Annotated in this window: 56 protein-coding genes and 4 tRNA genes (2 of these 60 only partly in view); 34 read left to right on the top strand and 26 right to left on the bottom strand. The window is 67.8% G+C overall.

From position 1 onward, the window contains the following. From P3102_RS02815 to P3102_RS02830, 4 genes are all read right to left on the bottom strand, one after another. Window positions 1-874, bottom strand: partial view of a class I SAM-dependent methyltransferase gene (locus tag P3102_RS02815; protein ID WP_276366280.1) — the 5' portion only. It extends 362 nt beyond the left edge of the window; the window shows 874 of its 1,236 coding nt (coding positions 1-874); its start codon is at window positions 872-874; its stop codon lies beyond the left edge, outside the window. Between the two features lie 324 nt (window positions 875-1,198). Beyond that, a complete protein-coding gene (locus P3102_RS02820; RefSeq protein ID WP_276366282.1) occupies window positions 1,199-3,124 on the bottom strand; it encodes a S8 family serine peptidase in 1,926 nt (641 codons plus the stop codon). A gap of 221 nt (window positions 3,125-3,345) precedes the next feature. Further along, window positions 3,346-4,533, bottom strand: a complete 1,188-nt coding sequence (locus tag P3102_RS02825) for a BtrH N-terminal domain-containing protein (protein ID WP_276366284.1) — start codon at window positions 4,531-4,533, stop codon at window positions 3,346-3,348. Between the two features lie 25 nt (window positions 4,534-4,558). Further along, window positions 4,559-5,527, bottom strand: coding sequence for a YncE family protein (locus tag P3102_RS02830; protein WP_276366285.1), 969 nt, complete (start codon window positions 5,525-5,527; stop codon window positions 4,559-4,561). Between the two features lie 133 nt (window positions 5,528-5,660). On the opposite strand from P3102_RS02830, the gene htpX reads away from it, so the two are divergent. Further along, window positions 5,661-6,539: a zinc metalloprotease HtpX gene (htpX, locus tag P3102_RS02835; protein ID WP_276366287.1), complete on the top strand. Its 879-nt coding sequence runs from the start codon at window positions 5,661-5,663 to the stop codon at window positions 6,537-6,539. 60 nt (window positions 6,540-6,599) lie between these two features. On the opposite strand, the gene rfbA is transcribed toward htpX, so the two are convergent. Beyond that, window positions 6,600-7,481 carry a glucose-1-phosphate thymidylyltransferase RfbA gene (gene rfbA / locus P3102_RS02840; protein WP_276366288.1) on the bottom strand — a complete coding sequence of 294 codons (882 nt, stop codon included), beginning with the start codon at window positions 7,479-7,481 and terminating at the stop codon, window positions 6,600-6,602. A 53-nt stretch (window positions 7,482-7,534) separates the two neighbouring features. After that, complete coding sequence (locus tag P3102_RS02845) at window positions 7,535-8,683, bottom strand: sialidase family protein (RefSeq protein WP_276366290.1); 1,149 nt, start codon at window positions 8,681-8,683, stop codon at window positions 7,535-7,537. Window positions 8,684-8,866: 183 nt separating this feature from the next. Between P3102_RS02845 and P3102_RS02850 the strand changes: the two genes are divergently transcribed. Continuing rightward, complete coding sequence (locus P3102_RS02850; protein WP_276366291.1) at window positions 8,867-9,565, top strand: hypothetical protein; 699 nt, start codon at window positions 8,867-8,869, stop codon at window positions 9,563-9,565. Window positions 9,566-9,619: 54 nt separating this feature from the next. Here the strand turns inward: P3102_RS02850 and P3102_RS02855 are convergent, their stop codons facing one another. Then, window positions 9,620-10,111, bottom strand: coding sequence for a YajQ family cyclic di-GMP-binding protein (locus P3102_RS02855; protein ID WP_276366293.1), 492 nt, complete (start codon window positions 10,109-10,111; stop codon window positions 9,620-9,622). A 119-nt stretch (window positions 10,112-10,230) separates the two neighbouring features. Between P3102_RS02855 and P3102_RS02860 the strand changes: the two genes are divergently transcribed. After that, window positions 10,231-10,312: transfer RNA gene (locus P3102_RS02860), tRNA-Tyr, on the top strand. Between the two features lie 642 nt (window positions 10,313-10,954). Further along, on the top strand, window positions 10,955-11,371 hold the full coding sequence (locus P3102_RS02865) for a hypothetical protein (RefSeq protein ID WP_276366294.1): 417 nt from the start codon (window positions 10,955-10,957) through the stop codon (window positions 11,369-11,371). On the opposite strand, the gene P3102_RS02870 is transcribed toward P3102_RS02865, so the two are convergent. The 3 genes from P3102_RS02870 to P3102_RS02880 form a co-directional block, all read right to left on the bottom strand. Next, window positions 11,319-12,080, bottom strand: a complete 762-nt coding sequence (locus P3102_RS02870) for a class I SAM-dependent methyltransferase (protein WP_276366296.1) — start codon at window positions 12,078-12,080, stop codon at window positions 11,319-11,321. The genes P3102_RS02865 and P3102_RS02870 overlap by 53 nt on opposite strands. A 48-nt stretch (window positions 12,081-12,128) precedes the next feature. Continuing rightward, window positions 12,129-12,500 (bottom strand): hypothetical protein, encoded by a 372-nt coding sequence (locus tag P3102_RS02875; RefSeq protein WP_276366297.1) that lies wholly within the window; start codon window positions 12,498-12,500, stop codon window positions 12,129-12,131. A gap of 99 nt (window positions 12,501-12,599) precedes the next feature. Next, on the bottom strand, window positions 12,600-13,169 hold the full coding sequence (locus P3102_RS02880; RefSeq protein ID WP_276366299.1) for a dihydrofolate reductase family protein: 570 nt from the start codon (window positions 13,167-13,169) through the stop codon (window positions 12,600-12,602). A gap of 189 nt (window positions 13,170-13,358) precedes the next feature. On the opposite strand from P3102_RS02880, the gene P3102_RS02885 reads away from it, so the two are divergent. Further along, the gene (locus tag P3102_RS02885) at window positions 13,359-13,772 is read left to right on the top strand and encodes a GNAT family protein (protein ID WP_276366300.1); all 414 of its coding nucleotides are present in this window, start codon (window positions 13,359-13,361) and stop codon (window positions 13,770-13,772) included. A 103-nt stretch (window positions 13,773-13,875) separates the two neighbouring features. On the opposite strand, the gene P3102_RS02890 is transcribed toward P3102_RS02885, so the two are convergent. The 3 genes from P3102_RS02890 to P3102_RS02900 are packed head-to-tail and all read right to left on the bottom strand — an operon-like array spanning window position 13,876 to window position 15,994. Next, window positions 13,876-14,088, bottom strand: coding sequence for a hypothetical protein (locus tag P3102_RS02890; protein ID WP_276366302.1), 213 nt, complete (start codon window positions 14,086-14,088; stop codon window positions 13,876-13,878). Window positions 14,089-14,101: 13 nt separating this feature from the next. Beyond that, complete coding sequence (locus P3102_RS02895; protein ID WP_276366304.1) at window positions 14,102-15,316, bottom strand: DUF4241 domain-containing protein; 1,215 nt, start codon at window positions 15,314-15,316, stop codon at window positions 14,102-14,104. Window positions 15,317-15,349: 33 nt separating this feature from the next. Then, window positions 15,350-15,994: a TetR family transcriptional regulator gene (locus tag P3102_RS02900; RefSeq protein WP_276366305.1), complete on the bottom strand. Its 645-nt coding sequence runs from the start codon at window positions 15,992-15,994 to the stop codon at window positions 15,350-15,352. Window positions 15,995-16,092: 98 nt separating this feature from the next. Here P3102_RS02900 and P3102_RS02905 point away from each other — a divergent pair, with 98 nt between their 5' ends. Next, window positions 16,093-16,233: a hypothetical protein gene (locus P3102_RS02905; protein ID WP_276366307.1), complete on the top strand. Its 141-nt coding sequence runs from the start codon at window positions 16,093-16,095 to the stop codon at window positions 16,231-16,233. Window positions 16,234-16,280: 47 nt separating this feature from the next. Next, complete coding sequence (locus tag P3102_RS02910) at window positions 16,281-16,661, top strand: VOC family protein (RefSeq protein WP_276366308.1); 381 nt, start codon at window positions 16,281-16,283, stop codon at window positions 16,659-16,661. Between the two features lie 78 nt (window positions 16,662-16,739). Here P3102_RS02910 and P3102_RS02915 read toward each other — a convergent pair whose 3' ends face one another. Genes P3102_RS02915 through P3102_RS02930 form a run of 4 tightly spaced genes read right to left on the bottom strand, consistent with a single transcriptional unit; the run spans window position 16,740 to window position 19,247 of the window. After that, on the bottom strand, window positions 16,740-17,129 hold the full coding sequence (locus P3102_RS02915; protein WP_276366309.1) for a VOC family protein: 390 nt from the start codon (window positions 17,127-17,129) through the stop codon (window positions 16,740-16,742). After that, window positions 17,126-17,416, bottom strand: coding sequence for a metalloregulator ArsR/SmtB family transcription factor (locus tag P3102_RS02920; protein ID WP_276366311.1), 291 nt, complete (start codon window positions 17,414-17,416; stop codon window positions 17,126-17,128). The genes P3102_RS02915 and P3102_RS02920 overlap by 4 nt, the downstream gene beginning before the upstream one ends. 44 nt (window positions 17,417-17,460) lie before the next feature. Beyond that, complete coding sequence (locus P3102_RS02925) at window positions 17,461-18,105, bottom strand: response regulator transcription factor (protein ID WP_276366313.1); 645 nt, start codon at window positions 18,103-18,105, stop codon at window positions 17,461-17,463. Then, window positions 18,096-19,247, bottom strand: a complete 1,152-nt coding sequence (locus P3102_RS02930) for a sensor histidine kinase (protein ID WP_276366315.1) — start codon at window positions 19,245-19,247, stop codon at window positions 18,096-18,098. The genes P3102_RS02925 and P3102_RS02930 overlap by 10 nt, the downstream gene beginning before the upstream one ends. Before the next feature lie 135 nt (window positions 19,248-19,382). Between P3102_RS02930 and P3102_RS02935 the strand changes: the two genes are divergently transcribed. Then, entirely contained in the window at window positions 19,383-20,033 is a 651-nt protein-coding gene (locus P3102_RS02935; RefSeq protein WP_276366317.1) for a DedA family protein, read from the top strand. A 44-nt stretch (window positions 20,034-20,077) separates the two neighbouring features. On the opposite strand, the gene P3102_RS02940 is transcribed toward P3102_RS02935, so the two are convergent. The 5 genes from P3102_RS02940 to P3102_RS02960 all read right to left on the bottom strand — a co-directional run bounded on the left by P3102_RS02940 (window position 20,078) and on the right by P3102_RS02960 (window position 26,552). Next, window positions 20,078-21,238, bottom strand: a complete 1,161-nt coding sequence (locus P3102_RS02940; protein ID WP_276366318.1) for an alkaline phosphatase PhoX — start codon at window positions 21,236-21,238, stop codon at window positions 20,078-20,080. After that, the gene (locus tag P3102_RS02945) at window positions 21,235-21,738 is read right to left on the bottom strand and encodes a helix-turn-helix transcriptional regulator (RefSeq protein WP_276366320.1); all 504 of its coding nucleotides are present in this window, start codon (window positions 21,736-21,738) and stop codon (window positions 21,235-21,237) included. Before P3102_RS02945 ends, P3102_RS02940 begins: the two co-directional genes overlap by 4 nt. Window positions 21,739-22,108: 370 nt before the next feature. Continuing rightward, entirely contained in the window at window positions 22,109-24,559 is a 2,451-nt protein-coding gene (gene lon / locus P3102_RS02950) for an endopeptidase La (protein WP_276366322.1), read from the bottom strand. Between the two features lie 167 nt (window positions 24,560-24,726). After that, window positions 24,727-25,575 (bottom strand): SAM-dependent methyltransferase, encoded by an 849-nt coding sequence (locus P3102_RS02955; protein WP_276366324.1) that lies wholly within the window; start codon window positions 25,573-25,575, stop codon window positions 24,727-24,729. 38 nt (window positions 25,576-25,613) lie between these two features. Continuing rightward, a complete protein-coding gene (locus tag P3102_RS02960; protein WP_276366325.1) occupies window positions 25,614-26,552 on the bottom strand; it encodes a GNAT family N-acetyltransferase in 939 nt (312 codons plus the stop codon). 280 nt (window positions 26,553-26,832) lie between these two features. Here P3102_RS02960 and P3102_RS02965 point away from each other — a divergent pair, with 280 nt between their 5' ends. From P3102_RS02965 to P3102_RS02990, 6 genes are all read left to right on the top strand, one after another. Beyond that, window positions 26,833-29,448, top strand: a complete 2,616-nt coding sequence (locus P3102_RS02965; RefSeq protein WP_125788784.1) for an EAL domain-containing protein — start codon at window positions 26,833-26,835, stop codon at window positions 29,446-29,448. A gap of 79 nt (window positions 29,449-29,527) precedes the next feature. Next, a tRNA-Thr gene (locus P3102_RS02970) sits at window positions 29,528-29,600 on the top strand. A 50-nt stretch (window positions 29,601-29,650) separates the two neighbouring features. Further along, window positions 29,651-29,723 (top strand) — tRNA-Met (locus P3102_RS02975). A 45-nt stretch (window positions 29,724-29,768) separates the two neighbouring features. Further along, window positions 29,769-29,933, top strand: coding sequence for a 50S ribosomal protein L33 (gene rpmG / locus P3102_RS02980; RefSeq protein WP_005152047.1), 165 nt, complete (start codon window positions 29,769-29,771; stop codon window positions 29,931-29,933). An 86-nt stretch (window positions 29,934-30,019) separates the two neighbouring features. Next, on the top strand, window positions 30,020-30,469 hold the full coding sequence (locus tag P3102_RS02985) for a MaoC family dehydratase N-terminal domain-containing protein (protein ID WP_276366327.1): 450 nt from the start codon (window positions 30,020-30,022) through the stop codon (window positions 30,467-30,469). Then, entirely contained in the window at window positions 30,466-30,870 is a 405-nt protein-coding gene (locus tag P3102_RS02990) for a MaoC family dehydratase (RefSeq protein WP_276366329.1), read from the top strand. The genes P3102_RS02985 and P3102_RS02990 overlap by 4 nt, the downstream gene beginning before the upstream one ends. A 121-nt stretch (window positions 30,871-30,991) precedes the next feature. Here P3102_RS02990 and P3102_RS02995 read toward each other — a convergent pair whose 3' ends face one another. The 3 genes from P3102_RS02995 to P3102_RS03005 form a co-directional block, all read right to left on the bottom strand. Beyond that, complete coding sequence (locus P3102_RS02995; protein WP_276366333.1) at window positions 30,992-31,933, bottom strand: SGNH/GDSL hydrolase family protein; 942 nt, start codon at window positions 31,931-31,933, stop codon at window positions 30,992-30,994. Window positions 31,934-32,020: 87 nt separating this feature from the next. Next, window positions 32,021-32,917: a TIGR03619 family F420-dependent LLM class oxidoreductase gene (locus P3102_RS03000; protein ID WP_276366334.1), complete on the bottom strand. Its 897-nt coding sequence runs from the start codon at window positions 32,915-32,917 to the stop codon at window positions 32,021-32,023. Beyond that, window positions 32,914-34,143 (bottom strand): pyridoxal phosphate-dependent aminotransferase, encoded by a 1,230-nt coding sequence (locus P3102_RS03005; RefSeq protein ID WP_276366336.1) that lies wholly within the window; start codon window positions 34,141-34,143, stop codon window positions 32,914-32,916. The genes P3102_RS03000 and P3102_RS03005 overlap by 4 nt, the downstream gene beginning before the upstream one ends. Window positions 34,144-34,349: 206 nt before the next feature. Here P3102_RS03005 and P3102_RS03010 point away from each other — a divergent pair. The 6 genes from P3102_RS03010 (at window position 34,350) to P3102_RS03035 (ending at window position 37,986) form a co-directional block, all read left to right on the top strand. Continuing rightward, window positions 34,350-34,422, top strand: a tRNA-Trp gene (locus tag P3102_RS03010). 27 nt (window positions 34,423-34,449) lie between these two features. Continuing rightward, entirely contained in the window at window positions 34,450-34,902 is a 453-nt protein-coding gene (gene secE, locus P3102_RS03015) for a preprotein translocase subunit SecE (RefSeq protein WP_276366337.1), read from the top strand. A 78-nt stretch (window positions 34,903-34,980) separates the two neighbouring features. After that, on the top strand, window positions 34,981-35,835 hold the full coding sequence (gene nusG, locus P3102_RS03020) for a transcription termination/antitermination protein NusG (RefSeq protein ID WP_276366339.1): 855 nt from the start codon (window positions 34,981-34,983) through the stop codon (window positions 35,833-35,835). 78 nt (window positions 35,836-35,913) lie between these two features. Next, the gene (rplK, locus tag P3102_RS03025; protein WP_076164368.1) at window positions 35,914-36,348 is read left to right on the top strand and encodes a 50S ribosomal protein L11; all 435 of its coding nucleotides are present in this window, start codon (window positions 35,914-35,916) and stop codon (window positions 36,346-36,348) included. Between the two features lie 82 nt (window positions 36,349-36,430). After that, window positions 36,431-37,144, top strand: a complete 714-nt coding sequence (rplA, locus tag P3102_RS03030) for a 50S ribosomal protein L1 (RefSeq protein WP_276366341.1) — start codon at window positions 36,431-36,433, stop codon at window positions 37,142-37,144. A gap of 77 nt (window positions 37,145-37,221) precedes the next feature. After that, complete coding sequence (locus P3102_RS03035) at window positions 37,222-37,986, top strand: alpha/beta hydrolase (protein ID WP_276366343.1); 765 nt, start codon at window positions 37,222-37,224, stop codon at window positions 37,984-37,986. 124 nt (window positions 37,987-38,110) lie between these two features. On the opposite strand, the gene P3102_RS03040 is transcribed toward P3102_RS03035, so the two are convergent. Beyond that, on the bottom strand, window positions 38,111-38,956 hold the full coding sequence (locus P3102_RS03040) for a hypothetical protein (RefSeq protein WP_276366344.1): 846 nt from the start codon (window positions 38,954-38,956) through the stop codon (window positions 38,111-38,113). Window positions 38,957-39,285: 329 nt separating this feature from the next. On the opposite strand from P3102_RS03040, the gene rplJ reads away from it, so the two are divergent. The 14 genes from rplJ to P3102_RS03110 form a co-directional block, all read left to right on the top strand. Further along, a complete protein-coding gene (gene rplJ / locus P3102_RS03045) occupies window positions 39,286-39,837 on the top strand; it encodes a 50S ribosomal protein L10 (protein ID WP_276366346.1) in 552 nt (183 codons plus the stop codon). Between the two features lie 48 nt (window positions 39,838-39,885). Next, on the top strand, window positions 39,886-40,272 hold the full coding sequence (gene rplL / locus P3102_RS03050) for a 50S ribosomal protein L7/L12 (RefSeq protein WP_276366348.1): 387 nt from the start codon (window positions 39,886-39,888) through the stop codon (window positions 40,270-40,272). Between the two features lie 510 nt (window positions 40,273-40,782). After that, window positions 40,783-41,952: an ATP-binding cassette domain-containing protein gene (locus P3102_RS03055; protein ID WP_276366350.1), complete on the top strand. Its 1,170-nt coding sequence runs from the start codon at window positions 40,783-40,785 to the stop codon at window positions 41,950-41,952. 38 nt (window positions 41,953-41,990) lie between these two features. Then, window positions 41,991-42,743, top strand: a complete 753-nt coding sequence (locus P3102_RS03060) for an ABC transporter permease (RefSeq protein WP_276371603.1) — start codon at window positions 41,991-41,993, stop codon at window positions 42,741-42,743. Window positions 42,744-42,746: 3 nt separating this feature from the next. Further along, window positions 42,747-43,583, top strand: a complete 837-nt coding sequence (locus P3102_RS03065; RefSeq protein WP_276366352.1) for an ABC transporter permease — start codon at window positions 42,747-42,749, stop codon at window positions 43,581-43,583. Then, window positions 43,580-44,923 carry an MCE family protein gene (locus P3102_RS03070; RefSeq protein WP_276366355.1) on the top strand — a complete coding sequence of 448 codons (1,344 nt, stop codon included), beginning with the start codon at window positions 43,580-43,582 and terminating at the stop codon, window positions 44,921-44,923. The genes P3102_RS03065 and P3102_RS03070 overlap by 4 nt, the downstream gene beginning before the upstream one ends. Next, on the top strand, window positions 44,920-45,951 hold the full coding sequence (locus tag P3102_RS03075) for an MCE family protein (RefSeq protein WP_276366357.1): 1,032 nt from the start codon (window positions 44,920-44,922) through the stop codon (window positions 45,949-45,951). Before P3102_RS03070 ends, P3102_RS03075 begins: the two co-directional genes overlap by 4 nt. Continuing rightward, a complete protein-coding gene (locus P3102_RS03080) occupies window positions 45,948-46,934 on the top strand; it encodes an MCE family protein (protein WP_276366358.1) in 987 nt (328 codons plus the stop codon). The genes P3102_RS03075 and P3102_RS03080 overlap by 4 nt, the downstream gene beginning before the upstream one ends. Further along, the gene (locus P3102_RS03085; protein ID WP_276366360.1) at window positions 46,931-48,109 is read left to right on the top strand and encodes an MCE family protein; all 1,179 of its coding nucleotides are present in this window, start codon (window positions 46,931-46,933) and stop codon (window positions 48,107-48,109) included. The genes P3102_RS03080 and P3102_RS03085 overlap by 4 nt, the downstream gene beginning before the upstream one ends. Next, window positions 48,109-49,308, top strand: coding sequence for an MCE family protein (locus P3102_RS03090; protein WP_276366361.1), 1,200 nt, complete (start codon window positions 48,109-48,111; stop codon window positions 49,306-49,308). Before P3102_RS03085 ends, P3102_RS03090 begins: the two co-directional genes overlap by 1 nt. Further along, a complete protein-coding gene (locus tag P3102_RS03095) occupies window positions 49,308-50,573 on the top strand; it encodes an MlaD family protein (RefSeq protein WP_276366363.1) in 1,266 nt (421 codons plus the stop codon). The genes P3102_RS03090 and P3102_RS03095 overlap by 1 nt, the downstream gene beginning before the upstream one ends. A 31-nt stretch (window positions 50,574-50,604) precedes the next feature. Further along, window positions 50,605-51,126: a hypothetical protein gene (locus P3102_RS03100; protein ID WP_276366364.1), complete on the top strand. Its 522-nt coding sequence runs from the start codon at window positions 50,605-50,607 to the stop codon at window positions 51,124-51,126. A gap of 168 nt (window positions 51,127-51,294) precedes the next feature. After that, a complete protein-coding gene (locus P3102_RS03105; protein WP_276366366.1) occupies window positions 51,295-52,251 on the top strand; it encodes a hypothetical protein in 957 nt (318 codons plus the stop codon). Window positions 52,252-53,415: 1,164 nt separating this feature from the next. Beyond that, a protein-coding gene (locus tag P3102_RS03110; RefSeq protein ID WP_276366367.1) for a DNA-directed RNA polymerase subunit beta crosses the window boundary here: on the top strand, window positions 53,416-56,542 show its 5' portion. It continues 374 nt past the right edge of the window; the window shows 3,127 of its 3,501 coding nt (coding positions 1-3,127); the start codon lies at window positions 53,416-53,418; the stop codon falls past the right edge of the window.

Here is a 56,542-nt window from a genome sequence, read left to right on the forward strand (position 1 = left end):
CCCGCTCGGAGAATTCGGTGTAACCGGACATTTCGTGCAGTCCCGCGGCCTTCTCGGCGTCGAGGACCTGGATCATCCGCTCGCTCGGCTCGCCGGCGACGGCGTCCGGACGCGCCCACAGCCGGATGGAACCGCCGTGCGTGGGCAGGAGCTCGACATCCACAACGGACAAACCGCCGCTGGCGAGCGCCCGGCGCGCGGATTCCACCGTGTAGTACTGGAAATGCTCGTGGTAGATGGTGTCGTACTGGTTCTCCTGGATCAGCGTCAGCAGATGCTGGACCTCGATGCTGACCCAGCCGTCATCGGCGACCAAGGCGCGCAGCCCGTGCGTGAAACCGACGATGTCCGGAATGTGCGCGTAAACGTTGTTCGCCACGACGAGGTCGGCCGGGCCGTGCTCCTCGCGGACGTCGCGTCCGCTTTCGAGGCCGAGGAAGGCGGTCTTCGTCGGCACCCCGGCGTCACGCGCGGCTTGGCCCACGTTCACCGAAGGTTCTACGCCCAGACAGCGAATCCGCTGCGCCACAACGTGCTTGAGCAGATAGCCGTCGTTGCTGGCGACCTCGACGACGAACGAGGACTCGTCGAGCCCGAGCCGCTCCACGGCGCCGTCGACGAACGTCTTGGCGTGTTCGACCCAGGAGGCGGAATACGACGAGAAGTACGCGTATTCGGTGAATGTCTCTTCCGGGGTGATCAGCGGCGGGATCTGGGCGAGCCGGCATTCGGTGCAGACCAGCAGGTGCAGGGGGTAGGTCGGTTCAGGCTCCCGCAACTGTTCCGCGGTCAGGAAACGTTCGCACGGCGGCGTCGCCCCTAGGTCGACGACACTGGCGAGATGGACCGAGCCGCAGAGTCGGCAGGTGGTCATCGAGAGGCTCCTTGGCTCGCGTCACGTATCCCAGACGTCGGCACCTCGGGTCGCCTCGTTACATGCCTTCGAGAGGTCTCGCCCTTCCGTCTCACAACCGAAACCTGCCGTCTCGGCCATCGGCGCAGACGCCTCCGCCATCCGGGCGCGGGCAACCGGGCGGCCGGAGCGCGACCGAGGGTGAGCACGATGTCCGCTGGGACCGGGTGGGTCGTGAGTGGCGTTTCGGGTGCCGACCCGAAACGCCACTCACGACCATCTGCGCCGACCGCGTTCCGTCACCTCGAAACGCGGGGCAGCAGGTCCGTGGCGCGCCTCACACCGTCAAGAAACCACCAACGCGAAATCCGCGTCCGTCGCCGACGTCTCCGGGTGACCGTCGGCGTTCACCTGCGTCGCCACCACCTCCACCGTCCACGTCCCCGCGGCAGGCTTGTCGAGGAGGACGTTCTCCACCGTGTCGACGGTGTTCGGCGAGCCGCCCGCGGTCGAGAAGTTGCCCGCCTTCAGCCCGTTGTTGCCGTAGTAGACCGTCCCGTTGGGTGCGGTGACCTTCAAGGTCAGGTCGTTGACCCTGGTGACCGACGCGCTCGGCGAGCCCGCCGGGTCGGTGTAGGCCAGCGTCGCCTTGAACTGCTTGGTGCCGTTCACCACGACCGGGTACTTCTTCGACTGCCCGGTGCCCAGCAGATCGGTCTCGTCGACCAGCACCGGCAGTTTCCACCCGTTCGCCTTGGCCTGTTCGTGCAGGTACCGCACGTTCGCGGTGCCCCAGCCCTGATGCGTCCTGGTCATGTCGTGCGCGGTGCCGCTGAACGCGAACTGGTCCGCCCCGTTGATCAGCAGCGCCTTCGCGGTCGCGGCGTGCGGGCGGCTCGTGAAGACGTCGCGGCCCTTGCCCGGACCGCCGTCGAACACGCCGTCGGCCCACATCTGGAACAGCAGGCCGGCGTTTCCGCAGGTGATCGGGGTCGCACCGCTCGTGCCGCCGAACGACGTCGTGTACGAGGTGTCGCTGCCGGAAGACGTCGTGTCGATCCGGTCGTAGTAGTTCGACAGTTCCGGTTTGATCCGGCCGTCGGCGGCGGGGCCGATGCTGGCCCCGCCGTTCCACTTGTCGTCGGTGCGGCCCAGCGTGTCGTAGTGGTACTGCCCGCCGACCGAGAGCACGTTCTTCGACCAGGCCTGCGGCCGCGACTGCTGGGTGCCCGCGTTGCTCTGCGACTGGCAGATCAGCAGGTCGTGGTCGAAAACTATCTTGTCGAGCTCCGCCGACACCGAGTTGTACGCCGTCGTCAGCCCGCCACCCCAGCTGTTGCTCTGGAACACCGCGCGGTACTTGCCGGCCGGGTCGACCAGTTCCTTGGTGTGGGCGTAGCGGTCCGGCTTGTCGTAGGTGGCGAAGATGCCTTGGCCCTCGGGCAGCAGTCCGCGCTGCGGTGCGCTCACCCCGGACGCGAAGATCTGACCGTACGTCGAAGTGCCGTGGCTGGTGCTGGTCGAGTTCGGGCCGTGCAGCACCGTCGGCCGGGCTTTGAACTCCTGATGGGTGACCCGCAGCCCGCCGTCCATCACCTCGCCGCGCACTCCCTGGCCGCGGTAGCCGCCGACACTCTCGACGAAGTTCGCGCCCCCGCTTTCCCTGGCGTTGGCCATGTCGGTTTCGGGGGCGGTGATCGCACCGACCGCGAGCACCTCGGCCCCCTGCGCCACGGCGGCGGCCTGACCGGCACCGAGGTTCGCGACGATGTGCTGTCCGCTCTGCGAGATCGCTTCGATGCCGCCGCCGAGCCGCAGGATCCGCTCGGCCACCACGCGCTGGTCCCGGGCGTCCGATTCGACCAGCGTCACCAGATGACCGCCTGTCGCGGCCGACGAGATCTCCATCTTGTCGGCAGGCCGGTATTCGCCGAGCCAGCGGACGAAATTCAAGTTCGCCACCGATTCGCGGCTCTCCGGCTTCAGCCGCACCACGTAGGCGAAATCGGGAATGTAGGTCCCGATTCGCACGCCGAGTGAGCGCAAACGCCCGCGCTGCGCGTCGGTCAGCGCGCTCCGGACCTGGAGCAGGTAGGCGCCTTTCCAGTCCTGGCTCGCGGCCGTTCGCTGGCTGAGCGGATCGAAGGTCCGGCTGGCCAGCCTGATGAACTGGGGGTCCTCGCCGTCGGGGGCGGCGACGGCCACCCCGCTGGTCAAAAGCATGGCGCCGACCAAGGGCGCGAGAAAGCGGACACACTTCGGCCGTGGCATGAAATACCTCCGGGGACTCTGCAGGGGAGAGAGTCTTTCGAAGGTACCGGCCGCAAACCGTCATGATCAGCCGCTGAACGGCTCAGTCGTTTTCCGGTATTACGCGAAATGGAGCATAAACGGTTGAAAAGTGAATCGGGAAAACTCGCCGATGGTCCCGCTGGACCGGGTCCGCCGCTCGGTCGGTGACACGCAGGCGGCGCGACGGACACCGGTCCGGTTCACTCCACCAGGGCGTCGGAGAGCTCGCGGATCGCGGCCGTCTCGGCGGTGTGGATGTCCCGGATCATCGTGCCCATCGTGCTGAACAGTTCGCGTTCCTCGGCTTCGGTGAACGGCGACTCGTCGTGGTGGTGCCCGCGCAGTTCCCACAGCTGCGCGCCGGCCGCCGCGGCGGCCTCCTGTCCCGCGTCGCCCTCGCGGACACCGGCCGAGACGGTGCTGATCAGCCCGCGCACCCAGGCGAACTCCGCGTTCGACGCGGGAACCGCGGTCTCGGCCAGTTCGGCCCAGCGTTCGGCGATCGCGCGCCAAGCCGGCGCCTGTTCGGCCAGCGCCGGGAGTTCGAGCAGACCGGCGGCCTCGATGAGCGCGTCGGCGAACAGCCCGCGCAGATGCCCGCCCTCCATCCCGGCCGGGGTGATGCTCTCCCAGACGGTGAACAGCGCCCCGACGAGCCCGCGCCGCTCGCCGAACGCGCGCGGCCACCCTTTGGGGTCGCGTTCGTCGGTCATCGCCTTCGCCCAGCGTCCCCAAGCGGGCAGCGAGAACGACTTCGACGGCGCCGAGAGGTTACGCACGCAGTCCGTCAGCCCGGCGCGCACGGCCGTCCGCCAGTCCTGGATCTCGCCGGGCCGGATCGTCGCCAGCAGGTTCTTGTACGAGCCGACCCGGCCGCGCGCGGCGTCGAACGTCTTCCGGTCGACCGTCAGCGGGGCGAGATTCCGGTCGTCGACGAGCACCCGGCCGTCCTCCTCGCCGTACGCGACGACGAAATGGCCGCCACCGCCGGACATCTCCGGCGGCAGGTGCCAGTAGCCGAGCGACTCGCGGTCGGGCAGGACGAGCACCGGCCGCCCCGCTTCGAGCTCGGCGGTGAGCCGGTTCGCGGCGGCGCGTTTGCCGCCGGTGGTGTGGAAGTCGGCGTCGAGCCCGAGCCGGTCCACGGTGGACTTGAGCCATTCGTGGGGGTACTGCCAGCGCGCGCGGAAACCGAACACGACCGTCGACCTCGTCTCGTGCGCGAAGTCCCACAGGAGGTAGCCGGCCCCGATCCCGCCGGACACGGCGAAGATCAGCGCTTCACCGGGCGCCTTCCCGTCCGGGCCTTCGACACCGTGCCGCGCCAGTACCGCGGCCACGGCCGACACGTCCGGTTGCAACCCATCGCGCACTGCGTACTCGCTCACCCCCGCCATCATGCCCGCTCCGGCCTCAGAAGTCCCTGATCAAAGAAACCCTGCCGCGCAAGGGATCCGCCACGTACACCGTTCGGGTGCGCTGGTCGATCGCGACCGCGCCGGGGTTCACGCCGAGGGACAGGTCACCGGTGAGCAGGTTCGTCACCCCGTCGATCCTGGCGATACCGTTCGGCCCTCCGTTGGAGTACACCGTGTTCGATCCTTCGTGGACCGCCACCGACGAAGACTCCGAGCGCAACAGCACGGTCGCCGTCTCCTCGCGTGTGTCAGGGTCCACGACGGACAGATGATGGATCGCCGAATTCGCGACGAACACCGTCCCGGACGCGTGGTGCACGGCGACCCCGGTCGGTGACTTGCCCACCGGGATCCCGCCGGCGAACTTCCCGGCGCCGATGTCGAAGACCTCCAGCGAGTCCGTGTCGGTGCTGGTGCAGTAGGCGAGCTTGCGTGCGCTGTCGACCGCCGTCGACGACAACCCCCGCGTGGGCCCGGGGACGAGGTTCAGCAGGCGGCAGCCGACGCCGTCGAGGACGGCGAGCGTCCCGGTGAGCGCGCTGACCGCGTAGATGCGGTTCGCCTGCTCGTCGAGGTCGACACTGGACGCTCCGGGACCGGCCGGCACCACGCTGACGACGTCGTTGGCCCGCCCGTCGATGACCAGGACGGTCCCGCCGGGCGGATTCGCGACGAAGATCCGGTTGGTCACCGTGTCCACGGCCAGCCCGGCGGGCTCGCCGCCGACCGGGATGACGTCGCCGATGGTGCCGCTGCGCGAATCGAGCACCACGATCGTGCCGGTGGACGGGTCCGAGAGGTACGCGAAGCCGGTGACGGAATTCACCGCGATCGCCTCCGGGGTGCCCCCGACCTCGACGACAAGTACTTTCTGTGCTCGGGCCGCCGGCGCGAGGACGAGGGTGGACGCGCCGGCCGCGGCCAGCGTGAACAGGGCTCGGCGGCTCAGTTCGGGTCTTCGCACCGGCGCCTCCCCATGATCGCTCCGGGGTCCGACGATAACTCGCGAACCAGGCACGTGAAGGAACTTCGCGTCCCCCGATCGCGTTGTTTCGATGAGCAAACCCCATCCTCGACGAAGAAAGGAGCGGGACGTCGTGCACAAACACCAGAACGGGCTGAAGACCGTCGTCCTGCTCGGTGTGCTGTCCGCGCTCATCATCGGGATCAGCGGTTTCTTCGGCCGGGGGGCGCTGATCGTCGGCCTGCTGGTGGCGCTCGCGATGAACGCGTACGCCTACTTCAACTCCGATGGCCTGGCGCTGCGGGCCATGCGCGCGCGACCGGTTTCGGAGGCCGAGCAGCCGGTGATGTACCGGATCGTGCGGGAGCTGGCGACCACGGCACGTCAGCCGATGCCGCGGCTCTACCTCAGCCCCACCCCGGCCCCGAACGCCTTCGCCACCGGCCGCAGCCCCCGGCACGCGGCGGTGTGCTGCACCACCGGCATCCTCGGCCTGCTCGACGAGCGCGAACTGCGGGCGGTGCTCGGGCACGAACTGTCCCACGTCTACAACCGGGACATCCTCATCTCCTGCGTCGCGGGCGCGCTGGCGGGCGTGCTCAGCGTGCTCGCCAACATCGCGATGTTCACGAGCGTCTTCGGCGGCGGCAACCGCGAAGACGGCGACAGCCCCCTGGTCGCGCTGCTCCTGGTGCTGATCGGGCCGATCGCGGCCGCCATCGTGAAGCTCGGGGTGAGCCGTTCGCGGGAATTCCAGGCCGACGCGTCGGGCGCGGAACTCACCGGTGACCCGCTCGGACTGGCTTCCGCGCTGCGGAAACTCGACAGGGGCACCCGGGCGGCACCGCTTGTCGCGGAGCCGAAGCTGGTGTCGCAGTCGCACCTCATGATCGCGAACCCGTTCCGGCCGGGCGAAGGCCTCTCGAAACTCTTTTCGACCCACCCGCCGATGGACGAGCGCATCCGTCGCCTCGAAGAGATGGCCCACCGCCCTACTGACCCACGCAATTAGTCACCTACTTGCGCCGGTCCCGCATCCCGCCCCCAAGGTGGCGGGACGACGTCGTCCCGTTCAGCCGGTAGCACCCTGAGTGCGCGCGACGTTCATCAGATATTCGCCGTAGCCGGACTTCGCCAGCTTCGCGCCGAGCGCGAAACACTGGTCCGCGTCGATGAAACCCATCCGCAGCGCGACCTCTTCGAGGCAGGCGATCCGGACCCCCGTCCGGTGCTCCAGGACCTGCACGAACTGGCCGGCCTCCAGCAGCGAGTCGTGCGTTCCGGTGTCGAGCCAGGCGAACCCGCGCCCGAGGTCGATCAGGGTCGCGCGATCCTGCCGCAGGTAGGCGAGGTTGACGTCCGTGATCTCGAGCTCACCGCGTGGGGAGGGCTTGAGGTCGCGGGCGATCTCGATCACCTGGTTGTCGTAGAAGTACAGGCCGGTGATGGCTTTGTTCGACTTCGGCGTCTCGGGTTTCTCCTCGATGGACAGGAGCTTGCCGTCGGCGTCGATCTCGCCGACGCCGTAACGCTGCGGATCCTTGACCGGATAGCCGAACAGCACGCACCCGTCGAGCGCGGTCACCGCGGCCTGAAGCCTGCTGGAGAACCCCTGGCCGTAGAAGATGTTGTCGCCGAGCACGAGCGCCACGTCGTCATCGCCGACGAAGTCCGCGCCGATGACGAACGCCTCGGCCAGCCCGTTGGGGGCGGCCTGTTCCGCGTAGCCGAAGCTGAGCCCGAACTGGCTGCCGTCGCCGAGCAACCGCCGGAAGTGCGGCAGGTCGACGGGGGTCGAGATGATCAGGATCTCGCGGATCCCGGCGAACATCAGCACCGAGATCGGGTAGTAGATCATCGGTTTGTCGTAGACCGGTAGCAGCTGTTTCGAGATCGCCTGGGTGATGGGATGCAGACGCGTCCCACTGCCCCCGGCCAGGACGATGCCCTTCATGCGATGCCCCCGCTTCGTAGCCGATCGCTCGAGGCTTCACCCTACCGGGCGGCTCAGACCGCCGGTCCCTTCGCGAAATACGCCTTGCAGCCGAAGTTGTACTCGGTGGAGATCTGCAGCACGTTCTTCCCGTCGTCGACCGGCAGCAGCGTCGAGCTGTAGTTGGGGCAGAAGTCGTCGTGGATGCCGGTGACGTGTATCGGCGCGGGCAGTTCGTACCAGTTCCCGGCGCCGAAGTCGTCGTTGACGAGCAGGACCTTGCCGTTCTTGTCCTGCGGGACACCGGCCGCGTCGGTGTAGATCTGCCCGACCATCACCAGCCGCACCCCGTTCGGGCCGCCGGGGAACAGCGTGATCGTCTGAGCGTGCTGGAAGTAGTTGCCGTTCGCGGTGGTGACCGGGGTGCCGGGGTCGAGTGGATCGCCCCAGTTGGCGCCGTCGGAGGAGATCTTGAAGTACGGGTCGCAGAAGCGGTCGCGGTAGTTGCAGATCTCGTAGGCCAGGTAGTACCGGCCGTCGGGGAGGCGCCGGATGATCGGCATCCCCGGCCGCACCCGATCGGGCGGGATGGCCATCGTGCGCTGCTTGGTGCCCCAGTTCACGCCGTCGGTGGAGGCCACCCGGTTCAGCACCTGCGCGAACTGCGGCGCCTCGGTCTCGTCGGCGAAGTGCAGCCACAGGGTGCCGCCCGCGTCGACGGTGAACTCCGGTTCCCAAAGGCCGTCGTAGTTGTGCGAGCGGGCGGCCTCGGAAAGGTAGGACCACGTGCGGCCGGAGTCGCGGCTGGACCAGATCTTGATGCCGATCCGCCGCTGCGGACCGGCGTCCTGCCGGTAGCTCGCGGCCCACAGCAAGGTGCCCGCGCGAAGCCTGCCGACCCGTTGCGGCAGCTCGTACAGCGTCCCGCAGCACAGGCCGCGGCGACCGTCCCGGTCGCGGACCTCGCCGATCTGGTGGAAGGTCTCGCCCTCGTCGGTGCTTTCCATGATGGGGGTGAACTTGCCGTTCGCGTCTTCGCTGGTCAGTGACGCCAGGATGCGGCCGCGGCCGAGGGAGGAGTGTTCGAGGCGGATGAGCCGCGGATACGAGCCGTAGCCGGGCACGAGCTGGTGCCGCTCAGCGGCCTGCGCGGGGGCGAAGAGGAACGCGATCACCGTGAGTGACAATGCGAAGGCGAGTGCGGTGCTGGAACAGCGCTTCATCGGGACCTTCCTCGAACGCGATCGCCGGATTACAACACGGGTAATCGTCCGTTCAAGACTCCGTCGAAAGCGTCGCGCCGGAAACCCACGTCCGAGTGTCTCGAATCGCTCGGCCGGGTGGCCCGGTAACGCTGGGCTATCGGCCGACGAAGATCGGATGGCGGGTCCGACCGGGGGGAATAAGTGATCAGACGCTGGGGCGTGGCGTTGAGCGCCGCGCTGTTGACCGTGGGGCTGCCGGCCTGCTCGCCGCCGAACCTGGGCCGCGTCGTCCCGCAGGCGGCCGCTCCGGAAGGACTGCGCACACCTTCGGCGACCCCGACTCCAACCCCGACCCCGCCGCCGACGTCCACCACGACCCCGCCGCCCGGACCGCAGCCGGAGGAGAAACACTCGGGGAAGGGGAACGCGTCGGTCCCCATGTCCTGGCCGATGCGCATCGGCTTCGTGACCTTCGCCTGTCCGAAGTGCTCCGGGCACGTCGCGGTCGGCACCGAGAACGAGCTGGTCGTCAACGACGTCGGCCCGTACAAGGGCACGCAGTGGATCAACGACATGCCCGACCACCAGGCGAAGACGTTCACCGTCAAGGCCAACGCCGCCTGGACGCTGACCATCACCGACGAACGCGGCTTGCCCGTGCTGGCGCCGGGCAAACCGCTCTCGGGCAAGCGCGACGCGGTCTTCTCCGTGCCGGACGCCGTCTCGTCGGTCGCCGTCACCACCAAGGGCAGCGGCAACACCGCGGTGTGGGTGCGCAGCGGCGACTACGCGGAGCTCCCCGTGAATCAGCTCGGCGACTACCAGGGGCGGGTGCCCGTGTCCGGTCCGGCCTTCGTGTCGCTGGAAGGCGACGGCACCTGGACGGTCACCGCGTCCTAGACAGGACGGAGGCCACCTCCGGGGCTTCCGAAGGTGGCTTTGCCGGTACCGCGATCAGCGGTAGTTCGTGAACTGCAGCGCGATCTCGAAGTCCTTGCCCTTCAGCAAGGCGATCACGTCCTGCAACTGGTCCTTCTTCTTGCCGGACACCCGCAACTGGTCGCCCTGGATCTGCGCCTGGACCCCCTTGGGGCCTTCGTCGCGGATGAACTTGGCGATCTGCTTCGCCTTGTCCGACGCGATCCCCTGCAGGATCTTGCCGCCGATCTTGTAGATCTTGCCGGACAACGCCGGTTCGTCCGCCTCGAAGGCCTTGAGGGAGATGCCGCGTTTGATCAGCTTCTCCTTGAAGACCTCGACCGCCGCCAGCGCCCGCTCCTCGGTCTCGGACTCGATCGTGATCGCTTCCTCACCGGACCAGTCGATCTTGGTCCCGGTACCCCGGAAGTCGAACCGCGTACCGAGCTCCTTGCCGGCCTGGTTCAGGGCGTTGTCCACCTCCTGGCGATCGACCTTGCTCACCACGTCGAAAGAGGGATCCGCCACGTGTTCTCACACCTCGTACTCGCTTGTCAGGAGCTTCCACCCTAGCCCTGCGGAACCCGGTTGACCGGCCCGCCACGGCATTGGGTATTCTTTCGTCTCGGCCGGGGTCACCCGGCCACGGCGAGTTGCCCGAGCGGCCAAAGGGATCTGACTGTAAATCAGACGGCACAGCCTTCGGGGGTTCGAATCCCTCACTCGCCACACCGGAAGCGGCCTCGTGACCAAGTCACGGGGCCGCTTCTGTCATGGCTGGCGGATTCGCGGGAGCGACGTAGTTAGTAACCAGTAAACTTAATTGGCCGTGGCTGACCGGATGGGTCTCCGCACGGACGTCTCCGCCAGGTTGAGCCCCGCGCTGGTGGACGCGGCGCTGGCGGGCGCGGGGCGTTGTCGGCTGAGGTACCGGGTGAGCCGCCCCGGATCGACGTGGCCGGCGCGGTACTCCTCGCACTCGGCACGCTCGGAGTTCTGCTGGTCATCGCCGAACCCGCGATCTGGTCGGCTCCGTGGCCGGCCGGTGGTCCTCTAGCCGGTTCCACCGCGGTCCTGGCGGTGTGGGCCGTCCTTGAACTGCGTACCGCGGTGCCGCTGGTGAACCTTCGGTTGCCCGGCCAGGGGCCCTCCTGCGCGCGAACGTGGCGATACTCGTGGCCGGTGCGGGGTTGCACCTGCAGTTCACCCGTTACGTGCGGACACCCGACGGTGCCCACTACGGATTCGCGCTTCCCGGCCTCGCCGCCGGAGCCGCCCTGATCCCGTTCTCGCTGCTCGGATTCGCCGCGGGAAAGGCGGTGCCGCGTCTCATCGCGCGTCACCGAGCGGTGGACGTACGCGACCTCGATCGTGATCGCCGCGGCCGGCGCCCTGCTTTCCGCAGGCGACCGGTCGCTCGTCCTTGTCCTGCTGGCGATCACCCTGCTCGGCTTCGCTGTGGGAGGGGTCTTCGCGGTGATGCCCAAGCTCGTTCTCGTCGGTGTGCCCCCGGACGAGACAGCGAGCGTGCTTTCGATCGACCAGATCACCCGCAGCATCGGGATGGCCGCGGGTAGCGCACTCGCCGGATTGCTGCTCGCCGCGACCACCCCGGACGGCGTGTTGACTCCCCACGCGAAACGGCTACCTCATCACGGCATTGTGGGCGTTGCTCCCACTCGCCGTCCGCGCGCTGACCATCGCCACGAGCAGATCTCCGCGAGCGGCCTGACCGTCAGCGCGGTGCGCGCTCCCAGACCGACACGTGCTTGGTGCTCTCGGCGGTGAGTTCCGAGCGATCCCAGTCCGCCCAGCGGTGCTTCAGGCGCATCCCGGCGATACGTGCCATGAGGTCCAGTTCGGCGGGCCAGACATACCGGAAGGGGATACGGCGGAACCGCCCCTGCCCGTCCGGTGACACGGTGACATGGTTCGACGTGAACTCCTGGGTGACCACGTCGTACTGGTCGAATCCGACATAGCCGGGTGCCAGGGCGAACGGGACGATGTCCTGCCCGGGTGGCAGGCGGCGCAGCTCCGGCAGGCCCACTTCGACGACGAACAACCCACCCGGCCGCAGATGGGCGGCCGCGTTGCGGAAGACGTCGACCTGCCCGTCCTGGGTGGTGACGTTGCCGATCGTGTTGAAGACCAGGTATGCCAACGAGAACTGACCGGCCACCCGCGTCTTCGTCATATCGCCGATCGTGACCTCGACGGCGTCGCCACCCGGTTTGTCCGCGATCCGCCCCGCCATCGCCCGGCTCAGTTCGATGCCGTGCACCGGCACGCCGCGGGCGGCCAGCGGGATCGCGATCCGCCCGGTCCCGACGGCGAACTCGAGCACCGGCCCGTCGGCCAGGTCTTCGAGGACGTCCACCGCGGAGGTCACCACTTCGGGCGCGTTCGCTCCACCCGGCGCGTCATAGCCTGCGGCGACACTCTCGGGGAACCAGCCGTCCGCCGGGTCGTCTTCCGTCTCCGTCTCACCGATCACGGTCGCCGACGCTACGCCGCGACCGTGCGCTTTTCATCCCGTTTTTCGTCACCGGCCGCGATCCCGCTTGTGCGGCCACGCCGGACGCCTGTTCGGTTCGGCCAGGTCCTCGAGGTAGGTGTACTCGCTGAAGTCGTCGTCCGTCGTGGGTGCTCTCCGGGCACGGCGAGGTGCGGCCGGTGCGGACTCGGCCTCGAGACGCGCGGCGACCTCGGCCAGCAGCGGCCACAGCTTCTCCTGTGCCCTGGGCACGAACAGCGCCTGCGCGATCGGGTGCTCGCAGCTCCCGGCGGCGACCTCCTCCCAGCTGAACTTGCCGTCCCGGACACAGTCCGCCGCCCGGGCCAGCCGCGGCGGGACGTCGGGCCGTTCCGCCGCGCGCCGGAACACCTCGGCCGTGAACGTCGACGCGTCGACCACCCCCGCCACCTCCGTCGCTCTCCCGCCGCCAAGCCGGGATACGACCCTACCGAGCGGTCGATGAGCAGCGGAATTCCCGCCGTACGACCCGGTGAAGCATCAGCTCGAGGCGGCCCGGTACCGCAGGAGCACGATTCCGGAAGCGAACGGCCGCTCCTCCACCAGCCGAAGCTTCGGGACCCCGGTGGGGCCCTCGAACAACCGGCGGCCTTCGCCGACCACGACGGGATAGACGAACAGCCGATACTCGTCGACGAGGCCCTCGGCGATGAGCGCCCACACCAGCGAGATGCTGCCGGTCGTCACGATGTCCCTGCCTTCGGCGGCCTTCAACCGCTCGATCTCCGAACGCAGCTCACCGGAGAGCACCGTGGTGTTCTCCCACTCCGGCTCCGTCAGCGTGCTCGAGAGCACGTACTTGCTCACCGAGTCGAGATAAGCCGAGATACCTGTCGTGTCCTCCGTTTGTTTCGGCCAGTACCCGCGCATGTCTTCGAAGGTGACGCGTCCGAGGAGTAACGCGTCGGCGTTCTCACGTTGTTCGCGGAGCGTGGCCAGCACATCCGACTGGTCGACGTCCGGATCGGTGTCGCCGGGACTGAACCAGTCACCCGCCAGTTCGACGACGCCGTCGATCGTGCTGTTCTCCGTCACGATCAGCTCTCGCATGAACCGGACCATACCGCCGGCCACCGACAAGAATGGACCGATGACCGAGCCGCCCGCCCACGGATCCGTCGTTCTCCGCGAGTTCACTAAAGCCGACGTCCGGCTCGCCCTCGAACTCGGCGAGACTCGCACATCCCGCTCATCCGGGGGCTCCCCGCGTGGCCGACCGGTCAGGAAGCCGAAGCGTGGGTGCGACGGCGGCAGGGCCCTCGCGCCGCGAACGAAACCGCCGTCGGCACGATCGGACTCTGGCCGCGCAAGCTGTCCGAAAGCATCGGGATCATGGTCTTCTCGATCTCGCCCGAGCGACGGCGGCGCGGTTCCGCGACCGACGCGCTGAAGGCGATCACCGAGTTCGCCTGGGCCGTCCCCGGCATCGAGCGGATCGAGCCGTGGAATCACGGCTCCGTTCGCGCGGCCGAGAAAGCGGGCTATCGGAACGAAGGACCGCTGCCCGCCCGGCACGAAATCGGCGGTGCCCTACGGGACATGCTCGGCTACGTCTCGCCGTGCACCGCGCGCCTCGACGAGTACCAGGCCTCACCCGCGGGTTCGCCCGCCATGTTCCAGCTCCAGGACACCTTCGGCGTGACACGCGCGTAGATGCCAGGGCCGAGGGCTCCCATCCGTTCGGCCGGATCGTCGGCCTCACCGTAGATCCGGACGCCGCGGGCGACGAACGGGTCGAGTAAGACCAGATCATCGATCAGCAAGGCGACTTTGCGGTGCCCTGCTTGGAGGTTGCGGAACTTCCGGGTCGCGAGGACCGACGCGCCACGCCGCCGACCCAGAAGTGCGTCCCGTCGAACTCGAACGCCAACGGGACGACGTCGGGCTGTTCACCGTCCTCGGACAGGGTCGCGAAGCGGGCCAAGGGTTGCGAGCGCAGGTATGCGATCTCCTCCTCTGTGAAAGCCATGGCGCCATCCTTCTCAAGCCGTCTGAACCTGCGCGTGATCGAGCATCAGCATGTCGGTGACGAAACAGACCGGTGTGCCGTCGGCCGCACGGCCAATCCAGGTCGGGTAGCTCCCGTCTCCCCAGCCGGTGGTGAAGGCGATGACGTTGCCGTCCGCACCCTCCGGGGTGACGTCGATGTACGGATCCACCTCCTCGAATTTCTCCAGGAGATCGTCGTCCATTTCCTCGGGGAGGGCCGTGGCATCGGCGAAACAGCCCGTGCCGCTGTCCACGCCGTAACCATAGAATTCCCCGTCTCCGAGGAAGAGCGCGTGCTGTCCCGCCCAGAGCGCGGTTTCCCAGGTGGCGACGGGAACGTCGGCGACGACGAGCTTCGCTGCCGCGACCCGTTCGTGCTCGGGTTCGTCGACGAACCGGAGCACGGACACCTCGACTCGGTACTCGCCAGGAGGCACGGTGACGGTGAAGTGCTCGGTGTCCGTGTCCAGGAAGGACGGGTCCGACGCGACCAGCCTGCCGCTGGGCATGCGGAGCTTTCCCGCGTCCCGAAGCTCGACCTCGACGAGGCCGTGGTCTCCCCTCAGCGAGAAGCGCGTGCCCGCGGTGAACATCTCGTCCATGCCGGAAGGGCGCAGCGGGACAGACGGCCGCCAGGGGCGTTCCTCGACGGGCAGCGGCGGATCGGTGTCGGGAGCGTCCGGGGTCCGAAGGGTCAGCGGCCCCGACTTCGCGAGTGGTTCCCAGTCGCCGAAGGCGGGCTTCGGCATCGTCAGCTCCGATACCTGCTTGGTCACCTGGCCACTGCTCGAACCGCCGCCGTAACCCTGGGGTGCTTGATGCATCCAGCCCTTGCCGTCCGGGCCGAAGGACATCTCCGTGCGGCCGGCGCTTTTCTTGTCGAACTCCTCCTGGTCGTCGAACCGGTAGGTCCACTGCTCGACCTTCATGAGGAACAGCGCGCTGTCTTCCAGCACGCGGAACTCGAAGAAACCCCGGCGTCTGCCCAGCTCGTCGAACTGCACCGAGCGGGCGTAGCAGTGCTTCCAAGCGATTTCGAGTAGTACCAGTGGCACCTCGGTGCCGGGACGCACCAGCGCGACGGCGTATTGCTCTCCGGCGGCGTCGCGTTTCCGCGCGGTGCCGGGCGAGAGCCTCCCGATCAACGCGCGGGCGGCCGGATCCCAGCCTTCGCAGTAGACGACGTCCAGCAAAGTCCCCTCAGACATGCAGCGAAACCTAGCGGGTATCCCCGACAAAACTCACGCTTTCTCGCGGATCGCGTAGTCACCGAAGGCCGGCTCCAACAGTTCGAAAGCCCGCTGGGTCGCCTTCGTGAGCGTCTTCGCGATCTCCTCGTTGCTTTCGCCGGCGTGTGAGCGCCGCAGAACCTCCCGGAAGAGCACGCGGTCGATCGCGTTGAGCTCGGCGGCCGCCATGATCGGGGTGACGTCGTTCGCGTCGGCTCCGGTCTCGGTCGCGAGCAGTTCGGCGAGTGCCGCTTCCCGCAGTTCGTGCAGTTCACGCAGCCGCGCGGTCAGGGTCGGGCTCTCCAGGACCATTTTCGCGAAGACCGGCCCGGTGAAGCCGATCACGGGCGAGTGTTCCGCCACCGCGTCCAGGAAGGTTCGCCGTAGCGCGGCCAGGGCCGACTCGCCCGCTTTCCGCTCGCGGACGGCGTTCGCCAGCCCGACCGTGAACTCCTCGTGCTGGTCGAGCGCCAAGTCCTCCTTGCGCGCGAAGTAGTTGGTGACGGTCTTCTTGGCGACTCTCGCCGCCGCGGCGATCTCGGCGATCGTCGTCTCCTCGAAGCCCTTCTCGATGAAGAGGAGCGTCGCCTGGTCGGAGATCAGCTGCCGCGTCTCCTGCTTCTTGAGCTCTCGCAAACCCACATCCATGCTGGTCATGGGCGAAGTTTACCACCGTCGTAAAAATATCCTTGACTTCCGGTAGTCCGAATGTAAACTTACGTCCGTACTACCAAGCAGTGAGAGAAGGAGGCTCCTTGACCGCTCGAATCCCCCAAGGCAACGAAGGCACCAACCGCGCCCAGCGCCGCCGGAACGACCGTCGTCAGCAGCCGTTCCCCGGCCGCTCGATGCCGGTGCGCCGCTCGACCGGCGTCCCGCGCCGCCGGTCGTACTGACCGATCAGCTCATCCGACAACGCACTGCCGACCGAAGGGGATAGCCCATGAACGTCCTTGCCTCCACCGTCTCGCTGACCGTCGACGACGTCGCCGCCTCCAGCCGTTTCTTCACCGAGCACTTCGGCTTCACCGAGCAGATGGCCGCGGAGGGTTTCGTCTCCCTCGGGCACGAAACCGCGAAGGTGACCATCGTGCTGCTTCAGGCGGGCATCGAGGTCTTGCCGGAGAGCCTGCGGCAGCAGCGCGCGTCCGGCGTGATCGTGGCTTTCACGGTCGAGAACCTCGAAGCGGAGGAGAAGCGCCTGCGCGACGAAGGTGTCGAGATCACGTTGCCGCTGCGGGAAGAGCCCTGGGGAGAACGCCTCTTCATGGTCACCGATCCCAACGGTGTTCCCGTGGAACTCGTGGAATGGGTGCAGCAGTAGGGAATCACTCCGTCTTTCGATAAACCAAGGCGAGGCCTGGTCCACAATGGACCAAGCCTCGCCTTGTCGTCGCCGGACCTACTTCATCGTGGCGAGCTGGATGAGGTTGCCGCAGGTGTCGTCGAAGACGGCGGTGACCACCGGCCCCATGTCGACGGCGTCCTGGGTGAACTCGACACCCAGCCCCTTGAGCCGTTCGACCTCGGCGTACACGTCGTCGACGGCGAACTGGGTGAACGGGATGCCGTCGCTCACCAGTGCCTCTTTGAACGGCTTCGCCGCCGGATGGCCGTCCGGCTCCAGCAGCAGTTCGACGCCGTCGGGAGCGGCGGGGGAGACCACGGTGAGCCAGCGGGCGTCACCGGTGGGCACGTCGTGCTTCTTGGTGAACCCCAGCTTCTCGGTGTAGAAGGCGAGTGCCTTGGCCTGGTCGTCGACGAAGACGCTGGTGATGTTGATCCGGATCACGGGTTCGTTTCCTTTCGGTCGATGAGCCACCGTTCGACGATCGACCGCAGCGGGCTCGTGTCGAGGTGGTGGAATTTGTAGCGGCCCTGTCGCCGGGTATGCACCAGGCCCGCCTGTTCGAGCATCGCGAGATGCTGTGAGATGGCCTGTCTCGAAGAGTTCAAGCCGTGTTTCATGGTCAGCCTGCCGCAGATCTCGAACAGGGTCTGACCGTCCTTTTCGGTCAGCTCGTCCAGGATTGCGCGCCGCGTCGCGTCGCCGATCGCCTTGAACAGGTCGCCGTCCATGACTCAGTTATAGGCAAGTGACCACTTGCCTGTCAACTCGGCGGTCAGGACCCGAGGTAGCGCAGGATGGCGAGGACGCGGCGGCTGTAGCCGGCGGTGGTGGCCAGTCCGAGCTTGTCGAAGATGGCGTTGACGTGCTTCTCGACGGCGCTCAGCGACACGAACAGCGACTCGGCGATTCCGGCGTTCGTGTGACCTTGCGCCATTTTCTCCAGCACCGCACGCTCCCGGGCGGTCAGCTTCGCGAGCGGGTCGGTGTGCGTGGTCCGCGCGAGCAGCCGACGGACCACCTCCGGATCGAACGCCGCCCCACCTGCGGCGACCCGGTCGAGCGCGTCCAGGAACTCGCCCACCTGGGCGACCCTGTCCTTCAGCAGATAGCCGACGCGCTCGCCGTCACCGGTGATCAGCTCGGCGGCGTAGCGCTTCTCGACGTACTGCGACAGCACCAGGACACCGATCTCCGGCCAGCGCTTCCGGATCTCGAGTGCCGCGCGAAGACCCTCGTCCGTGTGGGTGGGCGGCATGCGGACGTCGGTGACGATCACGTCCGGCCGATACGCGGCGGTCGTCGAGAGGAGTGCGGCACCGTCGCCGACCGACGCCACGACCTCGTGCCCCTCTTCGGCCAGTAGCCGGACCAGCCCCTCCCGCAGCAGGGTCGAGTCCTCGGCGAGGATCACCCGCACGGCAGCACCGCCGTCACCACGGTCGGCCCGCCGAGCGGACTGTCCACAGTGAACTCTCCGTCCGCGGCCGCGACACGCATCGCGAGGCCGGAGAGACCGCCGCCGGACTCCGACGCCCCGCCCGTGCCGTCGTCGGTGACCCGCACCCACACCCGGTCCCCGTCCCGTTCGGCCTCGATGTCGATCCGCGTCGCCGCGGCGTGCTTGATCGTATTCGTGACCGCTTCGGAGGCGACGAAGTAGACGACGGTCTCGACGGGCGCCGGTGGCCGTTCCGGCAGGTCGACCCGCAGGTGGACCGGTACCCCGGAGCGTTCCGCGAGCGCTTCCAGTGCGGGGTGCAGCCCGTCCGAGTCCAGCGCGATCGGATACACCCGCCACGCGACCTCGCGGAGGTCCTCGAGGGCACGCTGGGATTCCTCGTGCGCCTGCCGGAGCAGCTCCGACGCGTGGCCCGGATCGCCGGCGCGCCGCGCCCGGCCGAGCAGCATCCCCAGCGCGACGAGCCGCTGCTGGACGCCGTCGTGCAGGTCTCGTTCGATCCGGCGGCGCTCACCGTTGACCGCCTCGACCACCTCCGCCCGGCTGGTCGCGAGTTCGGAGACCCGGCGGCGCAGCTGTTCCTTTTTGCTGGGGCCGAAAAAGCTCGTCGCCAGCTTCTGGTCCAGTGTCGCGGCCCCGATGAGTCCTTGCAGGGAAAGGAAAACGAGCAGCGCGCCGAAAAGCGACGTGGTGACGGGGTCGTACCAGTCGGCCGGGGCGTCACCGCCCGGCGACCTGCCGTCGAGGAGCTGATATCCGATGATGAGACCGGATCCGGCACCCAGCAGGATCAGGCCGAAGATCCCGGCGCTGAGCAACCCGATCACACACCGCGGGATCAGATAGGCCATCGCGCGGCGTCCGGTGTAATCCGTCGCGTTCTCCACGCCGAAGTACTTCTCCAGCCGTTGCCGCTCCATTTCGGACAGTGCGCGGGCGCCCGAGAAGACCGGCCGCCGCAACGCGGGGATCGCGAGTGCGATGCCGCCGAAGAGCACATAGAAGAACTCCGCGACCGCTGTCATGGCGCCGATCGCCAGGCCCAGCGTGCCGCGGACCATCTTGCGCAGGTAGCGGCGCATCGCTGCCGGGACAGGCATAGGGCCAGGTTAGCGGGGTATCCGAAGGTCGGTACTGCGGTTTTCCTCAGTGATTTGTGCCGCTTCACCCCAGGGTGCGGAACCCGGGCAATTCGTATGTTCGTTGGTACCCGCAGACGACCACGAAAGGCCGCCATGAACCTCCTCCTCGCCGAAACCGCCAACGAATCGATGGGCGGTCTCGCCGGCTGGGCAGTGTCACTGATGGATTCACTGGGAGGTCCTGGTGCCGCGATCATCGTCGGACTGGACAACCTGTTCCCGCCGATCCCGAGCGAACTGGTGCTGCCGCTGGCCGGGTTCTCCGCCAGCCAGGGAACGTTCACCCTGGTGGAAGCGCTGGTGTGGACCACCTTCGGCTCGGTCGCCGGCGCGGTCGTCGTGTACTACCTCGGCCTGCTGCTCGGCCGCGATCGCACGCGCCGCTGGATGGCGAAGATTCCGCTGGTCAAGACCTCCGACTTCGACAAGACCGAAGCCTGGTTCCACAAGCACGGTCCCAAGGCGGTGTTCTTCGGCCGGATGGTGCCGGTCTTCCGGAGTCTCATCTCCCTGCCCGCCGGGATCGAACGCATGCCGGTCTGGCGGTTCCTGGCCCTGACCACGCTGGGCAGCCTGATCTGGAACACCGCGTTCGTCCTCGCCGGCTACGGCCTCGGCGAGAGCTGGCACCTGGTCGAGAAGTACGCCGGGTTCTTCCAATACTTCGTGCTCGCCGCCGTCGCGGTCGCGGTCGTCCTCTTCGTGGTGACCCGGTTGCGTGAGAAGAGGCGCACGAATGCCTGAGCCGGTGCGGTGGCGCCTGGTCCGGGCGCCACCGCACGCGGTGGTCAGGAACGGAAGGGGCCGGTCACCTCGTAGGTGATCCCGCCGGAGGACGAACCGGAGGTGCCGCGTTGCGAGGAGAAGTACAGCCGGTTCCCCGCGGGGGTGAACGCGGGACCGCAGATCTCCGACGAACTCTGGCCGTCGACCCGCAGGAACGGCGCCACGATGTCGTTCGGCGTGATGATGCAGATCTCCATGTTGCCGCCGTCTTCGGCGACGTACAGGTCGCCCGACGAGGTGCCGGTGACGTTGTCGACCCCGGTCAACGGTGCCGAACCGGGACTGACCAGCGAGTCGTCGTAAGCCAGTTCGTAGGTGCTGTTCGTCAGGTTGAGCTGCCACACGCGGTTGTCACCCTTGGTGGTGAACCACGCGGTGTCGTTGGCGTAGTGCAACCCTTCGCCGCCGTTGAACCGCTTGGCGCCGGAGACCTGGTTGCGGGTGGCGGTGGGGGACCCGTCGGGGTCGGGCACGTTCGCCCAGGTGAAGCTGCCCGATGTCGCCGTGCCCGCCTTCAGCACCTGCAGCGTTCCCGTGGAAAGGTTGCCCCAGGTCGTCGGAACGAAGCGGTAGAAGCAGCCGTCCGAGGTGTCTTCGGTCAGGTAGACGACCTTGCGTACCGGGTCGGCCGCCGCGGCCTCGTGTTTGAACTTCCCCATCGCGGGCCGCTGGACGGCGGCCGTGGCCGGACCGTTCGGCTGGCACTCGTAGACGAAGCCGAGGTCGATCTCTTCACAGGAAAGCCAGGTGTTCCAAGGAGTCTTGCCGCCCGCGCAGTTCTGGCGCGTGTTCGCCAGGATGCGGTGGGCGCCGGTGATGTTCCCGCTCGCGTCGAATTTGACCGCGCTCGCACCGCCGCCGGGGGTGATCTCCGAGTTCGACACGTAGATCCAGCCGCTGCCGTCGGCGAACACCGCGCCCCCGTCCGGCGCGTTGTGCCAGGTGTACCCGGTACTCGCGACCTTCTGGCCGGACCGGGCGATGACCCGGCTGGAGAAGCCCGCCGGCAACTGGATCCCGTTCGCGTCGGCCGCCTGAAGCGCGCCGTACGGGCTGGGGCCGTTCTGGGCGGGTGCGGCGAGGGCCGTCCCCGAGAGCCTGTTTCCGAACGCCGTGACGCCGGCGCCGACCACGGCCGCGCGCAAGAAATTCCGTCGCTTCACTCGTGCCTCCGAGACATCCGCTGATGTGGTGGTGCGGGAAGGAGCGGATCGGAGAGTACGGGCGGAACGGGACTTCCAGGTGAATTCGCGGCGTATTCGCCGCGAGGAGGCAACTTTCGTAGGGAACCTTCGCTCAGCACTATTTCCCGGGCTTTGCGGAGCCCGGGCGCGTCGGCCCCGCCGCGTTGTTCCGCTTCGGCCAGAGCGAGCAGTATTCGCCCGAGCGGTGTGTATCCGCCATTGCGGTGGTGACGGCGTCCGATCAGGTGACGCCAGCTGGCGAGATGCTCGTCGAGCCCGTGCTCTCCCGGAACGGCGCGGAGCAGCACGCGAAGCAGGACTCTCGTCTGGTTTTCGTTACCGGGCACGGTGTCGCGGGCCAGCGCGTCGGCCAAGGTACTGCGGGACTGACCGGTCGCGACGGCCAGCGCGCGGATGCTGAGGCCGCTTCGGTCGCGGAGTTCGCGTAAATGCGCCATGAACTCCGCTTCCGTGTTCATCGTTGTGCCCGTGCGGGCACGGTCCCGCTGAAGACGGCGGTGAAGAGTCCGATCGCGATTCCTGCCGCGATGGATGCGCTCGTACCGGCGAAGGTCAGCAGTGTGGTGAATATGGCGAGAACGCTCAGGCAGACGATTTGACCGGTCGAAACGCACTTACGCTTTGGCCGTAACGGGGAAAGAATTCCTTGACTCATGACCTTGCCCTCTCCTGGCGCACATCCAGGTTGGGTGGCGCGCAATGCACGTTATCAAAACGTGATAGGGAGTTTAAGGTGAGTCGATGTCCGGGTTCGTCCGGATTCCGGAATGCCGAAAGCCCCGGACCCTTGGCGGGATCCGGGGCCTCAGGGCTGTCGGCCTCGCGTCGTTACGCCGCTTGGGCGACCGGAGCCGTCGCCGGGGCCAACGCGATGTCCAGCACGTCGCGGACGTTCGCCACGGCGTGGACGTCCAGCTGCGCCAGCACTTCGGCCGGGACGTCGTCCAGGTCGGGCTCGTTGCGCTGCGGAATGATCACCGTCTTCATCCCCGCCCGGTGCGCGGCCAGCAGTTTCTGCTTGACCCCGCCGATCGGCAGCACGCGTCCGGTCAGCGACACCTCACCGGTCATCGCGACGTCCGACTTCACGACCCGCCCCGAAAGCAGGGACGCCAGCGCGGTCGTCATCGTGATTCCGGCGCTCGGCCCGTCCTTGGGCACCGCGCCCGCGGGGACGTGCACGTGGATGCCGCGGTCCTTCAGGTCACCGACCGGGAGTTCCAGTTCGGCGCCGTGCGAGCGAAGGTACGACAGCGCGATCTGCACCGACTCCTTCATCACCTCGCCCAGCTGGCCGGTCAGGTGCAGCCCGGTCGAACCGGACTCCGGATCGGCCAGTGACGCCTCGATGTAGAGCACGTCACCGCCGGCACCGGTCACGGCCAGCCCGGTCGCCACGCCGGGAGTCGACGTGCGCTGGGTCGACGCGGGCAGCGAAGACTCCGGCAGATGCCGCGGCCGGCCGAGGTAGGTCTCGAGCCCGTCGGCGTCGATCGTCAGCGGGAGCTCGACCTCGTCCAGCGCGACCTTGGTCGCCACCTTCCGCAGCACCTTCGCGATGGTCCGGTTCGCGTTGCGTACCCCGGCTTCCCGCGTGTACTCGGCGGCGATGCGGCCGAACGCGCCGTCGGTCAGCGTGACGTCGTCCTTGCCGAAACCGGCGCGGTCCAGCTCGCGGGGGAGCAGGTGGTCGCGGGCGATGGTGACCTTCTCGTCCTCGGTGTAGCCGTCGAGGGTGACCAGCTCCATCCGGTCCAGCAGCGGGCCGGGGATGGTTTCGAGCGCGTTCGCCGTCGCGAGGAACACGACGTCGGACAGATCCAGTTCGACCTCGAGGTAGTGATCGCGGAACGTGTGGTTCTGCTCCGGGTCCAGCACCTCCAGCAGTGCGGCCGTCGGGTCGCCGCGGTAGTCGGCGCCGACCTTGTCGATCTCGTCGAGCAGCACGACCGGGTTCATCGAGCCTGCTTCCTTGATGGCGCGGACGAGCCGGCCGGGCAGCGCGCCGACGTAGGTCCGGCGGTGACCGCGGATCTCGGCCTCGTCCCGGATGCCGCCCAGCGCCACCCGGACGAACTTGCGGCCCATCGCCTTCGCCACGGACTCGCCGAGCGACGTCTTGCCGACCCCGGGAGGACCGGCGAGCGCCAGCACCGTGCCGGCCCCTCGCCGGCCACCACCCTCGACGGAGCTTCGCCCTGCCTCGATCCCACTCTGTCCACCGGCCGGGCCGAGCCCCGACTCCGCGCGGCGCTTGCGCACGGCCAGGTATTCGATGATGCGTTCCTTCACGTCGTCGAGACCGGCGTGATCGGCGTCGAGGACGTCGCGCGCGGCGGCGATGTCGTGGACGTCGGTGGTGCGCTCGTTCCACGGCAGTTCGAGGACCGTGTCCAGCCAGGTGCGGATCCAGCCGCCCTCGGGGGACTGGTCGGAGGTGCGCTCCAGTTTGTCCACTTCGGACAGTGCGGCCTTCTTGACCGCGTCCGGCAGCTCGGCGGCCTCGACGCGGGCGCGGTAGTCGTCGTCGTTGGCGGTGCCGTCGAGTTCGCCCAGTTCCTTGCGGATCGCTTCGAGCTGGCGGCGCAGCAGGAACTCCTTCTGCTGCTTCTCCATGCCCTCCTGGACGTCCTTGCGGATGGTGTCGGTGACCTCGAGTTCGGCCAGCTGCTCGCGGCTCCATTCGAGCGCCTTTTCCAGCCGTGCCGAGACATCGAGCGCGGAGAGCAGTTCGAGCTTCTGCTCGGTGTTCAGGTACGACGAGTTGCCCGCGAGGTCGGCGAGCGCGGACGGATCCTCGACCTCCTGGACGGCGTCGATCATCTGCCAGCCGCCACGCTGCTGAAGGATCGCGAGGACGACGCTCTTGTACTCGGAGGCGAGCTTCGCCGAGTTGTCGTCCGTGGTCTCGGTGGCGACCTCGGCATGCACCCAGCGGGCGGCGCCGGGGCCGTCGGCGATGCGGCCGACGACGGCGCGGCGGGTGCCGCGCAGCAGTACCGCGGTCTTGCCGCCGGGCACCCGCCCGATGCGCTCGACGGTCGCGATGGTGCCGAGTTCGGCGTATTCGCCATGGACGCGGGGGACGATCAGCACCTCGGCCTTGGCGGCGGTGCCGGAGCGGATCCCCGGGAAGGAAGCCTGGGCGGGCGTGTTGGCCTGGGCGGACTCCACCGCGGCCCGCGTCTCCGTGTCGGCGAGGTCGAGCGGGACGATCATGCCCGGCAGCACGACGTCGTCATCGAGGGGGAGAACGGGCAGGAGGCGGTTGTCGGTCATCTGTGCACTCCTCGGTTAGTTGAGTCTGCTTAGCTCAACTCTCCGATCGACCCGTTTGTTTCCTCCTCGCGTTCGCCGTCAGCGATCACCCATCCCTCCGATCTCTACCCGGAGACGCGGCACGGTTAGCCCGCTAAAGGCGAGGCGTCACGGACAGAGGTCGGATGTCAGGGGTGGACGGCGACCCCGCACCAGGCGAACGGCCGGGCGCCCTTCTCGTCCCGTCGCAGCTCCCGTATCGGCCGCCAGTCGGGCAGGTGGACGACGCCGGGCTCCAGCAGTGGCCAGTCCCCGAAGAGCGGCTCGATCTCTTCGCGGTCCCGCATCCACACCGGGTTGCTCGTCTTCCGGTACTGCTCGACCATCCAGTGGAGCCCGTCGGCGTCCTCGCCGGTCTGGCCGCCGAAGCTCATGTGCGACAGCCCCAGCCAGCTACCCGGAGCCAGGGCGTTCCGGTAGGTCGCGACCAGCGCGGGCGGATCGTCGTGCGGTCCGGCGAAGTGCAGGACGGCCATCATCATCAGGCACACCGGCTGGTCGAAATCGATCAGCCGCAACGTTTCCGGATGCCGCAGGACGTCCTTCGGCCGCCGCATGTCCGCCTGGACGATCCCGGCCCAGCCGGTCGCGTCGTGCCGTTCGAGGATCAGTTCCGCGTGCGCCACCGCGACAGGCTCGTAGTCGACGTACACCACCTTCGCCGTATCACCCGGCTCCAGTTCTTCTTGGAGGATCTCGTGCACGTTCCCGGCTGTCGGGACACCGGAACCCAGATCGATGAACTGCCGGATCCCCGCGTTCAGCGCGGCGCGCACGACGCGGTTCATGAACTCGCGGTTGTGCCGCGCGCCCGGTTTGACCCACCGCCACTGCCGTTCCAGCGCGCGGGCGAACTCGCGGTCGACGGCCCAGTTGTGGGTGCCGCCGAGAAACCAGTCGTAGATCCTCGCCGCGGACGGCTTTTCGGTGTCGACCCCGGTGGGCGCCACCGGGGCCGCGTCTTCGTCCCTCGTCACACAAACCCCCTGATCGTCTGCGAAAGAGCCTATCGGGATCAGGGCACCGCCGGTCGGCGCCGCCAGTAGGTCCAGAGCGGCCGGTAGCCCTGCGCGTACCAGAACGGCGTCGAGCGAGGATTGGCCAGCGCGTGGTGCAGCAGCACGGCTTCGGTGCCGCACTCGTCGAAGATCTGGTGCGCGTGCGCGGCGAGCGCCGTTCCCACCCCGCTCGACCGCGCCGGCTCGGCCACGGCCAGCGACGACAGGTAGCCGACCCGGTCGGCCGCGACCCGGTCGCTGATCCACGCCGTCTCGCCGGGGAACTGCACCCGCACCATGCCCAGCGCGCGCCCGTACAACTCGGCGACCCACAACGTCGGGTTCTCCCGGCCCAGGTGTTCCGACAGGTTCGCGGCGATCGTTTCCTCCGCGCCGTCTCGCAAGGTGACAGATCCGAACTGCGCGTCGTAGCGCTGCAATTCCAGTTCGAGTCCGACGGCGGTTTCGAGATCATCCGCCTCGGCGGGCCGGATGTGCACTCCCGGAGTGGCGGGCGGTCCCGTCACGGCGAGCCGGTCGGCCGGGCGGACCGCGATCACCAGCGTCGGCGCGAAGCCGCGGCGCAGCAATTCGGCCGATCCGGGGGAGTCGCGGCTGGGACGCACCACGGTCGCCGCCGTCTCGACATCCCCTGGTGGGGACACGGTCTTCAGATGTTCATCCCATTGGGTGAGTAATGCGTCAAAGACCGCTTCCGGACGAGGACCGGTGAGCCGCGCTTCGAGGCGATGTTCGACGAGGGCCCGCCACGGAGAGTCAGCGGATTCGGGACCCGCCTCGGAGCGTACCGACAATCCGGCGGCGGCCGAGTCGTCTTCTGTCGCGGAGAGTGACACGGCGCCCTCGACAGGCTCCAGTGCAGGCATTTCGGGGAGCAGGGCGTCCACGGTGGCGAGCCGTTCGGCATGCCCGGCGGCGATGGCGTGGCTATTCATAGGGCTATTCAAGCCCCTACTCTCGGGTCCGCCGGGAACTTCACGAGATTGGCCGGGGTGTGGCGTCACGTGACTTCCGGTAGTCGGAAGGAACGCGAATAACGCTCCCATTTCACCCCTTGGTCCACGCAGGTCAGCGCGACTCGCCCATTGTTAACCCTGGGGTGATCTCATACTGTCTCGAATGGGACTTGGGTACGCCCTCCGGGGTACCGTATTGCCCTCGTCCCCGAGGTCGCGGTGGGACAAGACCGGTTGGGCAGCCGGGAAGGAAGGTCGGATGCCGGACACGAACGGCAGGCCCGGGAGCGCCGCACAGGCGACAGCGGGCAAGGGAGGCGCCGTTACGGAGGCTCGTACCGACGAGCGACGGTTCCGCGTCTACACCTTCGCGGTACTCACCATGGGCATCGCCGCCGCGGCCGCGGTCAGCCTCTGGCTGGACTTCGAGGCTTCGGACGACCTGTTGTGGATCGGGCCGATCCTCGCGCTCGCGTTCCTGCTCGCCGAACAGCTCGGCATCAACGTCGACGTCCGCAGCGGCATCTCGTGGACGATTTCGTTCACCGAGATCCCGCTGGTCATCGGATTCTTCGTCGCTCCGTTCGAAGTCGTGCTCGCCGCCCATCTCGCCGCGGGCATCGGAACCCTGCTGGCCCGCAAGGTCGCGGGCCGCGTCCTCTACAACGCCGGCGCCTTCCTGCTGGAGATCACCGGCGCGTTCGCCGTGGCAGGACTGGTGAAACAGGCCTCCGGTGCCCACGACATGACCTGGATCGCCGCGCTGGCAGGCACTTTGACCGCGCCGCTGGTCAGCACGCTGCTCGCGCTCGCCGCCGTCCGCGTGCTGCGCCGCCGGATGCGCGTCAGCACCGCGATCCGGCTGACCGGCCGCATCCTGGTCGTCGGCTTCGTCAACGCCTCGGTCGGTCTTTCCGGTTATTTGGTCATTTCCGGGACGCCGAAGGCCTGGCCGCTCGTGCTGGCCGTCTTCCTCGGGCTCACCGCGCTGTACTGGGCGTACTCGGATCTGCTTCGCGAACAGCGCGACATGGAAGCGTTGTCCGACGTCAGCCTGATGGTCGCGCGATCCGGCCAACAGGCCGCCGCGCGGCCCGCCGGACGAGCCGACGAACTCGTCGGCGGCGTCGACGTCCGCGAGTGGGCGACCATCGCCGAACGCATCAAGGACCAGCTGGCCGCCGGCCGGGTCGTGCTCAGGCTGCGGCTGGAACCCAAGGACACCATGCGCATGGTCGTCGCGGGCGACGAACTCCCGCCCGTCGACCCGGCCGCCGACGACCCGTTGCTGCGCCTGCCCGGCGCGCACGTCCGGCATTTCCGGATCACCGAAGCCAATCCCGACGTCCGCTCCGCGTTGCTCGACCGCGGCGCGCAGGAGGCGCTCGTCGTGCCGCTGCGCAGCGCGAACCAGCTGCTCGGCGTCGTCGAGGCGCACGACAGGCTGTCCCGCTGGCGTGGTTTCGGCAAGTACGACGTCCAGCTGCTCGGCACGATGGCCAGCCACCTCGCGACCTCGCTGGACAACCGGCGCCTGCTCGCGACCCTGCGCCACGACGCCTACCACGATCCGCTGACCGGCCTGCTCAACCGGCCGGGCTTCCGCCAGGTCGCCAAGGAACCGTTGCGGGAACAGGTCGACGCGGTCGTGCTGCGGGTCGACCTGGACGTCTTCTCCACCGTCAGCGACGCCCTCGGCTACGTGTGGGCCGATCGGATGGTCATCGCCGCGGGCCGCCGGATCCGCGACGCGCTCGGTCCCGACGTTCCGCTCGCCAGGCTCGAAGGCGCGTCCTTCGCGGCACTTCTCGTCGGCTGCGCGCCGGAACGCGCCCAAGCCGCCGCGGAGCTGCTCCGCGCGGAACTGGTCGCCCCATACCCCGTGGACCGGCTCTCCGTCGAAGCCAACGCGATGATCGGTTACGCCACCTCGTCGGCCGAGGATGACGACCAGGTCGACGTCGACGGGCTCCTGCAGCGCGCCGACGTCGCCGTCCGCGCGACCAAGGGCGGAGAAGAGGTCCGCGGCTACATGGCCAGCATGGGCCAGATCTTCATGCGCCGGTTCCAGATGGTCACGCAGTTCCGGCAGTCGCTCGAAGAGGGCCAGCTGAGCGTCCACTACCAGCCGAAGATCACCCTGCCGAACCGGCAGATCCAGGGCGTCGAAGCGCTCGTGCGCTGGGTGCATCCGGAGTTCGGCAGGCTCGGTCCCGACGAGTTCGTGCCCGCGATCGAAGCGGCAGGCCTCATCGGCGTCCTGACGTCGTTCGTGCTCGAAGAGTCGTTGAAGCGCGTGCGGAAGTGGCTCGACGAGGGCCTGCGCATCTCCGCCGCCGTGAACCTGTCGGTGCGGAACCTGGCCGACGAGGACTTCCCGACGAAGGTCGCCCGCGAACTCGACCGCTTCGGCATCCCGCCCGAGCTGCTCACCTTCGAGCTCACCGAGTCCGGTGTGATGTCCGACCCGCAGAAGGCGCTGCCGATCCTGCGGGAACTGCACTCGCTGGGCATCGTGCTCGCCGTCGACGACTTCGGCACCGGCTACTCGTCGCTGGCGTACCTGCGGCAGCTTCCGGTCGACCAGGTCAAGATCGACAAGAGTTTCGTCCTCGGCATGGGCACGGACCTCGGCGACCTCGCCGTCGTGCGCTCCATCGTCGAACTGGGCCATTCGCTGGGCCTCACGGTCGTGGCGGAGGGCGTCGAGGAGGACGTCGCGCGGGATCAGCTCGAGGCGATGGGATGTGACGTGGCCCAGGGTTACCTCATCTCGCGGCCGCTGCCGGAGGACCGCTTGGAGGCGTGGCTGCAAGCCCGCACGGCGCGCTCGCCCGGACGGCACTCCGAGACCGTCTTGACCCTGCTGACCTGAGGTTTCGCGGTAACCGGCCCCCCGGTCGAGGCCCCTCCACCGGCCTGCTAGTCTTTCCAAGTCCTCGCGAGAGGGCAAGGCCCCTTTAGCTCAGTCGGTAGAGCGTTTCCATGGTAAGGAAAAGGTCTACGGTTCGATTCCGTAAAGGGGCTCGCAACCTCAACCGCGTCACGCAAGCGTGTCGCGGTTAGGGTTATGTAAGGGCGGTGTAGCTCAGCTGGCAGAGCAAGCGGCTCATAATCGCTGTGTCGCCGGTTCAAGTCCGGCCACCGCTACGCGGTAATCCTGGGTATCCCAGGCCTAGTAGAGAAGGAAATGCTGTGGCTGCCACTGACGTGCGACCGAAGATCACGCTCGCGTGTGAGGAGTGCAAGCACCGCAACTACATCACCAAGAAGAACCGGCGCAACAACCCGGATCGCCTGGAGATGAAGAAGTTCTGCCCGAACTGCGGTACGCACCGGACTCACAAAGAGACCCGCTGAGCGTCTGGCGGTTCTATCAGTCTTGCCCGAAGCCGCCCTGGTCACCAGGGCGGCTTCGGGTGTTTTCGGGTCTGTAACCTGCTCGGGTGGCCTTGGACCAGTCGTTCACCGGGCGGGTGTACCCGCCGACCAGTACCTATGAAGTGAGTCGCGAGAAGATCAGGGAGTTCGCCGAAGCGCTCGGCGACACGAACCCGCTCTACCGCGACACCGAAGCGGCGAAGGCGGCCGGTCACCCCGACGTCATCGCGCCGCCGACGTTCCTCACCATCATCAACCTCGCTTCGATCAACGCGATCGTCTCCGACCCGGAGCTGGGGCTCGACTACTCGCGGATGGTGCACGGCGACCAGCGGTTCACCTACACACGGCCGGTGCACGCGGGCGACGTCCTGTCGCTCACCACGTACATCGACACCATCATGACCCGCGCCGGGAACGACTTCATCAACCTGCGCGCCGAGATCTCCGGCGCCGACGGCGGCCCGATCGCCACCACGAACGCCCAACTCGTGGTCCGAGGGGAGGGCGCGTGAGCACGTTCACCGCCGGAGAAGAACTGACACCGCTGACCGTCGACGTCACCAGGGAACAACTGGTGCGCTACGCCGGCGCTTCGCTGGACTTCAACCCCATCCACTGGAACGAGACCTTCGCCAAGGAGGTCGGCCTGCCGGACGTCATCGCGCACGGGATGCTGACCATGGCACTCGGGGCGCGGCTCGTCACCGACTGGCTCGGCGACCCCGGCCGCCTCATCGACTACTTCGCGCGCTTCACGCGCCCCGTGGTCGTGCCGAACGACGGCACCGCGACGATCGAGTTCACCGGGAAGGTCGCCGTGGTCAACGACGACGGCACCGCCCGCGTCGACATCACCGCCAAGTTCGAGGGCAAGACCGTCCTGGGCAAGGCGCAGGCGGTCGTCCGCGCCTGACGTCTTCAAAGCGAGAGCAAGGGACCTTTGCTACCGTCGCTTAGCCTGCCTAAATAAGCGATAGCAAAGGTCCCTTGCTCCCTTTTCGCAGGTCAAGAGGGCTGTGGTGAAACGCCGAGCCCTACGCGATCTTGAGCAGCTTTTCGATGACCTCCGCCATGCCTTCCGCGCCCCGGGCGTTCGGGTGCAGCGGCGCGGCGGGGACCGAGGGCGCGGGGCCTTCGACCCAGCGCCGGTTCGCGGCGCTGCACATTTCCCGGCCCTTGCTCGCGGTCGACATGTCGGCGAAGCCCGCTTCGTGCTCCTTCGCCGTCTCCTGCAGTGTCGTGTTCAGCCGCTTGAGCGAGTCGCGGAAGTAGGCCACGTCTCCCGCGCCGACCGGCAGGACCGGCCAGCAGCCGGCGTCGTCGTCCGGAAGCACCGTCGGGTACCCGACGACCACGATGCGCGCCGAGGAGGCCTTCGAGCGGATCTGGTCCAGGATTCCGCCAAGCCGGTCCGCGGCGGCGGTGATCCGCTCGGCGAGCTGGTCGCGGCCCCCTGCGGTCAGCTGGGTCTTGCAGGGCGAAGCGGTCTGCTGCTGCGTCGTGCACTGGCTCGCAAAGCCGACGAAGCCCACGTCGTTGCCGCCGATCCCGACGGTCACCAGTGTCGTGTCGCCATCGACGGCGTCGAGCTGCGGAGCGTTCGTGCCGTCACGGGTCTTCTGTTTGCCGGTGAGGTGTTCGGTCGTGGCGCCACCGCAGCTGACATCGACGAACTCGGCCGGACGCAGCTTCGCGGCCAGGAGGCTCGGATAGTTGTTGTCCGAGCGGTCGCAACCCGCCGGGGCGCCCGCCGGCCGCCCAGTGCCCGGCGAAGCCGTGTAGGAATCGCCCAGCGCCACATACCGGCCCGAGCCGTCCGAAGTGGTGACCCCCGCCGGTGTCACCGACGTCCCCCGCTCCCACAGGTGGTAAGCGATCCCCAGCACGGACAGCACGATCACCAGGAAGAGGCAGCCTCCGCCAGTTCTCCGCTGCGTCACCCGTTCGTTGTACGCGACCCGGGTCGCTTTTGTCATCGGTCCGACCGTCGGGGAAGCACCGGTGAACGGGTGATCTCGCGTCCGATGAGATGTGGATCACAGTCGATATGGAGATAAAGGCCTTCACCCTTTCGGGACGAGGTCCCGCAGCCCGGCGGCGAGGTCGAGGGCGTGGGTGACGTCCCGTGCGAGGTAGTGGGGGTCGACGAAGGCCTCGCTGATCCCGGTTTCGGCGGCCGCCGCCAGCTGGGCGGCGACGTCCTCGAGGTCCGTGCCGGGTTTCGGGTTGATCCGCAGCACTCGCCGCAGCGCACCGGGGTCGCGGCCCGCCTTCTCGGCCGCGCTCACCACGGTTTCCCAGAGTTTCGCGAGGTAGGGCGCGGGCAGTCCGGCGGGCAACCAGCCGTCGGCGCGGCGGCCGACGCGGTCCAGCGCCGCTGCCGAGAGCCCACCCAGCAACAACGGCGGATGCGGACTCTGCGCCGGGCGCAGTCCCACCTTCGACGGCGGGATCCGCCAGCGATCGCCTTCGTGCTCGACCGGATCGTCGGTCCAGAACTTCCGAAGGACGTCGAGGAGCTCTTCCAGTTGCTTGCCGCGGCCCTTCCAGGGCGTGCCCGTCGCGGTGTACTCGTCGCGAAGCCAGCCGGTGCCCAACCCGACATCCAGCCGGCCGCCACTCACCTGGTCCAGTGAGGTGAGCATCCGGGCGAGCACCACGGCTGGATACACCGTTCCGGTGAGCGTGCTGGTGCCGAGCCGGATCGTCTCGGTGACGGTCGCGGCCGCCGTCAGCAGGATCAGCGGATCCGCGAAGGTGACGAACTCCGGCGGGTACGGCCGTTCCGGGGTGCCGCCGGGGTAGAAGTCCGACGGCGAAACCGGCGCCAGCACGCGATCCCCGACCCACAGCGACTCGTACCCGAGCTTCTCGGCGGCCGCGGCGAAACCGGTGACGGCATCGAGGGAAGCGAGGGGGCCGTACTGCGGAAGGGCGATTCCGAGGCGCATCACGGTCACCGTGCTTCCGCGAGCAGCAGGCCCAGCCTGGAAATTCCTTCGGCGAGATCGTTTTCGTTCAGCGCATAGGAAATCCGGAAGTACCCCGGCGTGCCGAACGCCTCGCCGGGCACCACGGCGACTTCGGCCTCGCGCAGGAGCAGATCGGCCAGCGCGACCGTGTCGGCCGGCCGCTCACCGCGGATCTCTTTGCCCAGCAACGCTTTCACCGACGGATAGAGATAGAAGGCGCCGAGCGGCACCGGAGCTTCGACACCGGGAATCCCGGAGAGCAGGGAAAACGCCGTCTTTCGCCGGGAATCGAACGCTTCGCGCATCGCGTGAACGGCGTCGAGCGGACCGCTCACCGCGGCCAGCGCGGCCCGCTGCGCGACGTTCGAAACGTTGCCGCACAAGTGCGATTGGTACGCCGTCGCCGCCTTGACCACGTCCTGCGGGCCGAGCAGCCAGCCCACCCGCCAGCCGGTCATCGAGTACGTCTTCGCCACCCCGTTGAGGACGATCGTCCGGTCGGCGAGTTCCGGTACCAGGACGGGCATCGAGAGCGCTTCGGCGCCGTCGTAGACCAGGTGCTCGTAGATCTCGTCGGTGATGACCCAGAGGCCGTTCTCGTACGCCCAGCGCCCGATCGCCTCGACCTGTTCGCGCGGGTACACCGCGCCGGTCGGGTTCGACGGCGACACGAACAGCAGCACCTTCGTGCGCGGCGTCCTCGCGGCCTCGAGCTGCTCGACGGTGACCAGATAGCCCGTCGTCTCGTCGGCCGTGACCTGCACCGGAACCCCGCCGGCGAGAGCGATCGACTCCGGGTACGTCGTCCAGTACGGCGCGGGCAGCAGCACCTCGTCGCCCGGGTCGAGCAGCGTCGCGAACGCCGAGTGGACCGCCTGCTTGCCGCCGTTCGTCACCAGGACACGGCCGGGATCGACCTCGTACCCGGAGTCGCGCACGGTCTTCGCCGCGATCGCCTCACGCAGCTCCGGCAGCCCGCCCGCGGCGGTGTAGCCGTGATTGACCTTGTCGCGGACGGCCGCTTCGGCGGCTTCGAGCACGTTGGCCGGGGTGGGGAAGTCCGGCTGACCGGCGCCGAAGCCGATCACCGGCCGACCCTGCGCCTTGAGCGCCCGGGCCTTCGCGTCGACGGCCAGCGTGGCCGACGGCGTGATGCCGCCGACGCGGGCCGAGACGCGGGAAGCCGGCGAAGACGAGGGTGCGGGAGCGCTCATGGCGACATCGTGGCACGATCATGGGGTCGGCCGTGGGGGAACTTCCTCGCGGAAGGCTGCTCCGCGCCGCTTTGCGGGGCGCGGTTGCGAAGCTGTTCCGGGGTTGCCGTAGACTTCTGGTCTCGGAACGCACTACGGTCGTCCCCGCCACGGCGGTGGGGACGATGGAATGCGTCCTCGGGAGCTCCAGGGCATCGGGGCTCCAAAGGGGTGTAGCTCAATTGGCAGAGCAGCGGTCTCCAAAACCGCAGGTTGCAGGTTCAAGTCCTGTCACCCCTGCGTAAGCGAACTGGTGAAGGCGGAGGAGTGGTCGTGAGCGACAGCGACGCCAGCGGTGAGAAGGCGCAGGACGGCGCCGGGCGGAAGCCCGACGAACAGTCCCGCCCGGTGACCGCCGCTGCCCGGCGTGAGCGCCGTGCGTCCGCGCGCCCGTCCGGTAAGGCCGACGCCAAGTCGGACGACAAGACCCGCCCCGCCGGCAAGGCGAAGGCCGGGGACAAGACCGAGAAGTCCAAGGACGCCAAGGGCGCGGCGACTCCGAGGCGCGATCGCAAGCCGAAGCAGGCGTCGATCTTCGCCCGGCTGATGCGCTTCATCCGTGAAGTCTGGGCCGAGCTGCGCAAGGTCATCTGGCCGAACCGCAAGCAGATGGTCACCTACACCGCGGTGGTGCTGGTCTTCGTGGTGTTCATGGTGGCGCTGGTGAGCGGCCTCGACCTGGCCTTCAAAGAGGTCGTCGGTGCCGTCTTCGGCAGCTGAGGCAGCCGTTGGCGGTGCCTGAGCGGCATCGCACGCCTGCCCGGTGCCACGGCAACCGATCAACTGAGAGGACGGAACGTGACCTCCGAAAACGGCACAGCAGCCGGTCATGAGCTGACCGAGCTTTCCGACGAGCAGGTGCACTCGGCACTCGGCGACGAGCAGTCCGAGCACCTGGACTCCGTCGAGGTGCCCGCCGCAGGCGACGAGGTCGACGAAGCCGGAGATGTCGCGGAGGCCGAAGAGGCGTCCGACGAGACCGACGACACCGCTGCCGACGACACCGCCACCGAGCCCGAGGCGGCCGAGGACGTCGACCCGGTCGCGAAGATGCGCGCGGAACTCAACGCCGCTCCCGGTGAGTGGTACGTCGTGCATTCGTACGCGGGTTACGAGAACAAGGTGAAGACCAACCTCGAGACCCGGACCCAGACCCTGGACGTCGAGGACTACATCTTCCAGATCGAGGTCCCGACCGAAGAGGTCACCGAGATCAAGAACGGCCAGCGCAAGCAGGTGCAGCGCAAGGTGCTGCCCGGCTACATCCTGGTCCGGATGGACCTGAACGACGCCTCGTGGAGCGCGGTCCGCAACACGCCGGGTGTCACCGGGTTCGTCGGTGCCACGTCGCGTCCGTCGCCGCTGACCGTGGACGAGGTGCTCAAGTTCCTCGCGCCCAAGGTCGAAACGGCCGCGCCCGCCAAGCCCGGCAAGGGCGAGGCTGCCGCTTCCGAGTCGCAGCTGGGTGGCCCCGCGGTCGAGGTCGACTTCGAGATCGGCGAGTCGGTCACCGTCATGGACGGTCCGTTCGCGACGCTGCCCGCGACGATCTCCGAGGTCAACGTGGACGGACAGAAGCTGAAGGTCCTGGTGTCGATCTTCGGCCGGGAGACCCCGGTCGAGCTGTCGTTCAACCAGGTCTCCAAGATCTGACGGCCGCCAGACGGCCGGCAGTCCCCGCGTACTGGCAGGTGTGCGGGGGACTCAAGTCAGTAAGAAGGAACCAACGAAATGCCACCCAAGAAGAAGAAGCTTGCGGCGATCATCAAGCTGCAGATCAAGGCGGGTGCGGCCAACCCCGCGCCGCCGGTCGGCCCCGCGCTGGGTCAGCACGGCGTCAACATCATGGAGTTCTGCAAGGCCTACAACGCCGCGACCGAGTCGCAGCGCGGGGACGTCGTCCCGGTCGAGATCTCCGTGTACGAAGACCGTTCGTTCGACTTCAAGCTCAAGACGCCGCCGGCCGCGAAGCTGCTGCTGAAGGCCGCGGGCGTGGAGAAGGGTTCCGGCGAGCCGCACAAGACCAAGGTCGCCAAGGTCACTTGGGATCAGGTCCGCGACATCGCGAAGACCAAGGAATCCGACCTGAACGCGCACGACGTCGACCAAGCCGCGAAGATCATCGCCGGTACCGCCCGCTCGATGGGCATCACGGTCGTCGACTGAGTTCCACCCGGCTCCATCGTGGGAGAGCCAAGTGCTGGCTCCAACACCACACTGATCCGTTGAACAGTTAAGGACAGAAGCAATGCCCAAGCACAGCAAGGCCTACCGCAAGGCTCTTGAGCTGGTGGACCGCGAGCGGCTCTACGCCCCGCTCGAGGCCGCGAAGCTGGCCAAGGAGACCTCCTCCGCGAAGATGGACGCCACCGTCGAGGTCGCGATGCGCCTCGGTGTCGACCCTCGCAAGGCCGACCAGATGGTCCGCGGCACCGTGAACCTGCCGCACGGCACCGGTAAGACCGCCCGCGTCATCGTTTTCGCCGTTGGTGACAAGGCCGCCGAGGCCGAGGCCGCCGGCGCGGACGTGGTCGGCACCGACGAACTGATCGAGCGCATCCAGGGTGGCTGGCTCGAATTCGACGCCGCGATCGCGACGCCGGACCAGATGGCCAAGGTCGGCCGTATCGCCCGTATCCTCGGCCCGCGTGGCCTGATGCCGAACCCGAAGACCGGCACCGTGACCCCCGCGGTCGCGAAGGCCGTGACGGACATCAAGGGCGGTAAGATCAACTTCCGCGTGGACAAGCAGGCCAACCTGCACTTCGTCATCGGCAAGGCCTCTTTCGACACCGAGAAGCTGGTGGAGAACTACGCGGCCGCGCTGGACGAGGTCCTCCGCGCCAAGCCGTCGTCGGCGAAGGGGCGCTACCTGAAGAAGGTCACGCTCTCCACGACGATGGGCCCGGGTGTCCCGGTCGACCCCGCCCGGACCCGCAACCTCCTTTCCGAGGACGCGTGAGTCTGAGTTAGACATCACTGAGAAGAGGGCGGTCCCGCTACGGCGGGGCCGCCCCTTTTTCGTGTTTGCTTGAGGGCATGCCTACCTTCGCGTCGTTCGACGGGCTTCAGCTGAGCTACACCGTTTGGGAAGGCAAGGGGCGGCCGGTGCTGCTGCAGCACGGCTTCGCCGCGGACACGAACGCCAACTGGATCGCGCCGGGCGTCGTCGACACCCTCCAGGACGCGGGGCTGACCGTGATCGGCCTGGACGCGCGCGGCCACGGACGGTCGGCGAAGCCGCACGACGAGGCAAGCTACGGCGGCGACGCGATGGTCCGCGACGTGTCGGCGTTGCTCGACACGCTGAACCTCGACGAGGTGTCGATGGTCGGCTACTCGATGGGCGCGATGATCGCGCTCGGCGCGGTGGCCGCCGACCCGCGGATCCGGTGCCTGGCGATCGGCGGGGTCGGTTCGGGGATCGTCGACTTCGGCGGCGTGGACACCCGCGTCGTCACGCCGGAGGCGATCAGCGAAGCCCTGCTGGCGGAGGACCCTTCGACGCTTCCGCCGTCTTCGGCGCCTTTCCGCGCCCTCGCCGACGCGCTGCGGGCGGACCGGATCGCGCTCGCGGCCGTCGCCCGCGGCACGGCGAATCCGAAGCTGGACCTGACGGCGATCGCCGTGCCGACCCTCATCCTCGCCGGCGACACCGACCCCCTGGCCGCGGAACCCGAACGCCTGGCCGCCGCCATCGCCGGCGCCCGCCTCGTCCGCGTGCCCGGCGATCACCTGGCCGCCGTCATGCACCCCGCCTTCGGCTCGGCGCTGACCGGCTTCCTGACCTCGCACGACCTCTGACCCGCGTCGACTTTAGCCCCCTAATCGCGATCCGGGGGGCGTGTCGCCTTTAGCGGGCTGAACGCGATCCGGCGCGCCCTTGCGTTCAGCCCCCTGATCGCGATCCGGCGGCGGGACGCCCAGGTCAGCTGCCGGTCGGGGGAGCGGGACAGGGCTCGGGCGAGTTCGCGTGCCCGGTGATCAGCCACTGGCCCATCTCGACTTCCTGCAGGGTGAAGCTGCCCAGCAGGGGGCCGCCGCGGATGTTGTACCAGCACGAGTGGATCGTCAGGTTCTGCCGCGGGACCACGCTCGACATCGGGCGTACCGCGTAGATGTACGGCGTGATGTCGGTGACCTTGGCGTTCAGGGCCGGGACCGCGGTCGCGCAGTCCGGGTAGCCGAGGTCGCGGGCGAACTGGGCCTGCGCCTGTTCGCTCATCGACAGGCAGACCTTCTCGACCCGGGTGCCGGGTGGGTACGGCTTGCCGATCGTGTCGTAGATGGCCCGCACGGCTTCCCAGGGATTGGTCGAAAGCACCTGGTTCGTGTGGTGCTTGCCCCCGCCGCCCTGGACGAACGTCGCCGTGTCCTCTCCGGTGTCGCTGGGAAAGATCTGCCGGTAGGCGATGGTCGCGCCGATACAGATGAGCAGGATCACGATGACCCAGGCGAGAAGCTTTCCGCCCAGCCGTCGCAGCCAGCGCGGCGCACGCGGCCGAGAAGCCTTGACGAGTTCGCCGGGCGGCGGTCCCGGAGGCCCTGGAACTTGTCCACCGTAGTGCTGGGTCACGGGCTGCGTCGGCCGTGCTGGCACCAGGCCCTGCTGCTGTGCCTCGGTGAACTTCAGATAGTCCTGGAACTGCTGAAACTGCTGGAACTGGCGCAGTTGCTCCTCGTCCAGCCGGGGCGCGGGCCGACCTCCCGCCTTGGGCTCGATGTCCGTGCCGGGCTCGTTGCCCGGCTTTCCGTCATCACGCTGCTCCGCCACGTCACCATGATGCCCCGCGAACCCTCCTGTGCACTCCGCCGGTCGCGTTTAGCCCGCTGAACGCGCTCCGGCAGGGGCCCGTGCGAAGGCCGAAACCGGGTCACGTACCCTTGTCAAGGTTCTACCGAAGACCGCTGGTCTTCTCCTGGTCGTCTGGCCTGGAGAACGAAGGCCCCGCTAGGGCGGGCGACCCGCGCAGGAGGAACGAGGCTCGCCCACGACGTTCGTCGTCGTGTGCCCTGACGCCCCGCGCCTGTCTGCGCTGGGGCGTTTCGTCGTTTCAGGGGCTCTCAAGGCCAGTGGACCACTAGCCAAGAGAGGAGGCGACCATGGCGAAGCCCGACAAGGAGGCGGCCGTCGCCGAGATCGCGGAGAGCTTCCGCAGCAGCTCGGCCACAGTCGTTACCCAGTACACCGGCCTCTCCGTGTCCCAGCTGTCCCAGCTGCGCCGCGCTCTCGGCACCAGTGCCAAGTACCGGGTCGCGAAGAACACCCTCGTCAAGCGTGCCGCCACGGACGCGGGCATCGAGGGCCTCGAAGACCTGTTCGTCGGCCCGACCGCCATCGCCTTCGTCGAAGGTGAAGCTGTTGACGCCGCGAAGGCGCTTCGCGACTTCGCGAAGGACAACAACGCGCTTGTGATCAAGGGCGGTTACATGGACGGCAAGACGCTGTCCGTGGACGAGATCACCAAGATCGCCGATCTCGACAGCCGTGAGGTCCTGCTCGCCAAGGCGGCGGGCGCGTTCAAGGCGAAGCTGTCCCAGGCCGCCGCGCTGTTCCAGGCGCCGGCGTCTCAGGTCGCTCGCCTGGCTGCCGCGCTGGAGGACAAGCAGCGCAACGCCGGTACCGAAGCAGCCGAAGCACCCGCCGAGAGCTGAACACCCCCCACCCCGAACTTTTAGTTCGTTTCAGAGAGGAAAGCCACCATGGCGAAGCTGAGCACCACCGAGCTGATCGACGCCTTCAAGGAGCTCACCCTTCTTGAGCTGTCCGAGTTCGTGAAGGAATTCGAGACCACCTTCGACGTGACCGCGGCCGCCCCGGCTGCCGTCGTCGCCGCCGCCCCGGGTGCCGCCCCCGCCGCGGCCGCCGAGGAGCAGGACGAGTTCGACGTCGTCCTCGAGTCCGCTGGTGAGAAGAAGATCCAGGTCATCAAGGTCGTCCGTGAGGTCGTCTCGGGTCTGGGCCTGAAGGAGGCCAAGGAGCTGGTCGAGGCCGCTCCCAAGGCCCTCCTGGAGAAGGTCGACAAGGAGGCCGCCGAGGCCGCCAAGGAGAAGCTCGAGGCCGCGGGCGCCAAGATCACCATCAAGTGATCCCTGGCGCGTCAGCGCCCACCGCAGCACCGCCGAAGGGGCGGGCATCCAGTCCGGATGCCCGCCCCTTCGCTGTCTCCAGTCTCCTGGCCGGAGCGACTTCAGCGGGCTAACCGCGACGCGTAGCCAGGCTAAGTACCTGAGCGCGCCCCGGACGCCGGATCGCGTTTAGCCCCCTAAACGCGATCCGGCCCCCGCGCCCCCCGCTGACCTGCGTTCAGCGGGCTAACCGCGACGCGATACCGCCCCCACCTGGGTAGGCCCGCTTGTGGATCTGCGGGTGGAAGTGACGTGCACTACGGTGCTGCCAGCGGTGCACGGGCCGGGGGTGGACGGCGCGAAAAGTTACCCGCGGGTCTGGCCAGATAAGAAAACTGGTGAGTAACCTGTTCGCACTCAGCTCGTTGCACCTGGTTGACGCGGGTATCGCTGCGCGAACGCATGCGTCCTCCCGGGCCAGTGGCACGGGACGGCAGTGCGCGACGACGCGGAACAGCTCCTGGAGGTGCGATGGGTGCCGAGGTGGTCATCGAAGGTCTTTCGAAGTCCTTCGGTAAGCAGGCCATCTGGCGGGACGTCACGCTGACCCTGCCTCCGGGCGAGGTTTCGGCGATGCTCGGCCCGTCCGGAACCGGTAAGTCCGTCTTCTTGAAGTCGATGATCGGTCTGCTCAAGCCGGACCGTGGCCGGTGCATGATCAACGGCGTCGACATCGTGACGTGCTCCGAACACCAGCTCTACGAGGTACGCAAGCTCTTCGGTGTCCTCTTCCAGGACGGCGCGCTGTTCGGGTCGATGAACCTCTACGACAACGTGGCGTTCCCCCTGCGGGAGCACACGAAGAAGTCGGAGACCGAGGTCCGCCGGATCGTGCTCGAGAAGCTCGAGATGACCGGTCTCAACGGCGCCGACAAGAAGCTGCCCGGCGAGATCTCCGGCGGTATGCGCAAGCGCGCCGGGCTCGCCCGCGCCCTCGTGCTGGACCCGCAGATCATCCTGGTCGACGAGCCGGACTCCGGCCTCGACCCGGTCCGCACCACCTACATCTCCCAGCTCTTCCTGGACGTCAACGCGCAGATCGACGCGACGTTCCTGATCGTCACGCACAACATCAACCTCGCCCGCACCGTCCCGGACAACCTGGGCATGCTCTTCCGTAAGGAACTGGTCATGTTCGGCCCGCGCGAGGTGCTGCTGACCAGCGAGGAGCCGGTCGTCAAGCAGTTCCTCAACGGCAAGATGGACGGCCCCATCGGCATGAGCGAGGAGAAGGACTCGGCCCAGCTCGCCGCGGAGCGCGCGATGTTCGAGGCCGGTCACCATTCGGGCGGTGTCGAGGACGTCAGCGGGGTGCCGCCGCAGATGCAGCCGACGCCCGGCGTGCCGACCCGGATGGGCGCGGTCCGCCGCAAGGACCGGGTCATGCAGATCCTGCACGGCCTGCCGCCCGAGGCGCAGGAGAGCATCATCGAGTCGCTCTCCCCGGAGGAGCAGCAGCGTTACGGCGTCCGTCCGCAGCGGCTCGCCGCCGCGGGACACCGCGCACCGCAGAGCGACGGCTCGATGCCGAACCACCACCAGGGGCAGCTGCCCGACGACCAGGTCGCCCACCTCCCGCACCCCGGGAGAGCGGGCAACCACCGCTTGCGGCCACAAGGTCCGGGGTCAGGTGGCGCGTGAGCTCTTCCGCTTCATCGGCGAAGATCCCCGGGATCGGCATGTTGCGCGAGACCGGGAACCTGTTCGCTCTCGGCCTCGACATCGTTCGTGGCATCTTCCAGCGCCCGTTCCAGCTGCGGGAGTTCATCCAGCAGGCCTGGTTCATCGCGAGCGTCACGATCCTGCCGACGGCGCTCGTCGCGATCCCGTTCGGCGCGGTCATCTCGCTGCAGTTCGGTTCGCTCGCCCGCCAGCTCGGCGCCCAGTCCTACACGGGCGCCGGGTCGGTGCTCGCCACCGTGCAGCAGGCCAGTCCGCTGGTCACGGCGCTGCTGGTCGCCGGCGCCGGCGGTAGCGCCGTCTGCGCCGACATCGGCGCGCGGACCATCCGCGAAGAGATCGACGCCATGGAGGTGCTCGGTGTCTCCGCGGTGCAGCGGCTGATCGTGCCGCGCGTGCTCGCCATGATGCTGGTGGCGCTCCTGCTGAACGGCATGGTCAGCGTCATCGGCGTGCTCGGCGGGTACTTCTTCAACGTCGTCCTCCAGGGCGGGACGCCGGGCGCGTACCTGGCGAGCTTCTCCGCGCTGGCCCAGCTGCCGGACCTGTGGGTCGGCGAGCTGAAGGCGCTGATCTTCGGCTTCATCGCCGCGGTCGTCGCCTCCTACCGGGGACTGCACCCGTCCGGCGGCCCGAAGGGCGTCGGGGACGCGGTGAACCAGTCGGTCGTCATCACGTTCCTCATGCTGTTCGTGGTGAACTTCGTGATCACGCTGATCTACCTGCAGATCGTGCCCGGAAAGCTGGACTGACGCATGACCTTCCTCACTCGCGCCAAGGGGGTCGCCAACCGTCCACTGCGGACTTTGGACAACCTCGGCGACCAGATGTCGTTCTACGGCCGCGCGTTGCTGTGGACGCCGAGGACGCTTCGCCGGTACATGAAAGAAGTCCTGCGGCTGCTGGCCGAGGTGAGCTTCGGTTCCGGCTCGCTCGCGGTCATCGGCGGCACGGTCGGCGTGATGGTCGGCCTGACGCTCTTCACCGGTGTCCTCGTCGGTCTTCAGGGCTATTCGGCGCTGAACTCGATCGGCACTTCGGCCTTCACCGGCTTCCTGACCGCGTTCTTCAACACCCGCGAGATCGCCCCGCTGGTCGCCGGTCTCGCGCTTTCGGCGACGGTCGGCGCCGGATTCACCGCCCAGCTCGGCGCCATGCGGATCTCGGAGGAGATCGACGCGCTCGAAGTCATGGGCGTGCCGAGCCTGCCGTATCTGGTGACCACGCGGATCATCGCCGGTTTCGTCGCGGTCATCCCGCTGTACGTCATCGGCCTGCTGAGTTCGTATCTCGCGTCCCGGTTGGTCGTTATCTACATCTACGACCAGTCGGCGGGTACCTACGACCATTACTTCGATCTGTTCCTGCCACCGCAGGATGTGCTGTATTCGTTCATCAAGGTGCTGTTGTTCAGCGTCTTGATCATCCTGTCGCATTGTTATTTCGGTTACCGGGCCTCCGGCGGCCCCGCCGGTGTCGGCGTGGCGGTCGGCAAGGCGGTCCGGCTGAGCATCGTCACGGTGTCCATCATGAACTTCTTCATCGGTTTCGCGATCTGGGGAACCGACGTCACGGTGAGGATCGCAGGATGATCGCGACAGTCCGGCGCAGGCTTCTCGGCCTGTTGCTCGTCGCCGTGCTCATCGGCGGAGTGGCGCTGAGCATCGCGCTGTACCAGCGGGCGTTCACCCCCGTGGTGAGCGTGAAGCTCCAGTCGGGCAACATCGGGAACCAGTTGCTGAGGCAGTCCGACGTGAAGGTCCGCGGCCTGATCGTCGGTTCGGTGAAGGAGATCGCCGCGACCCCGGACGGCGCGGAACTCACGCTCGCGCTGAATCCGGAGTCCGCGAAACTGATCCCCCAGAACGTTTCCGCGCGATTCCTGCCGAAGACGTTGTTCGGTGAGCGTTTCGTTTCCCTCGAGATCCCGGACGAGCCTTCGGCCGAGACGATCGCCGAGGGTGACGTGATCACCCAGGACCGCACGTCCGGCGCTGTCGAGCTGGAGCAGGCCTTCGCACATCTGATGCCGGTGTTGCAGGCCGTCCAGCCGCAGAAACTGTCGAGCACGCTTTCGGCGATCGCAGGCGCGCTCAACGGCCGGGGAGACCAGCTCGGCGACACCCTCGCGCAGCTCGGCAGCTACGTCGGTGAACTGAACCCGCACGAGCCCAAGCTCCAGCAGAACCTGAAGGAACTCGCGAAGTTCTCGGACAACCTCGACGCCGTCGCCCCGGATCTGGTGCAGACCTTGGACAACCTGAGCACCACCACCCGCACCGTGGTGGACCAGAAGATGAACCTCACGAACCTTTACGGCAGCGTCACCCAGGCTTCGGTCGACCTTCAGACCTTCCTGCGGAACAACGCCGACAACCTGATCCGGCTCGCCGACACCGCCCGCCCGACGGCGGAGCTGCTGGCGAAGTACGCGCCGGAGTACCCGTGCGTGATCGGGCAGATGGCGGCCAACCTGCCGAAGATCGACAAGGCCCTCGGCAAGGGCACGAACCGGCCCGGCCTGCACGCGACCATCGAGATCACCGTCAACCGCGGGCCGTACCTGCCGGGCAAGGACGAGCCGCGGTTCGAAGACAAACGTGGTCCGCGCTGTTACGACCTGAAGCAGTTCCCGGATCCGTTCCCGCAGTACCCGCCGGACGGCCCGATCAAGGACGGCAGCACGGTCAAGGCGCCGGCGCGGTCGGCGAACGACGGTCTCTCGCCGTCGAACGGCTTCGCGAACTACAGCGGCTACAACGGCAATGGTGGCGGAGCGCCCGGCGGTAGCCCGTCGTACAGCGCGGCCGAGTCGGACTTCCTCGCGCAGCTGGTGGCCCCGCAGGTCGGCATGTCCGCTTCGGACGTGCCCGGTTGGGGCTCGCTGCTGGTGGGGCCGCTCTATCGCGGGGCGGAGGTGCACCTCCAGTGAGGGGATTACTCGCTCCGCTGATCAAGCTCTGCGCCTTCATCGTCGTCACCGTGCTGTTCACGACGATCCTCGGCATCAGCATCGCCAACGTGAACACCACCAGCACCAACGCCTACAAGGCACGGTTCAGCGACGCGACCCTGTTGCTGCCCAACGACGACGTCCGCATCGCCGGTGTCAGGGTGGGGCAGGTCAAGGACGTCCGCATCGTCGACCGGCGCCAGGCCGAGGTCGAGTTCGAGGTGGACGCCGGTCGCAAGCTGCCCGCCGGGGTCACCGCGCAGATCAAGTTCCGGAATCTGGTCGGCCAGCGCTACGTCTCGCTCGGCCAGGGCACCGACTCGTCCGGGAAGAACCTGGAGCCCGGCGGCAACATCCCGCTGGAGCGGACCACGCCCGCGCTCGACCTGACGCAGCTGTTCAACGGGTTCAAACCGCTGTTCACCGCGCTCGACCCGGACGACATCAACAAGCTGTCCTACGAGGTCATCCAGGTCCTGCAGGGCGAGGGCGGCACGATCGAGAGCCTGCTGAAGCACACCGCGTCGCTGGCCACCACGATCTCCGACAAGGACAAGGTGATCGGTGAGGTCATCGACAACCTGAACTCGGTGCTCGAAACGGTCAACGCGCACACGCCGCAGGTGAACGACCTGATCGTCAAGCTGCAGCAGCTGGTCTCCGGGCTGGCCGCGGACCGGGAGCCGATCGGTGACGCCATCGAGTCGCTCGGCACCCTCGCCCAGACCACGTCCGGCCTGCTCGGGGAGGCCCGTGAGCCGCTCAAGCAGGACATCGCCGCGCTCGGCACGTTGACGAAGAACCTCAACGACAGCGAGCCGATCGTCGAGCACTTCATCCAGTTCATGCCGCAGAAGGTGACGGCGCTGACCCGCACGGCCGACTACGGCTCCTGGTTCAACTTCTTCGCTTGTGAGCTGACGGGAGCCGTCGCCCTGCCTCCGCTGATCAACGAACCGATCAACCTGCCGCTGCTGCCGGTGAACCGGGCGAGGTGCACGGCATGAAGTCGTTCCGGAAACGCAACCCGATCCCGATCGCACTGGTGGGCATCTCGGTGCTGCTGCTCGGTTTCACCGCCGCCCTCAATTCCGAAGACCTGCCGGTCATCGGTGGCGGGACGACCTACAGCGCGGACTTCACCGAAGCTTCCGGCCTGCAGGAGGACAACGACGTCCGGGTCGCCGGGGTGAAGGTCGGCAAGGTCTCCGAGATCGAGCTCGACGGGGACAAGGTCCGGATCTCGTTCAAGGTCAAGGACGCCTGGCTCGGCGACAAGACCAGCGCGGCGATCAAGATCAAGACCGTGCTCGGCCAGAAGTACCTGGCGCTCGACCCGCAGGGGCAGCGCACGCTCGATCCGAGCGCGACCATCCCGCGCGAGCGCACGGCGTCGCCGTTCGACGTCCTCGACGCTTTCCGCGGGCTTTCGCAGACCGTCGACGACATCGACACGACGCAGCTGGCGAAGAGCTTCGACGTCATCACGGAGACCTTCGCCGACACGCCGGCCGACGTGAAGGGTGCCCTGAACGGCCTTTCCCGTCTCTCGGACACCATCGCCAAGCGTGACTCGCAGCTGTCGAGCCTGCTCGCGAACACGCGGCAGGTCTCGCAGACGCTCGTCGACCGTGACGCCGAGTTCCAGAAGCTCCTGGCCGACGGCAACAAGCTGCTCGGCGAGGTGTCCCGCCGCAAGGAGGCGATCTCCGCGCTGCTGGACGGCTCGCGCGACCTCGCCACCCAGCTCAAGGGCCTGGTCGACGACAACGACGCGCAGCTCGACCCGGTGCTCGCCCAGCTCGACCAGCTGACCTCGATGCTGCAGCGCAACCAGGACGCCCTCGGCCAGGGCATCGCGCGGTTCGCGCCGTTCATCCGGGTGTTCACGAACACGATCGGCAGTGGCCGCTGGTTCGACAACTACATCTGCGGACTGGTCCTGCCGTCGTTCGGCCCGATCAACGACAAGGGGTGCTACGAGAAATGAGTACCCGTCTCTCCGCCGGTCTCGCGCGTGGCTTCACCATCGCGATCGTGCTCGCGCTGGTCGTCGCCGGCGCGCTGTGGTGGACGCTCAAGGACGCCGGCCGCAACCACGTGACCGCGTACTTCGCCGGCACCGTCGGCCTCTACGAGGGCAACAGCGTCCGCATGCTCGGCGTCGACATGGGCACGGTCACCAAGATCCAGCCGATGGGTGACCGGGTCCGCGTCGATCTCGAATACGACCGTTCGGTGGCGGTGCCCGCCGACGCCAAGGCGATCATCGTGTCGCCGTCGCTGGTCAGCGACCGCTACGTGCAGCTGGCCCCGGCTTACCAGGGCGGCCCGCGGATCGCCGACGGCGCCGTCATCGGGCTCGACCGCACCGAGGTCCCCCTGGAAGTCGACGAGCTCGCCGCCAGCCTCTCCCGGGTCAGCCGGTCGCTCGGGCCCAACGGCGCCAACAAGAACGGTTCGCTGTCGAACCTGCTCGACACCGCCGCGAAGAACTTCGACGGCAACGGGAAGGCGCTGCACGACACGATCACGAAACTCGGCCAGGCCGCGGGCACGTTGTCCGGGAACTCCGGTGACCTGTTCAAGACCGTCGAAAACCTCGGCTCCTTCTCGCAGACGCTGGCGAACAGCGACTCGCAGGTCCGCGACTTCGAGCGGCAGCTCGCCGACGTCAGCGGATTCCTCGCGGGGGAGCGGGAAAACCTCGCGGCCACGGTGAAGCAACTGTCCGACACGCTCACCGCGGTGCAGGCGTTCGTCGAGAAGAACCGCGACCGGCTCAAGTCCAATGTGGACAAACTGGCCAGCGTGACCAAGGTGCTCGTGGACCAGCGCGGCGCGCTCGCCGAGATCCTCGACGTCGCCCCGGTCGGCCTCGGGAACCTGGTCAACACCTACAACGCCTCCTCGGGCACGCTCGACGCGCGGGCCAACCTCAACGAGCTCACCCAGCCGCCGCTGGTGATGGTGTGCAACCTGCTCAAGCAGACCCCGGACGCGCTCGACGTGCTCGGCGACGCGTGCAAGGGGATCGCCGGACTGGTCGACGGGCTGGTGCCGTTGCCGTCGATCGCGCAGGTGATCCAGTCCTCGCAGGCGGGCCAGCTGCCGCCGCTTCCGCTGCCGATCGCCGGTCAGCTCTACGGAACGGCGGCGAAGTGATGAAAACCCTCGCTCTCCTCGCTGTCGGAACCGTCGCCGCGCTCACGTTGAGCGGCTGCGGGTTCAGCGGCATCTACGACGTCCCGCTGCCGGGCGGCGCCGAACTCGGCGACCACCCGTACACGGTCAAGGTGCAGTTCCGGGACGTCCTCGACCTGACGCCGCAAGCCGGGGTGAAGGTCAACGAGGTCGCCATCGGCCGTGTCGAAGCGATCGGGCTGACCCAGGACGGCTGGAACGCCGAAGTCACCCTCCGGGTCAACGGCGACGTGAAGCTGCCGGCGAACGCGCTGGCCAACGTCAAGCAGTCGAGCCTCCTCGGTGAGAAGTACGTCGAGCTGGCCGCGCCCGCCGACCGGCAGGGCCGACTCGCCGACAACGCCGTGATCCCGCTGGCCCGCACGAACCGCAGCGTCGAGGTCGAGGAACTGCTCGGCGCGCTTTCCCTGCTGCTCAACGGCGGCGGGGTGGAACAGCTCAACACCATCACCAAGGAACTCAACAACGCCACCACCGGCCGTTCGCCGGAGCTCAAGGCGCTGCTGAACAACGCCAACGAGCTGGTGACGAACCTGGACAAGCAGTCCGCGAACATCACGCGGGCGCTCGACGGGCTGAACCGGCTCTCGCTGACGCTGAACGGCCAGAAGGACAAGCTGGTCGGCGCGGTCGACAACCTCGGCCCCGGCCTCGGCGTACTGGAGCAGCAGCGCGGCCAGCTGGTGACCATGCTGAACGCGCTCAACCACCTCTCCGGGGTCGCCGTCGACACGGTGAACAAGAGCAAGGAAGACCTCGTCGCCGACCTCAAGGCGTTGCAGCCGACGCTGCGGAAGCTCGGCGAGGCGGGGTCGGATCTGCCCAAGGCGCTGGAGATCCTGTTGACCTTCCCGTTCAGCGACGCCGCCTACGAGGGGGTCAAGGGCGACTACTTCAACCTGTTCGCGAAGGTCGACCTGAATCTGAACGAGATCCTCAAGAACCTCGGCCGCAGCCGCCAGAACCCGCTTCAGGACGTCGTCCCGGTGCCGGGACTGACCGGCGGGACGGAGGGGCCGGGGGCGAATCCGCCGCTGCCGATCCCGGACAGCGTCGGCGGGGTCGCCGGTGGCCAGGTGGGCGCGCCGCAGGGCGGCGGGCAGCCGCAACAGACCGGACTCGCCGGGATCTTCGGTTTGCTGTCGGGAGGTGCCGGCTGATGCTGGTCCGTAGGACGAAGATCCAGCTGGTCGCCTTCGCGATCATCTCCGTGGTCGCCATCGTGTACGCGCTGATCCGGTTCGCCGGACTCGGCCAGGTCTTCGGCGACGAGGGCTACACGGTGAAGCTGCAACTCAAGCAGTCCGGCGGCATCTTCCAGAACGCGGAGGTCACCTACCGCGGCTTCAACATCGGCCGGGTCGGGGAGCTGCGCCTCACCAAGACCGGCCTGGAAGCCGACCTCGACATCGCCCCGGACGCCCCACCGGTGCCCGCCGCGCTGGACGCCGTGGTCGCGAACCGGTCGGCCGTCGGTGAACAGTTCGTCGACCTGCGGCCGAAGGGCGAGCAGGGGCCGTTCCTGAAGTCGGGTTCGGTCATCCCGGCCGACAAGGTCAAGACCCCGGTGCCCACCGAGCAGCTCATCGGTGACCTCGACAGCCTCGCGGCGTCGGTGCCGACCGATTCGCTGCGCAAGGTCGTCGACGAGTCGTACAACGCCTTCAACGGCACCGGCGCGGACCTGCAGCGGCTGCTCGACACCGCGCGGAGCTTCACCGCGACCGCGCAGGAATACCTGCCGCAGACCATCCAGCTGCTGGAGAAGGGCGGGCAGGTCCTCGAAACGCAGAACGACATGGCGAGCTCGATGAAGTCGTTCAGCGCGGACCTCAACAAGCTCTCCAGCACGCTGAAGAACTCCGACGCCGACATCCGGAAGCTGATCGGGATCACCCCGCAGGTGGCGGACCAGATCAGCTCGGTGCTCGCCGAATCCGGTCCCGGGCTGGGCGCGCTGACGGCGAACCTGCTCACGACGTCGAATCTGCTGGTGACCCGGCTCGACGGGCTCGAACAGGGACTGGTGACCTACCCGATGCTGGCCGCGGGCGCGAACAGCGTCGCCAACGACGGCACCGCGCACCTGGGCCTCGCGCTCAACCTGTTCAACCCGCCCTCGTGCACCAAGGGCTACATCGGCCTCGACAAGTACCGCGAAGGCACCGACACGACGCCTCGCCCGCCGAAGGACGACGCGTACTGCGCCGAGCCGAAGGGCAGCCCGATCAACGTGCGCGGTTCGCAGAACGTGCCGTACAACGGCGTCCCGCAGATCCCGTCGGAAGGCGACGTCGCGGCGAACGCCGGCCGCTCGGCCGAGGAACTGGCCACCCTGCGCGCGGCGCAGGGCATGCCGAGCGTCCTGCGGAGCCCGGGGGTCAGCCTGCCCACCCTCGGCACGCTGCTGGGCCTGCCCGGCTGAGCCCGAGACCCTGTACCTACCCTGGAGTGTCATGAGTTCTTCTCGATCGCGGACCCTCGTCCTGGGGGCGGCGGCGTTCGCGCTGGCCGCCTTCGTCGCCGCGGTGATCTTCGGTGTCATGTGGGCCGTGGCCGAGGCCGACGACAACGCCGACCTCGCGCGTTCGCGAGACGAGGTGATCAAGGCCGGTGGTACCGCGATCAAGGCGTATACCGAGGTCGACTTCGAGAACCTCAATGACTTCTTCGAGCGGCAGAAGGCCGTCTCCGACGACAAGATGGCGGAGCAGCTGAAGCAGCTGGAACCGACCTATCGCAAGGCACTCGGTGACGCGAAGACCAAGGTCGTGACCACCATCCAGGACATCGCGGTCGAGGAACTCGACGACCACGAAGGCAAGGCGAGCTTCCTCGCCGCCATCTCCACCCAGGTCACCCAGGGCGACAAGGCGAGCTCGAAGGCGTTGCGCCTCGAGGTCTCGATGACCCGGGTGGGCGATGAGTGGAAGCTGTCCGGGATCGACAACGTGCCCCTCGTCGCGGCCGGTCAGTAAGAGCGTCACCTAGAACGGAGCCTCGTAGTGCCTCCCTCCCGTCGCCAGCCCCCTCGCAGCACTCCGCCGGTGCGCCGCCCCCGGGTGGCCGGTCTGCGACGGCCCGCCGCGTCTCCTGGCCCCGCCTCTTCGGAGGTCCCTGCTGCGGAGGTCTCGGAGGTCTCGGAAGTGTCGGAGACGCCGGTGGCGAAGCCGGCGCCGGTCCGCCGTCCGTCTCCGCGGCCCGCTCCGCGTCCTGCGCCCGCGCCTGAACCTCAGCCCGAAGCCGAGGTCGAACCCGAGCCCGCTGAGGCCGAGCCCGTTGCTGTCGAGCCCGTTGCTGTCGAGCCCGTTGCTGTCGAGCCCGCTGCTCCCGAGCCCGCTGCTCCCGAGGGCGTTGAAGCCGAGGTCCCTGCTGTCGAGGTTCCTGAAGAGCTCGAAGAGGCTCCCGAAGCTGAGGTTGTCGCGAAGCCGAGCCCGCGCGCGAAGGCGCGTGAGGCCGCCCAGGCGAAGCCGGACGACCTCGAAGACGAGGCCGCTACCGAGGTCGATGAAACTTCAGAGCCTGCCGAGAAGAAGGCAGGCTCTCGTCAGCTGATCCTGGCGGGCGCGCTGGTCGTCGTCGGACTTCTGCTGGCCGCGAGCGCCGTGTTCTTCAAGATCCAAGCCGACGAGGTGTCCGGCTCGACGAACAACACGGCGTTGCTGGACGTCGCGAAGACCGCGCAGGTCAAGGACCAGGTCGCGAAAGCCACCGAGGCGCTGTTCTCGTACGACTACAACAACATCGCGAAGACCGAGACTGCGGCCGGCGACCTGCTGGTCAACGACGAGGTGCGGGCGAAGTACAACCTGCTGATGGGCGAGGTCAAGCGGCTGGCGCCGCAGCAGAAGATGGTCGTGACCTGCAAGGTCACCCGCAGCGCCGTCATCCGGCTGGAAGGCGACCGGGCCGACGTGATGGTGTTCGTCGACCAGAGTTCGACGCGGGCCGACACGAACAAGACCACCGCCGGCAGCGCGCAGCTGCACTTGAACGCGGAACTGCAGGGCGACAAGTGGAAGATCACGGCGATGAACACCTACGCCGCTCCGCCCAACCCAGCCGCCTCCTCGGCCCCCGCTTCCCCGGCCCCCTCCAAGTAGCGCCCCCGGAGCGCGTTTAGCCCGCTAAACGCGCTCCGCCGCCACCCGGCGCCCACCTGTCCTGTGAAGGCCTCCTTGAGGGACTCTGGGTCCCTCAAGGAGGCCTTCACGGCTTTCCGGCTCCCCCCTCCCTCGCTCCAGAGCGCGTTTAGCGGGCTAAACGCGCTCCGCCGGGCGGTCGTGAGTGGCGATCTGGGTGCTGAGGAGGTCCTCTGGGGTACCTGGGCGCTTCTTTGCGTGATGACGGGTGGCTGGAGTACATGAAGGCCCCCTTCCTGTACCTAGGCGCAAGGATGGGGGCCTTCATGTACAGGGGATGATGTGAAGATCGCGGTTGCTCGGCTGAGTTGGGGGAGGGTGCCTTCACACGTTGTCGCTGTGGTGCTCAAGCTTGAGGCGGCGTTCCTGCCTGCCCGCAGTAGGTACCGGACAGATTCGTGGCGCTGACGACCCGAATCGCGCCCGAGAAGTTCAAGCCTGGGGGTGGGCAAGGCCCCAAGCCGAAGCCCGACGTCCCGAGGGTCACCCCGGCCGCCTCTCCGCCGCGGCCGCCCGGGACGCGTCGCGTTCAGCCCCCTAAACGCGATCTCCGCACCTCCCTGTGCGCCGCACCAGCCGACTCACCGGTCACAACCGCCACACACCCCGAAACGCCCGAACCATCCCCGATCCTTACCCGGTGACCCTCCGAAACGTCGCCAGGGCAAGATCGCGTTTAGCCCGCTAAACGCAGGTCGGCGCCTCGACGGCGCCACCTGCGCATACCGGACGGTAACCAGGATGATCATCCTGTGAAGCGCCCGCCCCGGAGCTTCTTCGGCGCTGCGCCAACCGGCGGGACCACCGCGCGGCATCTTGACTCAGAGCCCCTGTGGGGTCACGCTTACTGGCAACGGTGAGAACCGGCGGTGCCCTTGCGGGAGGGACGGTCCGGGAAGGCCGAGGAGAGGCATACCTGAAGACGTCGCGTTGCAGGCTGGGCCCCATCGGGAGCGCCCCCTGGACAGACCGCGACGTTCGGGCTAGACTGCTTCTTTGCGCTGCCCTCTTTCAGGCTGCCCGGAGCCGGTAGTTAGGATAGTGGGCACACGGCACCCTTGACAGACCGCATCAGCTGTTGCTGACGCGGCTGCTCACCGCTCATTGTCCCCGGAAGGACGCATCTTGGCAGTCTCTCCCGCGAACCAGGCCACTGCTGCGACCACCTCGGCTGTATCTCGTTCGGAGTCCACGGGAATCCCGGGAGCCCCCAAGCGGGTCTCCTTCGCAAAGATTCGCGAGCCGCTCACCACTCCGAACCTGCTCGACGTGCAGATCAGGTCTTTCGAATGGTTCACCGGCGACGAAGCGTGGTTCGAACACCGCGTCGAAGAAGGTGAAGAAAACCCGGTCGGCGGCCTGGAAGAGGTCCTCAACGAGATCTCGCCGATCGAAGACTTCTCCGGATCCATGTCGCTGTCCTTCTCCGACCCGCGCTTCGACGAGGTCAAGGCCTCCGTCGAGGAGTGCAAGGACAAGGACATGACGTACGCGGCCCCGCTGTTCGTGACCGCCGAGTTCGTGAACAACAACACCGGCGAGATCAAGAGCCAGACGGTCTTCATGGGTGACTTCCCGGTGATGACCGACAAGGGCACCTTCGTCATCAACGGCACCGAGCGTGTCGTCGTGTCCCAGCTGGTCCGTTCGCCGGGTGTGTACTTCGACACCAGCGTCGACAAGACCACCGACAAGGACGTCTTCACCGTCCGCGTCATCCCGAGCCGGGGTGCCTGGCTGGAGTTCGACGTCGACAAGCGTGACACCGTCGGCGTCCGCATCGACCGCAAGCGCCGCCAGCCGGTCACCGTGCTGCTGAAGGCGCTCGGCTGGACCACCGAGGCGATCCGCGAGCGCTTCTCCTTTTCCGAGACGCTGCTCGCCACCCTCGAGAAGGACCACACCGCCGGCACCGACGAGGCGCTGCTCGACATCTACCGCAAGCTGCGTCCGGGCGAACCGCCCACCAAGGAGAGCGCGCAGACGCTGCTGGAGAACCTGTTCTTCAAGCCGAAGCGCTACGACCTGGCCAAGGTCGGCCGGTACAAGCTGAACAAGAAGCTCGGCTTGACCACGCCGTACGACACCGGGACGCTGACCGAAGAGGACATCGTCTCGACGATCGAGTACCTGGTCCGCCTGCACGCGGGCGAGGACAAGGCGACCGTCGGCGACCAGACCATCCCGGTCGAGACCGACGACATCGACCACTTCGGCAACCGTCGTCTCCGCACCGTCGGCGAGCTCATCCAGAACCAGATCCGCGTGGGTCTGTCCCGGATGGAGCGCGTCGTCCGTGAGCGGATGACCACCCAGGACGTCGAGGCGATCACGCCGCAGACCCTGATCAACATCCGTCCCGTCGTGGCGGCGATCAAGGAGTTCTTCGGTACTTCGCAACTGTCGCAGTTCATGCAGCAGACCAACCCGATCGACGGCCTGACGCACAAGCGGCGTCTGTCGGCCCTCGGCCCCGGTGGTCTGTCCCGTGAGCGCGCCGGCATGGAGGTCCGCGACGTCCACCCGTCGCACTACGGCCGCATGTGCCCGATCGAGACGCCGGAAGGCCCGAACATCGGCCTGATCGGCTCGCTCTGCTCGTACGCGCGGGTCAACCCGTTCGGCTTCATCGAGACGCCGTACCGCAAGGTCGTCGAGGGCCGGGTCACCGACCAGGTCGACTACCTGACCGCGGATGAGGAAGACCGGTTCGTCAAGGCGCAGGCGAACGCGCCGATCACCGACGACGGCACCTTCGTCGAAGACCGGGTCCTGGTCCGCAAGAAGGGCGGTGAGGTCGAGCTGATCGACCCGCTCGACGTGGACTACATGGACGTGTCGCCGCGCCAGATGGTGTCGGTCGCCACGGCGATGATCCCGTTCCTCGAGCACGACGACGCGAACCGCGCGCTGATGGGCGCGAACATGCAGCGTCAGGCGGTGCCGCTGCTGCGCAGTCAGGCGCCGCTGGTGGGCACCGGCATGGAGTTGCGCGCCGCGATCGACTCCGGCGACATGGTGATCGCCGAGCAGTCGGGCGTGGTCGAGGAACTCTCCGCCGACCTGGTCACGATCATGCACGACGACGGGACGCGCAAGAGCTACAGCCTCTACAAGTTCCGCCGCTCGAACCACGGCACCTGCTTCAACCACCGCCCGATCGTGAACGAGGGTGACCGGGTCGAACAGGGTCAGGTCATCGCCGATGGCCCGTCCACCGAGAACGGCGAGGTGGCACTCGGCAAGAACCTGCTCGTGGCGGTCATGCCATGGGAAGGCCACAACTACGAAGACGCGATCATCCTCTCCGAGCGCATGGTGCAGGACGACGTGCTCACGTCGATCCACATCGAGGAGCACGAGATCGACGCCCGCGACACCAAGCTGGGCGCCGAGGAGATCACCCGGGACATCCCGAACGTCTCCGAAGAAGTCCTGGCCGACCTCGACGAGCGCGGCATCATCCGCATCGGTGCCGAGGTTCGCGACGGCGACATCCTGGTCGGCAAGGTCACGCCCAAGGGTGAGACCGAGCTGACCCCGGAAGAGCGCCTGCTCCGCGCGATCTTCGGGGAGAAAGCCCGCGAAGTCCGCGACACCTCGCTGAAGGTGCCGCACGGCGAGACCGGCAAGGTCATCGGCATCCGCGTGTTCTCGCGCGAGGACGACGACGAGCTGCCCCCGGGCGTCAACGAACTGGTCCGCGTCTACGTGGCCCAGAAGCGGAAGATCCAGCCGGGCGACAAGCTCGCCGGTCGCCACGGGAACAAGGGCGTCATCGGCAAGATCCTCCCCGCCGAGGACATGCCGTTCATGGAGGACGGCACGCCCGTCGACATCATCCTGAACACCCACGGTGTCCCGCGTCGTATGAACATCGGCCAGGTCCTGGAGCTTCACCTGGGCTGGCTGGCTTCGCAGGGTTGGAAGATCGAAGGCGCCCCGGATTGGGCGAAGAACCTCAACGAGGAGCTGTACGACGTCGACCCCGGCACGAACACCGCCACCCCGGTGTTCGACGGTGCCAAGGAAGACGAGCTGACCGGCCTGCTCGGCGCCACCAAGCCGAACCGCGACGGTGAGCGCATGGTCAAGCAGAACGGCAAGGCCATGCTGCTGGACGGCCGCTCCGGCGAGCCGTACCCGTACCCGGTCGCCGTCGGCTACATGTACATCCTGAAGCTGCACCACCTGGTCGACGACAAGATCCACGCCCGGTCCACCGGTCCGTACTCGATGATCACGCAGCAGC

This window comes from Amycolatopsis sp. QT-25, from assembly GCF_029369745.1.
Taxonomy (GTDB): domain Bacteria; phylum Actinomycetota; class Actinomycetes; order Mycobacteriales; family Pseudonocardiaceae; genus Amycolatopsis.

Bases quoted from the DNA above. Each gene is read 5' to 3' on its own strand.
- P3102_RS02820 (WP_276366282.1), bottom strand. From the start codon at position 3,124: ATGCCACGGCCGAAGTGTGTCCGCTTTCTCGCGCCCTTGGTCGGCGCC.
- rfbA (WP_276366288.1), bottom strand. From the start codon at position 7,481: ATGAAGGGCATCGTCCTGGCCGGGGGCAGTGGGACGCGTCTGCATCCC.
- P3102_RS02845 (WP_276366290.1), bottom strand. From the start codon at position 8,683: ATGAAGCGCTGTTCCAGCACCGCACTCGCCTTCGCATTGTCACTCACG.
- P3102_RS02880 (WP_276366299.1), bottom strand. From the start codon at position 13,169: ATGCGAGAGCTGATCGTGACGGAGAACAGCACGATCGACGGCGTCGTC.
- P3102_RS02890 (WP_276366302.1), bottom strand. From the start codon at position 14,088: ATGGCTTTCACAGAGGAGGAGATCGCATACCTGCGCTCGCAACCCTTG.
- P3102_RS02895 (WP_276366304.1), bottom strand. From the start codon at position 15,316: ATGTCTGAGGGGACTTTGCTGGACGTCGTCTACTGCGAAGGCTGGGAT.
- P3102_RS02900 (WP_276366305.1), bottom strand. From the start codon at position 15,994: ATGACCAGCATGGATGTGGGTTTGCGAGAGCTCAAGAAGCAGGAGACG.
- P3102_RS02910 (WP_276366308.1), top strand. From the start codon at position 16,281: ATGAACGTCCTTGCCTCCACCGTCTCGCTGACCGTCGACGACGTCGCC.
- P3102_RS02920 (WP_276366311.1), bottom strand. From the start codon at position 17,416: ATGGACGGCGACCTGTTCAAGGCGATCGGCGACGCGACGCGGCGCGCA.
- P3102_RS02930 (WP_276366315.1), bottom strand. From the start codon at position 19,247: ATGCCTGTCCCGGCAGCGATGCGCCGCTACCTGCGCAAGATGGTCCGC.
- P3102_RS02935 (WP_276366317.1), top strand. From the start codon at position 19,383: ATGAACCTCCTCCTCGCCGAAACCGCCAACGAATCGATGGGCGGTCTC.
- P3102_RS02945 (WP_276366320.1), bottom strand. From the start codon at position 21,738: ATGAACACGGAAGCGGAGTTCATGGCGCATTTACGCGAACTCCGCGAC.
- lon (WP_276366322.1), bottom strand. From the start codon at position 24,559: ATGACCGACAACCGCCTCCTGCCCGTTCTCCCCCTCGATGACGACGTC.
- P3102_RS02960 (WP_276366325.1), bottom strand. From the start codon at position 26,552: ATGAATAGCCACGCCATCGCCGCCGGGCATGCCGAACGGCTCGCCACC.
- P3102_RS02965 (WP_125788784.1), top strand. From the start codon at position 26,833: ATGCCGGACACGAACGGCAGGCCCGGGAGCGCCGCACAGGCGACAGCG.
- P3102_RS02995 (WP_276366333.1), bottom strand. From the start codon at position 31,933: ATGACAAAAGCGACCCGGGTCGCGTACAACGAACGGGTGACGCAGCGG.
- P3102_RS03005 (WP_276366336.1), bottom strand. From the start codon at position 34,143: ATGAGCGCTCCCGCACCCTCGTCTTCGCCGGCTTCCCGCGTCTCGGCC.
- rplK (WP_076164368.1), top strand. From the start codon at position 35,914: ATGCCACCCAAGAAGAAGAAGCTTGCGGCGATCATCAAGCTGCAGATC.
- rplA (WP_276366341.1), top strand. From the start codon at position 36,431: ATGCCCAAGCACAGCAAGGCCTACCGCAAGGCTCTTGAGCTGGTGGAC.
- P3102_RS03035 (WP_276366343.1), top strand. From the start codon at position 37,222: ATGCCTACCTTCGCGTCGTTCGACGGGCTTCAGCTGAGCTACACCGTT.
- rplJ (WP_276366346.1), top strand. From the start codon at position 39,286: ATGGCGAAGCCCGACAAGGAGGCGGCCGTCGCCGAGATCGCGGAGAGC.
- rplL (WP_276366348.1), top strand. From the start codon at position 39,886: ATGGCGAAGCTGAGCACCACCGAGCTGATCGACGCCTTCAAGGAGCTC.
- P3102_RS03055 (WP_276366350.1), top strand. From the start codon at position 40,783: ATGGGTGCCGAGGTGGTCATCGAAGGTCTTTCGAAGTCCTTCGGTAAG.
- P3102_RS03060 (WP_276371603.1), top strand. From the start codon at position 41,991: ATGTTGCGCGAGACCGGGAACCTGTTCGCTCTCGGCCTCGACATCGTT.
- P3102_RS03065 (WP_276366352.1), top strand. From the start codon at position 42,747: ATGACCTTCCTCACTCGCGCCAAGGGGGTCGCCAACCGTCCACTGCGG.
- P3102_RS03070 (WP_276366355.1), top strand. From the start codon at position 43,580: ATGATCGCGACAGTCCGGCGCAGGCTTCTCGGCCTGTTGCTCGTCGCC.
- P3102_RS03080 (WP_276366358.1), top strand. From the start codon at position 45,948: ATGAAGTCGTTCCGGAAACGCAACCCGATCCCGATCGCACTGGTGGGC.
- P3102_RS03085 (WP_276366360.1), top strand. From the start codon at position 46,931: ATGAGTACCCGTCTCTCCGCCGGTCTCGCGCGTGGCTTCACCATCGCG.
- P3102_RS03090 (WP_276366361.1), top strand. From the start codon at position 48,109: ATGAAAACCCTCGCTCTCCTCGCTGTCGGAACCGTCGCCGCGCTCACG.
- P3102_RS03095 (WP_276366363.1), top strand. From the start codon at position 49,308: ATGCTGGTCCGTAGGACGAAGATCCAGCTGGTCGCCTTCGCGATCATC.
- P3102_RS03100 (WP_276366364.1), top strand. From the start codon at position 50,605: ATGAGTTCTTCTCGATCGCGGACCCTCGTCCTGGGGGCGGCGGCGTTC.